Consider the following 57,671-nt stretch of genomic DNA (forward strand, 5'->3'; position numbering starts at 1 on the left):
GTTACCCTCGTATGGCTGTATATTGAAATCATCCGCTTGCTCTCGAAGCTGGCGAATCGGGATTAATGCTTTACATTAGAATGTGAATGATCGCTGTCGGGATGTCCTCGGCAGCGATTTTTTAATATATGGGATGGGGCATGGGTTCGCAGAATAATTAATTCTCGAAAGTAAAACCCTATAAAGTGCGACTTGTGTTTAAATAATAAGTAGGGTAGATATCGTCATCATTAAACTGCGTGAAGAAGGAGATCCCATGACAGACAAGAAAGCCATGATAGATATAGGTTGGAATTTAGACAACAGTTATGCTCAATTGCCGGAAACTTTTTTTACAAAACAGGCTCCCACGCCTGTGCGTGCACCGGAATTGATTGTGCTTAATGCGCCACTGGCGGCATCTCTTGGTTTAAACGCCAAGGCACTGCAAAGCCCGGAGGGTGCAGCCGTGTTGGCGGGTAACGAAATGCCCGAAGGAGCCTTGCCGCTGGCACAGGCCTATGCCGGGCACCAATTCGGGTATTTTACGATGCTCGGTGACGGCCGGGCGGTTCTGCTGGGCGAACAGCTCACGCCGCAGGGCAAACGGGTGGATATTCAGCTTAAGGGTTCAGGCCGGACACCATATTCCCGCGGAGGGGATGGCCGGGCGGCTCTAGGCCCGATGCTGCGCGAATATATCATCAGTGAAGCCATGCATGCCCTGGGTATTCCGACCACCCGCAGCTTGGCGGTCGTGTCCACCGGTCAGCCTGTTACGCGTGAAAAGGATCTGCCGGGTGCGATTCTGACCCGCATAGCGGCCAGCCATCTGCGCGTCGGTACGTTTCAGTATGTAAGGGGGGCGGGGACAACCGAGGATCTGCGGATTCTCGCGGATTATACCCTGCAGCGGCATTACCCGGATGCAGAGCCTGGAGCTGGTGCTAACCGCTATCTGGTCCTGCTGCAGGAAGTTATCAAGCGCCAGGCCGCTCTTATTGCCAAGTGGCAGCTCGTAGGTTTTATTCATGGGGTCATGAACACCGATAATATGACCCTGAGCGGCGAAACGATTGATTATGGTCCTTGTGCTTTCATGGATACCTTTGATCCCAATACGGTATTTAGTTCTATAGATTCCCAAGGGCGCTACGCCTATGTCAACCAGCCCTATATTGCGGCGTGGAATCTTGCCCGATTGGCGGAGGCCTTGCTGCCGCTGCTGCATGATGAGGAGGAGCAGGCTGTCAAGCTGGCCGAGGGTGCCATCGGCGCATTTACCGATCTGTATCATGAGCAGTGGCTCGCAGGCATGAGAGCCAAGCTGGGAATTTTTCATATGGAGGAGGAAGACGAAGCCTTGATTGAGGATCTTCTCAAGATGATGAAAAATCATCAGGCCGACTACACCAACACCTTCCGTGCTTTAACCTTTAATAAGCTGGAGGACACGCCTCTGCAAGGCACACCGGAGTTTGCCTCCTGGTATGAGCGCTGGCAGGCCAGACTTGGCAGGCAGCAGGAATCGTGGGATGATGCCCGCGAGCTTATGCGCAGCAGCAATCCTGCCGTCATTCCGCGCAACCATCGGGTGGAGGAAGCGCTGGAAGCAGCAGAGCAGGAAGGGGACTACAGCGTGATGCAAGAGCTGCTGGACGTTCTGGCAGAGCCTTATGCGCATTCCCCGGAGCAGGCGGAATATGCAGTCGTGCCTAAGGGGTCCCGTCCTTACCGGACCTATTGCGGAACGTAAGGGAATAGAGGGTCAAGCAAGGAAGCTTCTTGCTTGACCCTTTTTTATATGGGCTCAGCCTTGTCCATCTGTTACTTCCGAATTCCGCATGAATTCAAATACAACACAAAAAAGCCCCTGGACCTAGAGTCCAAGGGCTGTATATCGTATGGCTATTTTATTCGAGACCTTATTCAACATCATAGCAGAACCGAAAGAAACAGTCTATATTTTTGCCCGGAAATACCATAGAGTGAGGAAGCCGGCAAAACAAATGAACGGGAGCGTGGTTTCATGGGGTGGACTTGTCATCTCGATCAAGCGGATTTACAGGAGTATGTCGAGAAGGTTCTGGGTACCGGTTATGTTGTGGCGGAAGTGACGAGGATGCATGGTGGCGCGCAGAAGGTCGTCTATAAGATTCATTGCGATAACGGTTTTGTCTGCGTGCTGTATGTGTGGGATTTAACGATGAATTATTTTCAGGAAGAAATAGCGAACGAGCATGATGTGCACGAACGGTCCTTTGGCGCTTATTCGTTTGAAATGAATAACAGATGGCTAAGGGAACACGGCATTTTAACACCTGCTCTGTATGACCTTCATGTCCATACGAAACAGAGCCGTTACCCGTTTGACTATGCTCTTGTTGAGTATATCGAGGGACAGAAGGCGGAGGCTTATGTTCAGCACCCGGATCACCGGGTCCAAGATGAGGTGCTGGAGCGGCTGGGCGACATGATCGCAGGTATGCATGCACATCAAAGACAGATCTATGGAAAACCTGATCCAAGCGAAGGGCGGCGCCAGGAGCCGTGCCATCTTATGCAGCTGGATAACGCCAAGAAACAGCTCTCATACGTTGTCTTGCATCATGCAGCGATCCGAGACCATCACGACAGGCTGATTGCTATATTGAATGAGCTTGAATCCAGAATAGATTCCCGTAAGCGGTACGGTTATATCCATGGGGAGCTGGGACCGGACCACGTCTTGGTCACGGAACGCTTCGAGCCGTATCTTATTGATATTGAAGGTGCGCAATTCTTCGACACCGAGCATGAACATACGTTTCTTGAGCTTCGATTCGGAGAGAGCTACCGGTATTTCAGACCAACCGGGCTGGATCCGAACCGAATGTTATTCTACCGCCTGCATCACTACATCTCGCTAACCTCGGGCGGCTTGAAGCTGCTTCACCGCGGGTTTCCCGATCCGGCCTTTGCTCGAAGCCTGGCCGATTACCATGCCCGGAACACCCTGCGATTCATAGAGGAATGGAGATGATCCTCGAGGAGGGTGGCTGTGGCAGGCGGATCGGACTTACAATATTACAATACGGTTCAACGGTGCCGTAATGAGCACTTACCGGAGCCTGCAACACCTGCAACAGCATAAACAGCCGATGATCTGCATGTCATGCAATCATCGGCTGTTTTGTTAGTAGTGGTGATTGGCGTTTGGCTCAAGAAGCTCAAACCTCGCTCTATTACTTGGAGGCCTGCTGCTTCTCGTTCAAATGCTCGGTCAGGAATGTTACGATTCCGTCCTCCGCATCCTGGGAGTACTGCCAGACCATCGCGCCGGCGAGGTCCTTGTTCTGGATGTAGTTGACCTTTTCCTGCAAGGCCTCCTTATCCTCGTAACTGATGAAGGTATTGCCGTTAAAGAGGTAGGCGGCCTTGGCTTTGTTGTCATAATAACGCTTGAAGCCGTTTTTGTTCAGGTAGGCTTTCTCGATCTGTTTGTAATTGAGATTTACCTTGTCGATGTCAATCGGCGTTCCGGGTGCGAAGAGACCATCTTTGCTGCCCTTGACCTCCTTGACGTTCTTCCAGCCGTACGAATAGGCAGGGACACCCAGCAGCAGCTTCCTGCTGTCGATATCGTGGTCCAGGTACATGGAGATGATCCCGTCGATGGAGTGCTTGGATTTCCCCTTGCTGTCCACGTACAGATTGGAGTTGAACCCGGTTGTGTCCGACCACTTGCCGGTCAGGTCATAGGTCATCACGTTGATGTAATCCACGTATTTCTCCACTTTTTTGACCTCAACATTGTCGAAATACCAATCCTGTGTTCCCGAGGCGAAGGTCAGCAGGTACTTCTTGTTCTTATGGGGCAGACGGTACAGCTTCTCCCGCAGTTCCTTCATCAGACTGGTGAAATTCTTCGTATCCTCAGGGCGTGCTTTCTGTGTATTCCAGGCATGGAATGCCGGATACTCCCAGTCAATATCTACCCCGTCCAGATCCAGCTCCTTGACCATATGGATGATACTTTCCGTGAACAGATAGCGGTTCCCGTCCAGGGAAGCATCGGAGAAGCCGTCTGCACCATAGCCCCCGATCGCCAGCACCATCTGGGTCTTCGGATTATGCTTTTTCAAATTCTTGATATTTTCTTTGATCTGGTTGTTGGTGGTGCTGTCTTCATGGAAATAGAGGTCCGTTCCCTTAATCTTGGCAAAAGCGATAAAAGCGATGTCGACGCCCTTCTCTGACAGCTTGATATTCTTGTAGTCCTGCCAGGCCTCCACGTATACAGCCGTTATCTTCCGGTCTTCCGCCGAGGAGATCTGATAGAAATATAAGCCCATGCCCCCAAGCAGCAGCACGATAAACATCTTGGTATATATCGTTATTCTCATCGTAGTTAACCCCGCCCGCCGAATAGAATGTAGGTTGCCGTTTTACTTAGGTTCAGCACCTTGACGGTGATGTAGCTGATGGCGAAGATGATGGAGATATTCACGATCAGGCTGAGGGACGCTTCCAGAAACGTAGCCTCGACCTCGGTTCTGCCGGACAGCATCATCTCCACCAGCAGGTGAATCAGATAGATGCTGAAGCTGGCCCTGGAGACCGAACTGATCAGCTTCTGGATTTTGTGGTTTATTTGATCGCTGATCGTGGCTTCCTTCTCCTTGAAGAAAACAAACAAGCCGACCGCCATGAAGAAGGTGGTCATGGAATAGTTGCCGTAGAACATCTCATCCAGCACACCGCTGCGCAGCGAGACAAAATAAGTGGCTACCGGCGTGAGGAAGAACGAGACGATGCCCAGATTGTATAATATATTTTTGAGCTTTAGCGGCAGCTCGTAATGGAACAGATAGTACCCCAGTATAAAATAGCCCAGGAATCCCATGAAGAACGGAATGTTCATAATCGGAATGTTAATATATTGATCAGTTGCCCGGAATACCGTGTCCGAGATGAAGCGATACGCAATGCTGACGATAAACCATAACAGCAGGTAGTACCTGAGATCCTTCTCGCTGCAGGATTTGATAAACTTGCTGATCAGCGGTACCGTCATATAGATGGCAATAATGGCATACAGGAACCAGAGATGCACATAATTCCGGTCGGTCAGCAGCCGATAACCGAAATCGACCACGAACTCATAGGCGTTCATGCGGCTTCTCATAATGTAGTACTGATTGTACAAGCCATAGATGAGCGACCAGGTCAGGAGGGGAATGAGCAGCGGCAGCACGCGCTTCACGTAGAATTCCCGGTAGGTCGTGATTTGGGTTCGGAGAATCATGGCGCCGCTGATCATGAAGAATACCGGCACGGCGAAGCGGGAAATGGAATTAAACCCGTTGCTGATCCACCATGAGGAGGAATTGAAGTCATTCGTGCTGGTCAGCACCTCCGCTGTATAATGCAATATAATGACGGCAACGATGGATAGAATTCTTAGAATATCTACGTATACGATTCTTTTATTTGGAACCATGCTGTTTGAGCAGCCTCCTTCTTCATGACTTAATTCGATCCTGCGGCGATGTTCTGGCTGATGGTAGCAACGCCTTTCCGCTCCACGAAGCCCCAGCCCTCATCATTGTCAAAATATTTAAATGTGCCCGCAATATTGATGTACAGCAGCAAATTCCGGTAGGTTAACAGCTCCACCTGGCTGAACAGGAACATTCTCATATAATCCATAAACGTATACGTACTGCCGTACTTACGGCATAAGTACAAGGAAATGATGACCTGGGCCGCATTGAGCAGCACGCTTATAAGCAGGAACAGGATGGCATGCAGCAGGTTTCCGCCAAAGATCAGCGTCTGCCCCAGATAAAATATCGTGGTAAATGCCGAGAGGGTTCCCAGCATAAACCCGTCAATAGCAAAAAACAGGCTCACGCTGACGCTGAATTTCTGGGACAGCCTGGACCAGTAGATCAGGATGCAATCAACAAATGCCTTCTGCCAGCGAATCCGCTGCTTGTAGAAGTTCTGGAGATTCTCGGGGCATTCGGTATAACATACCGCTTCGGGCGCGTATACCAGCTTTTTCTTCAGTCGATTGGCTTTGATATATTCATGAATTTTCAAGGTAATGTCGATATCCTCGCCTACCGTGCTGCGGAAACCGGCCACATGGACCAGAACGTCCTTGTAAAAGGCACCAAAGGCGCCTGAAATCACAACGATCGAATTAAAATGCGATTGCGTAAGCTTGCGGACATAGAAGCCGTGCGTATAATTGATGATCTGGCTCTTAATGAGCCCTTTTCCACGAAATTTCTCCACAATTGCACCGTTCTCATCCCGCACAGCACCCTGCACAATCTTGACGGTACCGCCAAGCGCAATGATGTCGTCATCATGGAAATATTGATTCACATACTTGAGCGAGTCGGCTTCCAGCATGCTGTCTGCATCCAGGGTAATCACGATATCCGAGGCGGCATAATCGATGCCCGCATTCAGCGAATCCGCTTTTCCGCCATTCTGCTTGTCGATAACATAAATATGGTGGTAGAGATTGGAACGATAGAATCCTTTGATCGGTTTATAGGTCAGCTTGTTGTCTGCCGGCCTGGCATCCGGCTGTAAATCCAGCAGCTCGTCAAGCGTGGACATCGTCCCATCCTTGGAGCCGTCGTTGATGATCATGATCTCATAGTTGCTGTAATGCAGACCGGCCATGGCATCGATGCAATTTCGGATCGTCAGCTCCTCATTGTAGGCGGGAACGAGCACCGAAATTGATTTTTCGTCCAGATCTGCATTCAGCTTCTTCACTTTGCTGCATAGCAGCGGAATTACCGTATACAGGGCTTGAAACACCAGAAATACACCGGCTAATCCGTAAAAAAAGTACTCCAAACTCCTCACTCCTCTCTTCTCTATCTCTCTGTGTGATGAAGACCAGTATGGTGCGCCAACTCTATGGGATTTGAGGTGAATCGGCACTTTCTCTATATCGATCAATGTCAAGGGGTAAATTTTGTTGCGCAGGGATACTATCATCCATTTACAACCTTTCATTCCATATAAACCCATATAACATCTTATGTAATAAACTATCGTAATTGGCTCCCAAAAGTAAAACCGCGCTATGGAGCAAGAAAACGAATACATAGATGCTTTTCGAGTATAGCCTCTGTTTTGGTGCATCTTTCTATATTTTAGGCGGCTAAAGCGATTTAACGAGGAATGAAATCTGGAACATTTCGTGTAACTTCGATAGAACTGGACTTAAATCGACGCCATTCTTCAGGAATGACTTGATATTTACAGGGGGTCCCTTAGAATGGTAGAGAAGAAGATGATAGAGGAGTTCAGGACATGAATGAGGTTGTTGTACGAAACAACGTGAAAGTGATAGGAGACGGGGAGCGCACACTCATGCTGGCGCATGGATTCGGCTGCGACCAGAGCATGTGGAAATATATCTTGCCTGCCTTCGAGCCGCATTATCGCATCGTGCTGTTCGATTACGTAGGCTCGGGACGATCCGATCTATCGGCGTATACATCGGAGAGGTACAGCAGCCTGGACGGGTACGTGCAGGATGTGCTGGATATCATGGAAGCGCTGCAGCTTCAGGACGTTATCTTCATAGGTCATTCCGTGAGCTCCATGATCGGGATGCTGGCATCCATCCAGCGGCCGGACTATTTTGAACAATTAATCATGATCGGACCTTCAGCCCGCTATTTGAATGGTGACGGGTATGTTGGAGGTTTTGATAAAAGCGATGTGACCGAATTGCTGGCGATGATGGAGATGAACTTCGCGGGCTGGGCGAGCTTTCTCGCGCCGATTGCCATGAACAATCCAGAGCTTCCCAAGCTGACCAAAGAACTGGAACGAAGTTTCATCTCCACAGACCCTGGGATTACCAGAGAGTTTGCCGAGGTGACCTTTTTCTCGGACTGCCGGAATGAATTGTCTCGCGTTACCGTGCCTGTGCTCATTATGCAGTGTTCGGATGACAGCATCGTGCCGATTGCAGCCGGCGAATATTTACATAAACACCTCCATAACAGTACATTCCGCCTCATGGAGGCAAAAGGCCATTATCCGCATATCAGTCATCCGGAGGAAACCATTACGATAATTCAGGAGTATCTGAAATAAGCGTGTATTCTAAGGATGAGGGCCCGTACGGAAAGGATCGATCAATAAGCAATGGATGAGCGATTGAAATATGCACCCTGCGGTTATGTCTCCATAACCCAGCAAGGCATCGTAAGAGAGGTGAACCAAACCTTCCTTCATATGATGGGATACCTTGAAGAAGACGTGGTGCAGAAGCATTTTGAAGCGATGATGTCGACGGCAAACAAGCTGATATTCCACTCCTATTTCTATCCGCATATCCATCTTGACGGACATGTGGAAGAGCTGTTTATCCGTTTAAAGAACAGTCGGGGCGATTCTGTTCCCTTCATATTGAATGGTCGACGGTTTGAGCGGGAAGGCGAAGAATGGCTGGACTGCGTACTGGTGCAGATGGGAAGGCGCATTGATTATGAGATGGAGCTGAGGACGGCCAAGAGGCAGATTGAGGAAGCGTATTGGGAGAAGGATCGGGCGCTTGGCGAGCTGAAGCATATTCATATGGAGATTGAACGGAAGCAGACGGAGCTGATGGAGATTAATGCGGTCTTGGTCGAATTGTCGAATACGGACAAGCTGACAGGACTGAAGAACCGTAGGTTCTTTCAAGAGCAGCTTGAAGAGCAGCTGAGACTTTACAACCAATCAGGACGTCCATTCTCCTTGTTCCTCATCGACATCGATCATTTCAAGCGCGTGAACGACACATGGGGACATGCGGTGGGAGATGAGGTTCTGGTTGATGTAGCGGGTATACTGAAATCCTGTGTACGTGAAGGAGATGTCGTGGCCCGTTATGGCGGGGAAGAGTTCGTGATGATTCTGCCGGGGCTGGATGAGGCGGAAGCAAGGGAGATTGCGGAGCAGTTCAGGCGCGCAGTCAATGAGGCCATCTGGACAACAGGCAGCATTACCATCAGCATCGGCATGATCACAGCGACGCCGGATGACGATGAGGCGGCACTCCTGCAAAAAGCGGACCAGGCTCTGTATGCCTCCAAGCAAAACGGCAGAAACCAGGTCACCCATCATGTGGATTTGAAGCTTCCCGGGTATTCGCACTAATAATGACGATTGTTTTGATTGCTACAAAAAGCCATAACCAGGTGAGCTAAGGCTCGCATGGTTATGGCTTTTCAGGTTTATCCGAGTATTTCAGGTGGGTGTCGTCTCGCACGCTTCATCATGCTTCGCCAAGTGGCGAGCAGCCAGAGACTTCGTCCCTCAGGACAGACGTTTACCGGGCAAGGCGGACCCCAAACACCGCTTGAATTACTGTCCGGCACTGCGCCGGTTGTACGAGTCGGTGTACGTGCTGTGCCGGAAGTGCAGAATCGGGTCATCGGACAGCGCCATGCCCTCCGCCATGACGGTGGGGTCCATGAGCAGCCCCTCGGGCTCCTCGATGATGTCGGTGACGTAGAGATGGCCAAGGATGACTCGTTTACGGTCGTCCGGCCATGCGCGGGTAGGATCATCTGTGGGATCGCCGGCTTCCCCGAAAATGGCATCCAGCTGGAATACAGCTGCTGCTGTCTCAAGGCGAAGACGCAGCTCGTCCATCAGATAATCCTCTGGCTGCTGTGCGGCATCCTTGATAGACAGCGTCTCCACACCGCCTTCCGGCAGCCATTCGAATTTCACGGGCCGGGCATTTCCCTGCGAGTCGAGGAACAAGTAGGCATGGATGCAATAATAATGACAGGCAGCATAGCTGGCCGGCGGCTTTAGAAGTTTTACAGCCAGCAGGCTTTCTTTGCTCTCCGAGAAATGGGTGATGATCTCTCGAATCAGATCTATCGGTCCCCGCTCGCCTTCCCGAGTCTCGTTAACGGTCTTCATGATGTCGAGAAACGATTCGGGTGTACGGGCAAAAAAGACCGGCACCGTGGCCCCTACCAAGTAAGTAACATCGCCCCCAGGCAGGGTGAATTGGACGGCCATCCCTTTGGCCGGAGATAACAGGTCAGCCATGGCCGGGTTGGTTGAAACGCCGGAGAAGCGGACGATTGCAGGCGTCTCCGCCTGTTCCTGCATATGAGGGGCCGTGGTAAAGGCTGCGCCCAGGCCGCTCGACCGGAAGCTGGCACGGCAGCAGAATCCCTTGGCATGCGCCCGGCGGTAGCCGGGATGCACGCCGGACAGATCCTCAAGGGCATTCACCGTTTGCGACGTGATATCGGATGGAGCAGAATCCGGAACCGGATGAGTACGGCCAGACTGCGCGTCTGTCATCATCTCTTCCTCCTCGCGTTGTCATTAATTACCACGAGAGTGTGCCCCATTAACTTGTTTTTTATGAGAGTAGGGGAATCTACATGAATTCGTAGAAGTAACGAATGAAATGAAAAAAGATCAGCGAGGTGTAGGTCAGGCTGTCCACCCGGCTTAAGTAGCTTTTCTTCAACGCATCGAACCGTCCGTCGTCGCCGATTAATAGATCCCGCTTCAGCACCGATACCGTCAAGCTGCCGAAGAAGCCGCTGAGGCTGATCAGCATGCCGGATAAGAGGGCGAAGGTCGGGCTGAGCGGCGTCAGATAGGGGTAGATGAGGTAGGCGCATCCTGTTGTTGCAAGAAACGCACAGGCAAAGCCTTCCCAAGTCAGGTTGGGGTTCGATGTCGGCACGATTCTGCGTCTGCCAAAATAGAGGGAAGCGATGGTGTGCGCCACATCGTTGAGCTGTGTTAATACAACGAGAAACAGCACGAGTCCTGCTCCATACTGGGGCGACGCAAATTGGAAGTAGGCCAGGTGGCTGAGCCCGAACACCATCAGCATCAGACCCCACTGGGTCGAGCTGACGCTGCGCATGAACCCGACGGTGCCTTTGTTGATCAATCGCGGGAGCGGCAGCACCAGGAATACATAGATCGGTATGAATACAATAAACATGCCGTACCATTCGATATAGATCCAGTAGAACTGGACAGGTATGGTTAAGTACGCCCACAGGAACAGTCGGCGGTCGGCTTTTCTTGTTTTGATCATGGAGAAATATTCTTTGAGCGTAAAGAAAGTAAGCACCATTAGGGATAGCAGAGAAACGACGGGATTCAGAAACGTCGCCAGGCAGAAGATGACCAGCATGCCCCACCAGGTTTTGATGCGGAATCCTACATCGGTATAGTCGATATTCGGCTGCGTCTTGCTCATCACATAATAGAGGAGCTGAATGACCGACAGGACGGAGAATATCAGGATTAAGGTTAGTATCGAGCTTTCCATATGCCTATCATCACCAACTTGTCACGGGTAGGATTTTTCGTTCTGCTGCAGGAATCATATGTTATTATGAAGGAATAACTCCAAATTGATAAGGGGAAATTTCGTAAATGGTAGACGATCGCTCGGTCTTTATACTGCTTACCAATACCGGAACGCTCTTTACAAAAGTCATTCAGGGCTATACGAGAGCACCTTACAATCATGCTTCGATCTCCTTTAACCGGGAGCTGTCGGAGTTATATAGCTTCGGAAGAAAGAATCCGAACAACCCGCTGAACGGCGGGTTTGTGAAGGAGGATCTGAGGACGGGAACGTTCAGCAAGTACCCCAATACGACATGTGTCATCTATGAGCTTCGGGTGTCTGAACGCGACATCGAGAAAATGAAGCGGGTCTTGCAGGCCTTCATCCGAAAGGACAAAAAATACTTTTATAATATATTGGGTGTGCTGGGCATCGCGCTCAAGGAACCGATTGAGTTCAGCAATTCCTACTTCTGCTCGCAATTTGTGGCAGAGATTCTGCACCGATCCGGCGTCAGGCTGTGGGATAAGCTGCCTGCCCTGGTAACGCCGGACGATTTTCGCCAAAGCGAGCGCCTGAACTTGATATATGAAGGAAAGCTCAGCGAGTACGAGGCTTGAACTTGGCGGCAAGTGCGCGGCCGCTTGCAATCCTCCTCCTACGCTCCTCTCCCCGAACATCCGAATCACGATCCGATGATGAAGGAACTGCGCAGTAGTATATTTGATCGAAATGAGCAGGAGGGCCACGTGTTTTTTGATTATGAGACGAGGGTGTATTGGGGAGAGGTTTAACAGAGTTTATTGTTTGAGCGCCGCTCGCCCGGGGTACTGGTACTACGAGTGCACCGATGAACTAAAAAGGAGCGGATGATCATGGAAGTCCATGTCAGATCTTTTTTCGTGAACGATGATGGAGAGGTCCCTAACAATCCTGAGCTGCCCGTCATTGTATACAATGGCGTGTTCGCGGATGACCCGAGCGGGCTGGAGGCAGCCTTTAACCGGCATCAATGGAGCGGGAGTTGGGCAGGCGGCGTATATGATTATCATCATTATCACAGCAACACGCACGAAGTTCTGGGCGTGAGGTCCGGAAGCGCGACCGTCCTCGTGGGCGGTGACGCAGGGGAGAGGCTGGAGATTTCTTCAGGCGATGTGATTGTGCTGCCAGCAGGTACTGCACATATGAAGCTGAGCAGCAGCCCTGATTTTGAAGTGATTGGTGCTTATCCCGAAGGGAACACGCCGAATCTGAGGGAGCGGAACCCGACGGATCGCGCGCAGGCCATCCACGAAATCAGAAGTGTCCCCGTCCCGGATACCGACCCGGTATTTGGCAAGGAAGGACCGCTGCTGCATAAATGGGTGAAATGATAAGATCGATAACCGCCGTATGGGAAGTAAAGAGATCGGGAGGCCGGCACTAAGACTGCGCATGCTGCGCAGGGCAGGTGCGGCCTCTTTTTTTATATACAGGAAATTGTAATGGAACTTGGCCCATGCTATCTTAAATAATGGAAGGTTTGGGTACATGGTTTTCAATTCTGCTAGTGGAGGTGCGGTATATGAAAGCGCTTTTTATTGGAGGGACCGGAACGATCAGCTCGGCAATCACGAAGCAGCTGCTGGAACAGGGGTGTGAGCTCTATCTGTTGAACCGGGGGAATCGAAATGACGCGCTGCCGGAGGGAGCGCATGTGCTGCAAGCTGATATTCATGATGAGGATCATGTGGCACAGCTCGTTTCGGACCTGCATTTTGACGTGGTGGCTGATTTCATCGCCTTTGAACCAGCCCATCTGGAGAGGGATTACCGCCTGTTTGAAGGGCGAACCAAGCAGTTCATTTTTATCAGCTCGGCTTCAGCCTATCAAACGCCTTTGTCCGATTATCGCATTACCGAGGGCACGCCATTATCGAATCCGTATTGGGAATATTCCCGTAATGAAATAGCATGTGAAGACTATCTGATGAAGCAGTACCGCGAGACAGGCTTTCCGGTTACGATCGTTAGACCGAGCCATACGTATGATGAACGCTCGATACCGCTTGGTGTTCATGGCAGCAAGGGGAGCTGGCAGGTCGTGAAGCGGATGCTGGAGAATAAACCCGTTATCATTCATGGAGATGGAACATCCCTGTGGACGTTGACGCACAACAGCGATTTTGCCAAAGGCTTCATCGGCCTGATGGGCAACATACATGCCATTGGGGAGTCGGTGCACATCACGTCGGATGAGTCGCTCACCTGGAATCAGATTTACGGAATCATTGCGGGTGCGCTTGGCGTACAGCTGAATGCGGTCCATGTGTCTTCCGAGTTCCTGGATGCCACCAGCACGCAGGATTTCCGCGGCTCGTTATGGGGTGATAAAGCCAACAGCGTTGTGTTTGATAACAGCAAGCTGAAACGGCTGGTTCCTGACTTCGTGGCAGCCATTCGCGTGGATCAGGGCATCAAGCAGACGGTGCGCCATATTCTGTCCCATCCGGAGCTGCAGCGGGAGGACGCGGAGTTTGATGAATGGTGTGACAAGGTGATCTCCGCATTGGAGAAAGCGAAGTCTCTTGTCAACGAATAGTGTTATCAAGGGCACCCCGACCGAGGGGTGTCCTTTTTTTTGCGGATTTCCGTTAAGTCTTTTATAAAAGAAGGAATATGTTAGAATGGTACGATATGTTGAAACATAAACAAGAACGGGAGAATATGAAATCATGTCGAATTTGCCGAATTGTCCGAAATGTAACTCAGAATATACGTATGAAGACGGGAATCTTCTGGTTTGCCCTGAATGTGCCCATGAATGGACCCTGGAGTCTGAAGCGGAGCATGACCAAGAGGCAAGGATCGTGAAAGACGCGAACGGAAATGTCCTGGTCGACGGTGACTCCGTAACGGTGATCAAAGATCTGAAAGTAAAGGGCAGCTCCTCCGTACTGAAAATAGGCACCAAGGTGAAAAATATCCGTCTGGTTGACGGCGATCACGATATCGATTGCAAAATCGACGGATTTGGCGCGATGAAATTGAAATCGGAATTTGTGAAAAAGATTTAAATCGTGCCCGCAGTACGTGAAGAAAGCAGGTGTAACGTGGATATTGTTCTGTTCGTGTTCATTATACTTGTGGCATCCATACTCCAGACCAGCACCGGGTTCGGGTTCTCCATCCTGGCGACTCCATTTCTGCTGCTGTTATTCCAGCCGGCTGAAGCCATTCAGATCAACCTGATCCTATCCCTTGTGATTTCTGCTGCGCTGATCGCCAAGATTCGCAAGGATATCGACTATGGCATCTTAAAAAGATTGGTCATCGGAAGCACAGCCGGTCTGCCTGCAGGGATCATCGTGTTCTCGCTCATCGATATCGATGCTTTGAAATTAGGCGTGAGCCTCATCATTCTGGCCCTAACCGCGCTGCTGATGCTGAAGTTTAGAATCCGCCAGAACCGGGGCAGAGATTTGGCAGTGGGGGGACTATCGGGCTCTCTGACAACCAGTATTGGTATGCCAGGCCCGCCGTTACTGTTATATTTCTCCGGCACGGATACGCAGAAGGCCAAGCTTCGAGGGACAACCCTGGCCTTCTATTTGTTCATATATTCGCTCAGCCTGATCATTCAGGTGACGGTGGCGGGAACGAGCAAGACGGTCTGGATGTCCAGCGGAATCGCGCTTCCCTTGGTCTTCGCCGGGCTGTTCATCGGACAACGTTTATTCAACGTCATTAACCAGCGGGTGTTTCAAATCTTCACCTACATCATCTTAATCTTTACGGGTGTGTACATGCTGATCGAGAGCCTGTAATGAAGAGTTATCGTGCCGTGTTCTTCAGCATCGCCTCTGCGAGCAGGGGAAACAGGTTATCAAAAGCATGCGTATTGCCGTCAAATACATAACCTCCCGGATAAGCGGGATCTTGGCCCCGGAATTGGGTCATACGATCGTATAATTGCTGTGCCCAAGGGAGGTCATCCGTTTTCAGCGCGAGAATTATGGCCAGAGCGTATACAGCAGGGGACTCATAAGCCGCGTCCGGCTTGCGGGTCTCCCGGTGGTAGCGGCCAACCAGCTGTCCGTTCTGCTGGAACTCTTCCTTGAGGAACGATATAAGCTCCCTCGGCGGATGGTTCATCTCCGCCAGGTGAATGCCAACGATCAGCTGGTCAATCAGATTGACCGAGGTGTCGTATTCATATTGACCCGATCCAATCTGAAAGGTCTTGGGGTAGAAGACGTCGTCGTTCGGCATATGGAACAGCAGGTCTTGATATCGTGCATAATCCTGGCTGGACAGAATTCCGATCTGCTTCATCTCCCGCAGTGCGGATATATCTGCATAAACCAGGCTTAACACGGCGGGCGATTCATTCCGCTCAAAATCATGATAATCCACCAAATATCCTTTGGTTTGAGAGGAGGCCTGCAATGTCGACCCGATCCTTTTTGCCAATGGAAGATAGGACTCGTTGTTGTCCCACAGTCTGGATGCCTTCAGCAAGGCGTCCAGGATTCGCAGATCATCGCCCAGCGCATTCGTGGTTACGTCGGATCGTCCGTCCGGTCTAAGCTTCCACCAGATATAGGTCTCCTTGTTCTGGTGAAGGAAATAAGTTGTAAGTAGCTGAACGCTCTCATCGAACCTTGCCTGATCACCAGATAGGATGGCGTACTGCATCCAGAGCCCGAGTGACTCGGATAACGCTTCTCTGCCTGCAACGATATCCGGGCGCTCTGAAGGAGCCGGCTTGAGATAGGTAGCCAGCGTACCGTTATCGTTCCGCATATGTTCTTCGATAAACGCAGCGGTCATGTCGGGGTTCTCCCTGTTCTGAAGGATGGAATAAGTTATAAAAAAGATGCCGGTAAAAGCAAGGGTGGCGGTGATTGCAAGAATGGTTTTCTTGCGGGTCGAAAATCGCTTTGTCATAGGTTCACCTCGAACATACTATTCTACACTTGCGTGCCAATGCCTTTAAGAAGAGCTGGGGATGGCTGCATACAGCCTTTTTTTGATTATAGCCTTTGTTGATCATAAGCTTTGTTATACCCCAAAAAGGGCTGTACCCGATGTTTGAAGTACAAAACATCCAGGGTACAGCCCTTATGTATAAGCATAGGATCGCTATTGCAAACGGACAATCTTCAAACTCTGATCCTGCAGATGCTGAATGATTCGCGGCAAGGCATCCACAACCGCCTGCGATTCGTGCAGAAGAATAATGGAGCCGGAAGCCTCGATGTGCTGGACATAATCCAGGATTTTATCCTCGTCGCGAGTCAGCCAATCCTCAGGGTCCCGATTCCAGAGCACCATTTTGTTGCCTTGGTGACGGCTTAATGCTTCGGTCTGGCCATCAAACGCCCCGTAAGGCGGGCGGAAGAGTACCAATTTCTCGTGCGTAATATTCTCAATGAGTTCAGCCACGCGGGTCAGTTCCATTTCCTGCTGTTTATAGGATAGGCTCGACATTTGGCTATGGGTCATGGAGTGGCTGCCGATCGAAAATCCATTGGCATGGATAGCCTGGACATAATCGGGATGTTTTTTCACATTGGTGCCCACAAAGAAGAACGTGCCGCCCACTCCATATTTTTGCAAGATGTTCATGATATCCACGGAGTGCTTGGAGGGTCCATCATCGAATGTTAGAGCTACATAGCCTTTGGGAATGCTGAAGCTGATAAACTCATCAAGCTCCAGATATGGAACGGTGTCAGAAGGAAGATCATGATCCTCCGGCTGTTTCTCAGTTTCCTCCTCCAGCGAAGTTACGGGTTTAGCCATTATCGCATGTCGGTTCTCGGCCAGCAGCTGGATGACCGTTTCTACCTCCACCGTGGCCGTTGTTGCTTGGCGGGGCGGAATGCCACTTGGATCTGAGTAATTAAATGAACTTAATAACAACACAAAGATCAAACTCATCATGGTTGCGCTTACCAGCTTAAGCGGAAGCCGATGCCTTTTCCTTCCGAAACGTCGGGCGTCTGTACCCTCCTCGGTCGGTACTGCTATGGGTTCATCAGGTTCAGATCGATACGCAGACAGGAAGGGCAAAGTATGTAAGTCATCCAAACGCCTTGCATTCTTAATCGACTCTAATTCGTTTCTGAAAGAAACCGAGCACGCGAATTGAAACCGATCACTATGATCACGATATGTACGCGTAATTAAACCCATGTATTGCTGTTGATTTACATCCCATACGGTTTGCAAGGATAATCGGTATTTGTGAATCCCGTTGAATTCCGACACGGCTGCTATATTCTCGATGGTATCGGTATCAGTGATCCATATTAGTTCTGCCGATTCAGTGAAGGACAGCTTGATTCGTAGACCGAAGACTTCGGAATCCCTCTCGATAGCCAGCAGTTCAATGACTTTTCCATAGGAGTCTGACATGATGGCCCCCCTTTCTCTAGATGTTAGATTACGGGCTGTCTTTATTCAGATGATGTGCTGGAAGCCGATGTCTTCGGTGAGAAGGAGAAGGACATTTTCTCGGTAAAATCATTGATGGTCTGCATCAGTCTGGCTTTATCATCCAGAATATTCTGGTATTGCTCCGCATATTTCTCGTTTGCGATCTCCAGCTCGCGGACCTTCTCTTCAAGCGAGCTGATCTTGAGCATGCTTTGATATTGTGAATGGTTAGCCTCTTCATAGAGCTTGTTATATTTGGCGGTCTCCGTTTCGAGCTGGTTGGAGAGCTTCTCGTACGCCAGGTTCGATGTCAGCTGATATTCCTTGTAGTCCTCAAGCAGCTGGTCGTAACTCATCTGTTTGTTGGTCAGCACATTCTCGAGCTCGCGGATCTCTTTGTTCTTCTCCTGAACGAGCTGATCTCTCTTGATCTGCTCGTGCTTATACCGGTTAATCGTTTCGTTTGCGGTTAAGAGCTGGTCCTCCAAGCCTTTATTCTTATAAGACAGCAATTGGCGTTCCTTCAGCATGTTCTCGATGGACACAATGACGTCAAGGCCGATTTTGTCCTGATTATCCTTGGAGAACAGATGTTTATTGCTCTCTGCAGCAGGCATCTCAGCCTCTACGGAATAAGCCGTTTCCTCTTCTGCCGCTGCGGCGATCTCCTGGTATTCGGTGTTGTTCTTCTCGGGTTGGCTCTGATTCGAGCGAGCATTCTTAAACCAGACCATACCTTTTTTTTCTGTTTCCCTGGCCAAAATATCAACTCCTATATATTTCAATGAATGTCATATGAGATTAGAGTAAAAGACCCTACTAATAGTCATCGGTAAAAACACCCTAAAAACTTTGCCCTGTTCCCTTGTGAAAACAAAAAAAAGCCCCACAGCGTTGTGGGGGCATGATAGCGGCAAATCAGCCGTTCCGTATGGACGAAAGAGCGGGGACTCTGATAGAAAAAAAGGATGTGCAGATGCTGCACTCCTCTATTCAGGCTTCTGAATGATCAGTTTCGGGGCGATGACATCCACCCGATTCGTCCAAATTCCGCCGCTGTAATCGTCTGGCAGCCGCTGCAGATCCAGCTCGGAGTCAAAACCCTCCGACCAGCCCCCGTCTCCGGCAACCAGGATGACGCGCGTATTGATGCTGTCCATCCGGTTCAGGAATTTATCGGGCCAGCCCCATAAATAGCGGGCATACTTCTCCGGGATGTGCAGCTGGGTGTTGCGGCAGACCGAGGGAATGTAACCGCTCCAGCCGGCTCCGGCGTAGGATACAAGACAGCTCTTGAGTGTATCCATCGACATGACGCGCAGAGAAGGCAGCTGCGATTTTAACGTACGAATCGGTTGATCGTCCCCGTAAACGGTCAGCTGGCTAAGACGCTTCAGCGGCAGCCCGGCCAGATAGTCCGCAAGCAGCTTCCCTTCCTCTGGGTCTGTGCTTTTGATATGGATAAGAAATTCCCCGTCCGGGAATTCCGTTAACACTTCCTCTAATGATGGAATCAGGCCCACGCCCTTGCCGCGGAACGGATAGGTGGCCCCTTGATCAGCCGTGTAGCCATACCCGATGTCTATTTTTTTCAGCTGGTCCATGGTATAATCCTTGACCGAGCCCTCCACATTGGTGCGGCAATCCAGAGTCCAGTCATGGAACACAGCGATCTGACCGTCCTTGGTCGGCTTGACATCCAGCTCCACGATATCGGCACCGGCCTCAAACGCAGCTTCCATGGACGGAAGGGTATTTTCCAGATAGGCATGCTCCGGCACATAGATGCGGGAAGCGGTGCAAGTGTCAGCCTCAATGCCCTCCATCGGGAAGGTCTGACCGAGCCCGCGATGGGCCAGCAGCAGCGGCTCTCCATGACGGTCTTCGGTGAATAGCGATGTATTATTAACAAATAGAAATACAAACAGAACGACAAAAAACAGTATGATATTCTTCCATCTTTTTAGTGTTCGCATGATCCAATCCCCCAAAATCGTTTACAATAAGCAGTATAGTAGATTTGATTAACTTCTCTCTCTAAGTTCTCTATTTCTTTCTCTTATTTAAATCTTAGTGATTTTGGGCGCATACTCAATGGCTGGAGCATGACAATTGCATAATAGCGAACTGATAAATACGATAGGTAATTTAAGGAAACAGGAGGGAGCATGATGGACAAATCCTCCTTTTTGATGGTGGAGCGGGGGAATCCCTACGAGCGTGGAGACGTAATACCGTTAACCAAACCGATGATGGTGCTTGGCCGCAAGGGGCAGCACTTTCATCCGGATATTGCGTTTGATAATATTTTTGTGTCCCGGCGGCATGCGGCGCTGCTGTATAGAAGCGGGCATTTCAGCATTAAGGACCTGGACAGCAAGCATGGAACCTATGTCAATAAGGAGCGGCTGGCTCCTCAAGAGGAAGTTCCCCTTCAGCATGGGGATATCATTGTGCTGGCGGGCGATCTTATCGTGCTGTCCTTCTCGATTCTGAGCATGGATGAGACGATGGACATCACGCCGCTGATCAAACATCTGGCCGCTATTGAGACGTCCGGCGGATTTCAGCTGAATCCTTTTAAGCAGGAGATGGTATACGGCGAAGACGTGTACGCTTTCTCGGAAAAAGAGTACAAGTGCATGGAGCTGCTTATTCATCATCAAGGCCAGTTTGTGTCCAAGGAGCAGCTGAAGACCTACGTGTGGCCCGAGCGAAGCTGCAGCACGGACGAAGTGCCCGACGTGAGCTCGGAGGAGCTGAACGCGCTGATCTATCGGGTGCGCAAGAAGACGCGGGATATTCTGGCGATTGAGAGCATCCGTGGAAAGGGTTATATCCTTCAGTCCGAAGATGAGCGGTAATCAGGTTTGCACAATTCAGATAAAAACAGACAGGCAGGCTCTTCCTCATTTTGCGGGAGGAGCCTGTTTTTTAGCTGAATTTACGGCAATGGGGAAGAGTGAAGCCATTTATTTTCAAGGATTATGGATAGCGAAAGGGAACCTGATGATGTGTATCGAAGTGTAACAGCATAGAATTTTGAATGGACCATTCAGAGAGGATGAGTATGGGAGCATGAAGATGAAGCATGAACAACCGATCGGCATTGCCGTTAACCAGCTGGGCTACCGGAGCCAGGACACCAAGATTGCGGTTATCCCTGGTCAGGGAGGTCGTTTTCATCTTGTAGATGATCAGAACGGCGAGACGGTTTGGCATGGGAGCACATCGCCTGCCATCGTGGATGCTGCCAGTGGGCAGACGGTAAGCCGGGGAGATTTCACGGGGTATGAAGCTCCAGGCACCTACCGGATCGAAACGGAGGATGGGCAGACCTCGGCTCCTTTTGTCATTGCGGAGTCAGTCTATGAGGATGCACACCGCGCATTATTGAAAGCGTTTTATTACTTCCGGTGCGGGATGGCCTTGGACGAGTTGCACGCTGGACCATGGAAGCATGAAGCGTGTCATCTCACGCCTGCCATCGTTCATGGAGAGGAATCCAGGCAAGTGGATGCCTGGGGAGGGTGGCATGACGCCGGGGACTATGGCAAGTATGTCGTTCCGGGCGCCAAGGCGGTAGCCGATCTGCTGCTGGCCTTCGAGCTGTACCCGGAGGCATTTGCACAGCCGCTGCCATTGCCGGAAAGTGACGGCTCCATGCCGGATGTGCTCCATGAATGCCGGTATGAGCTGGAGTGGATGCAGCGCATGCAGGATGAGGAGTCGGGAGGGCTGTTCCACAAGCTCACGACTTTGCAGTTCCCGGGAGGAGACGTCATGCCGGAGGCCGATACGGCCGCACTGTACCTGTCGCCGATATCGGCGACAGCAACCGGTTGTTATGCTGCCATTATGGCAATGTCGGCGCGGATCTACGCCCCTTACGACGAGCCCTTCGCTGCCAGCTGCCTGAAGGCGGCAGAACGCGCTTGGGCATGGCTGGCGGAACATCCGGATATGCCGGGCTTCCGCAACCCGGCGGATATTGCTACGGGTGAATACGGTGACGGTCAGGATGCCGATGAACGATACTGGGCGGCGGCCGAGCTGTATCGCACCACGGGTGAAGGGCGTTACCATGAGGCTTTCCAAGCGTTAGCCAAGCAGAATGCCTTCGGTAAATATGAACTGGGCTGGGCCGACATGGGTGGCTATGGAACCTTTGCCTATCTGATGTCGGAGCGGGAAGAAGACCCGGAATTGGCGGAAGTTTTGATGCGGGGTTTAATTCAACGTGCGGACGAGCTTGCCGCGGTCAGTGAACGGGACGGGTATGGTATTTCACTTCATCCGGATCAATACATCTGGGGCAGCAACATGCTGGTATTAAATCACGCGATGCTCCTGCTGATAGCGGGCAGATTGTCCGGCACCGAAGACTATGAGTCCCATGTGCATGAGCATGTACACTATTTGTTCGGAGCTAACGTGATGGGGATGAGTTACGTCACCGGGTACGGGGCGAAGCCGATCCTGTATCCGCATCATCGCCCTTCCGAAGGAGACGGCGTTAAGGCGCCCGTTCCCGGTCTCGTCTCAGGCGGTCCGAATAAGGGGCTTCAGGATGATTACGCGCTTAAGCACTTGGCAGGCAAGGCGCCGGCAGCTTCTTTTGCCGATGTGATGGAGAGTTACTCTACCAACGAAGTGACCATCTATTGGAACTCGCCGGCTGTGTTGGTATTATCCCATTTTGTATAGGAAACATAGGGAATGCACAGAGGAAAAAGAAACGCCAAAGAGAGTCTCGGGCGTTTCTTTTTTACTAGTTTTCCAATCTGGTCCGGCTTGCCTAGTACATGGATTATCTCAAACGATTGATTCGTTATTTCTTCGACGGTGCTTCATTTTTGTGCTCAATCACATGCAATACTTTCGGTTCGACAGCTTTTAGCATTTGTTCATTTGAAGTTTTGCCTGTTGGAGCATCGCCATGATGCTCTCCTTGAATTTGTGTATCAACCTGTGTTTGGGCGATGACATCGATCACCTGTTGTTTTGAGACGTTTTTAGAGGCAGCAACCTCCACAACGGAGTTCCCTTTGGCCAATTCTTCTTTCAATTCCGTTGCGCTCATTCCTAATAGGGCAAACAGCTTTGCATCATTCAAGAAGGCATCGGCAAAATAATCCGGCTTACCGTTCGTGGTGAAGAAACCTTCTACTTCAGCATTGGAAGGCGTAGCCTCACCTTCGATCCGAGAAGCACTGATGGTATTGCCATGCACAAATATCTGATAGAACGGCTCACTGGCTCCCTTTTTGCTGTAATTCAGCATCCACGTTTTTTGATCCGGGTTGTCCATTGGCTCCATAGCAAACTCGTAATCTTCGATGGGGCCATACATTCTATTGATGAGATCATCTACCTTTGCCTTGATTTCCTGATCGGTCAGAGCCATGAGCGGCTTCTCCTTGGGCTCCCAGTTCTCTTGAATCACGTGTTCAATCGTACCCGACACACTGTTCATATGAAGGGTAATCGTTTTGCCCGTCCCTCCCTTTTCCCGCAGCATGATGCTGGTTTGAACGTCTTGAACGGTGCTTGCATTGACCATCTCGAACGATTTGGTTTCGGGAAATGCGCTATACAGCTTCTCAAGCGCTGCATTGCCAACCTCATCCGACTTGATCTGTTCGGTAGTCATGGATGTTCTGGTAAGGATCTCGATTAGGGGAGGAGCCGCAAATGCCGCAGTTGGAATCAGAATCGCCGTGGCAACAATTCCGCTAATGAATCTTTTTTTCATCGTTTTTTTGCTCCTTTTGGGTTGGAAGTATTGTGAATAGGATTGTTCTATTCGTTTGGAAATGTCCGGGGGACACGCCATAGCCTCTGCCTTTTTGTGCAGATGTTCACGGATTTTGTGTTCAATAGGCATTGATTTTTTCCATCCTTTCCGGGGGGAGATTCCGTAAGTTCTTTCGCAGGGCCGTAAGGCCTGCATGATATCTGGATTTGACTGTTCCCAGGGGGATTTCGAGCAATGTCGCGATTTCTTCAAGAGCATAGTCGTGAAAAAAACGGAGGATAATCACCGTACGCTGTTTGTCCGTCAGCTGCTGGATTGCCTTCGATATCATCTGGTTCGTCTCATCCATGAACACGGCGGGCTGATCCCAGTGGGACTCTTCCCGCGAGAAGGCGCGGATACGTTCAAAAATTCGGAATCTCCGCCAGCTCTTAACCCGAAATCTCTGCACTTGTCGGATCACCAAGCCGTGCAGCCAGAAGTGGAATGGCCGGTTCGTATCGTAGTTTGCAAGCGAGGTCCACATTTGCATATAGATCTCATTCATGACATCTTCCCGATCCTGCGGGTGATCCACCAGAAAGGAAACGGTCCGGTAGACATCCTGGTAGGTAGCATCATACATCGCATGGAACGCCTGTTGATGCCCATCTTTCATTTGTGTAAGTAGCTGGTACATGTATTCACTTTGCATTCAGAGGGCCCTCCTGGGTAAGCAGCTTACACCCTATATTGTCTCTATGGCAGAAAAAGGTTCGGTCCCTCTTCTTATTTTTTTGCACAAGGCTAAAGCGCAAGAGGACAGCTATCGGTTCGTTGAACTTAGGAAGATAGGTGTACGAGCTCCGTGAAATTCGCCCATTGGCAGGGTAATATCACTCATAAAATTGGAATTTACAGGGTGGTGCGGTCATGCGAATCTTCGAATGAAAACGCGAGCCATCATGTATTTTCAAAAAAACGACATGATCCTTTTAAAAGTTGTCAACAATATTCTTGACGAAACCCGCTTTTCCTTTCGTTGAGCCTTTTGCCGGGCTGACTTAACATATAGATGTCAGAGCAAGGCGACAACACAATATTCAGATTTATTGTTCAAATATGACTAGGAGGTCAATACGATGTCCAATGAGACAAATACAAACGCTTCCAAAGGTATCCGGGTAAGGGTTCAACAGCTCGGCCGTCTCCTTAGCGGCATGGTGATGCCGAATATCGGCGCGTTCATCGCTTGGGGTCTGATTACGGCTCTGTTCATCCCGACCGGCTGGTTCCCTAACGAGAAACTCGGGGAATTGGTCGGCCCGATGATCACGTACCTGCTCCCGCTCTTAATCGGTTATACGGGCGGACAGATGGTTCACGGCAAGCGCGGTGCGGTCATCGGTGCTGTGGCAACAATCGGCGTCATTGTCGGGGCGGATATTCCGATGTTCCTCGGCGCCATGATTGTTGGTCCGATTGCAGCTTGGGTATTGAAGCAATTCGACAAGCTGATTGACGGCAAAATCAAATCCGGCTTCGAAATGCTGGTCAACAACTTCTCGCTCGGTATTATCGGGGGCGCGCTGACCCTGGTGGCTTACACCGGAATCGGGCCGCTGGTACAGGGAATTACCAGAGCGCTCTCGGCAGGCGTGGATGTACTGGTCAATGCCAACCTGCTGCCGCTCGTTAACATTATCATTGAGCCGGCGAAGGTGCTGTTCCTTAACAATGCAATCAACCACGGGATTTTCAGTCCAATCGCAACAGAGGAATCAGCACGTATTGGTCAATCTGTTCTGTATATGCTGGAATCGAATCCGGGTCCTGGTCTCGGCATTCTGCTTGCCTATTGGATCTTCGGACGCGGCTCTGCCAAATCCTCCGCACCCGGCGCGGTAGTGATCCACTTCCTGGGCGGTATTCATGAGATTTACTTCCCATACATTCTGATGAAGCCGGTTCTGATCCTGGCCGCGATTGCGGGCGGCGTTGCCGGAACCTTCACCTTCCAGATCTTTGGAGCCGGATTGGTGGGGCCCGCGTCGCCGGGCAGTATCTTTGCTTTCATCGCTATGGCGCCTAAGGGCGGACTGCTTCCGGTGCTGGCCGGTGTTCTTGCCGCAGCTATTGTATCCTTTGCGGTAGCGGCATTGCTGCTCAAAACGGGTAAGAAGACAGAAGAAGAGCCGAATCTTGAAGAAGCCTCCGCGAAGATGAAGGAAATGAAGACCGGCGGCATGAACGACCAGGTTGCTCCTGCATCTGCGGCTGTTGCCAATCTGGATAAAGACAATGTGAACAAAATCGTGTTTGCTTGTGACGCCGGCATGGGCTCCAGCGCAATGGGCGCCTCGGTGCTTAGAAAGAAACTGCAGCAAGCGGGTGTCAACATTACCGTTGTGAACTCGGCTGTAAGTGAAATACCGGATGACGCGGATATTGTCATCACCCAGAAGACACTCACGGAGCGGGCCATCGCCAAGAATCCGAATGCGGAGCATATCTCGATCGACAACTTCCTGAAGAGTCCGAGATATGATGAGCTGGTGGAACGACTCAAAGACTAAATAGTTCTGCATCATATGACACGCTGGCGTAATTACGCCGGCGTTGTCTCCATTTCATGAAGAAGGGAGCCATGCGTCTGGGACAAATCACTGCCCGCCAGCGACAAATCCTTCTGCTCCTGATGAGCAGGACCGAGGGCATGACAGCTGCGGAAATAGCGGCTGAGATCGGGGTCAGCGTCAGGACGGTTCACCGGGAAATGGAGGAGATTGAGAAAGGACTGCAAGGCGCAGACGTTCTGCTTCATAAAAAGTCGGGAACGGGCATCCGGCTGGAAGGAGAAACGCCTGAGGGTATCGCCCAGCTGCGGAAACGCCTGCTTGAAGGTAAGCCTGCCGATTATTCCGTGGAAGAGCGCAAAATCCTCATGTTATGTGCTTTGCTTGAGGCTGATGAACCCATCAAACTGTTTGCCCTGGCCCACAGTTTGAAGGTGACCGTGCCTACCGTCAGCAGCGATCTGGATGAGCTGGAGCCCTTAATGAAGAGGTTCAAGCTTAATCTGATCCGCCGCAGAGGTTACGGGGTTGAGCTTGAAGGCACGGAAGCCGTAAGGCGAAGGGCCATTTGCAGGCTTGCGGAGGAATATCTGGATTATTCGGATCTTGTCGGGGACGGTTACAGCGATGCCCGAGAGCCGGTGACGGCCCGGCTGCTCTCCATGGTTGGTAAACCGGTGCTGCTGGATGTGGAGAAAAGCTTGTGGGATATGAACTGGAGCTGGACGGAGAGCCTTAGCGAAAGTGCCTATACCTCCATGCTGATTGCCTTATCGGTTTCCGTGAAGCGGATCAGGCAGGGACGGCGTATGGAGGAGGCCGATATCGCCACTCAGGATGGAGCCTCCTCCATGGAGGAAGCCAGAGATTTTGCCGTTCGTCTCGGTGAAACACTGGAGATCCCTTTTACGGATTCAGAAATGAAATATATCTCGAATTTGTTCGAGGCAGCCAGGGATATGTCCGAGGTCAGTGAGCTGGCCCATACGGATGTGGAAATGGTGGAGATGGCGCACCGCCTGATCGAGCGGGTGCAGCGGCGCACCGGCGTTCCGTTTGAAGAGGATCGCACGCTGCGGGCAGGCTTGGTGGAGCATATCGGTGCAGCCATGAAACGGATTCGGGAAGGGACCCGGATTCGGAATCCGCTGCTGAGTCCGATCCGGAAGGATTATGAGGAGCTGTTCGGGATTGTCCGGCATTCGGTTGATGAGCTGAGGCTGGGCTTGACCATCCCGGATGAGGAAATCGGGTTTCTGGTTATGCATTTTGGGGCGTCAAGTGAACGCCTGAACCAGCTGGGACACCATCTGAAAGCCATCCTCGTATGCTCCAGCGGTCTTAGCTCCTCAAGGCTTCTCGGAACCCGGCTGAACAAGGAGATGCCTCAGATTGAGGTGCTTGGCAACGTGTCATGGTATGAAGCGGCTCGAATGCCGAAGGAGCAATATGATCTCATTATATCAACCATAGATCTTCCGCTGCCGAAGAATCGATATGTGAGATTAAGCCCGCTGCTGACAGCGGATGATAAAGAGGCGCTGCTTCAATATATCCAGAGCACGTCCGTGAAGCCGGGTGGAAGCGGCACGGCCGTCAACCGGATCGAAGAACAGCGTAAAGCTGCATCATTCGAACGGCTTCGCCTGCAGGCCGCGCTGATGAATGCGATTGTATCGCTCCTGGACGGCTTTCATGTGCATGATCTGGATAACCGTCCGGATGACCTGGAGGGTACGTTGAACGAGGCCTTGGCCAAGGTGTACGAGTGCGGTGCGGTCAGCGATGCGGGGAAGGTGAAGGAGCGGTTGCTTGAGCGTGAACGGATGGGCACTCAGCTCATCCCGGATACGACGCTGGCTTTGTTCCATACGCGCAGCCGTTATATCGCCTGCCCGTCGCTTACCCTGTTCCGGTTAGCGCATGCCGCACCGCTTGAGGATGGGGCGGAAGCAGGGGTCATTCTGCTGATGCTGGCACCGAAGCAGCTCCCGAAGGAGAGCCTGGAGGTGCTCAGCGAGATCAGTGCGATGCTGCTCGGCTCCGAGCTGATTGAGCTGATGGAGCGGGGCGGCGAGGACGAAATTCGGTCATACCTGGCTGAAGAGCTGCAGCATTTTTTCAATCACAGACCATAGAAAGAGGGAGACTAACATGAATAACATACTGTCCAAAGATAAAGTCGTATTGAATGCGAAGGCAAATGATAAAAGCGAGGCCATCCGCATGGCGGGGAATCTGCTGGTGCAGGCAGGCCACGTATCAGAGGATTACGTAGATAAGATGCTGGAGCGCGAAGAGATTGCATCCACTTATATGGGCGGGGGACTCGCGATTCCTCACGGCACCAAGGAAGCCAAAGGCATGGTTATCTCTACGGGATTGTCCATCGTTCGCTTCCCGGAAGGCGTTGATTTCGGCGGAGACGAGCCGGCGTTCATCGTCATTGGGATCGCGGCCGCTGGCGGTGACCATATGGAGATTCTGACAAACGTTGCGATGATCTTCACAGATGACGAGAGCATTGAGAAGGTGATGAACGCATCGAGCGAAGAGGAGATTCTGGCCATCTTCGAAGGAGGAATGGGCGCATGAAGGCAGTCCATTTCGGAGCAGGGAACATCGGGCGCGGGTTTATAGGGCTCCTGTTGTCCCAGGCAGGTTACGAGGTTTGTTTTGTCGATGTGAACGAGGAGCTGGTTTCGGAGCTGAAGGCTCGTGGAGAATATCCTGTAACACTGGCCAGCGAAGGGCAGGAGACAACGGTTGTAAAGGGCATTACGGCCCTCAACAGCGCTTCGGAGCCGGAGGCTGCCGCGCGTGCGGTGGCAGAAGCCGATCTCGTCACAACAGCGGTAGGCGTGAACATTCTGAAGTTTATTGCCGGTACCATTGCCGAAGGGCTAAAGCTTCGGTTGCAGGGAGAATCGGCACCGCTGCATATTATTGCATGCGAGAATGCCATCGGCGGCAGTACGCAGCTGAAAGAGCATGTGTACGGTAAGCTGGATGATGAGACGAAGCAGAAGGCCGACCAGCGGGTGGCTTTCCCGGATGCAGCCGTAGACCGGATCGTGCCGCTGCAGCAGCATGAGGACCGCTTGAAGGTGGTGGTGGAGCCGTTCTATGAGTGGGCGGTGGATCGCTCGCAGATGTTTGAAGGCTATACGCCGGTAGAAGGCATTCACTATGTGGACCGCCTGGAGCCGTACATTGAGCGCAAGCTGTTTACGGTGAATACCGGTCACTGCTCTGCTGCCTATGTAGGCTTCCTGAAAGGCTATGAGACAATTCAGGACGCCATGAAGGATGACGAGGTGGCGGCCCATGTGCGCGCGGTGCTGGAGGAAACAGGGGCTGCGCTTGTGCATAAACATGGCTTCAATTCTGCCGAGCATGGAGCGTATATTGACACCATTCTGGAGCGGTTCCGTAATCCGGCGCTGACAGACGAGGTATCCCGCGTCGGACGCTCCCCGATTCGGAAGCTGTCTCCCGGCGACCGGCTGGTATCTCCAGCGATGCTGGCATTCGAGAGCGGGCTCCCTTACAAGAGTCTGGCCAAATCCATGGCAGCGGCCTTGTTGTTTGATGTGCCCGAAGACCCGGAAAGTGTAGAACTGCAAGCCTCCGTACGGGATATCGGAGTAAGCGACACGGCTTCCCAATATACCGGTATGGCTGGCGAGCATCCGATTATGGGTGAGCTGATGGAGCAATATGAAGCCTTGAAGGCGGAGACTGAGGCTGGGCGGTCATAATTTTTAGCTATGAGAGAAAACCCCTGATTTTCTTTACGGAGAAATCAGGGGTTTTTTGGGCTCGCTTCAGGATGAGCTCCGCTTCCTCAACGCTGGTGTCCAGCTGCCAGGGAGGAATTCCATAATTTCCATCCGTTGATTTTCAGAAAATTTTCGCTTATTTTCGGAATTAAGAGTACACTAGAAGTAAGAAACCGAAGTGGATGTGATGAACATGGCAGAAGAACTGATCTTGACCCAAGAGGGCTATGATAAACTCCAGGAGGAACTGGATGACCTCAAATATGTAAAACGCAAAGAGTTAGCGGAACGGATCAAGCTTGCGATCAGCTATGGTGACTTGAAGGAGAACAGCGAGTACCACTCGGCCAAGAACGACCAGGCGTTTATGGAAACGCGCATCATTATCCTAGAAAAAACACTGAACAGCGCCCGGATTGTCGACTCCAAGCAGGTAAGCTCGACAACGGTGAATGTCGGTTCGAATGTCGTCCTGAACGACATCGAGTTTGCAGAGAAGCTTGAATATCAGGTTGTAGGCCCGGCAGAAGCAGACGTGTTGAATAATAAAGTCTCCTATGAAAGCCCGCTCGGCAAAGCACTGATGGGCAAAGCGGTTGGCGACCAAGTCAACGTGGATGCACCGATGGGCATCGTCAAGTACGAGCTGCTGGAGATCAAGGTGTTGTAAACGATCGATCATTTGCGTCTAACGCCATGATGGATGGGATCCTTGGAACTGCTGGCTGTCTGCATAGCAGACGTTATTCAGATTGCCGCAGCATCTGTAGATGGATGAACTCATATATAAATGAAAGGCGTAATCCGGGAGTGTCATGTCCGGTTACGCCTTTTCTCATGATTATGCCCCAGCCGCAGCAGCCTTGCGCTCATACATATAGCAGGCTACCCCGAGAATGAAGGCAAGTCCTACTAATGCAGCTCCTACCCAAGGCAGGGAGGTTAAGCTCAAATGGGTAATGACCAATCCGCCAATGAAGGCTCCCGCTGCATTTCCGAGATTACCGGCGGAGTGGCTTGCCGTAGAGGCAAGTGCCGGGGCCGATTGGGCAAGACTCATCACGCGTACCTGCATCCCGGGCATCACAGCGAAGGAGGCAGCGCCCCAGAGCACGATGGTCAGCACAGCAGTCACCGGATGATAGATGGTAACGGTGAAGATGGTCAGGATAACGGCAGTCGTGAAGTAGACGCCCAGAATGGAGGGCAATAGCTTCCAGTCTGCAAGTCTTCCGCCCACGATGTTACCTGCGGTCACGCCGATGCCGAACAGCACCAGAATCCAGGTGACGCTGGGTTCTGCAAAGCCGGTGATCTCAATGAGCAGCGGAGCAATATAGGTGAATACAGCGAACAGGCCCGCGTTGCCAAGCGCTCCGATGAGCAGGAAGAGAAGCAGTCCTGGCTTCATAAGGGCTGTGATCTGCTGGGCGATGCTCGAGGCCTGCTCCTGGCGGATCTTCGGAATGAAGATCAGAATGCCAATCAATGCGATAACGCCCATAATGGCAATCGCCCCGAAGGAGGCGCGCCAGCCCATCGTTTGACCGATGAAGGTACCGATCGGAACCCCGATGATGTTGGCTATCGTTAACCCTGCCATCATGATCGATACGGCCCCGGCTCGCTTGTCCGGCCGTACCAGGTTCGAGGCGATAACGGCTCCCACACCGAAGAAGGTGCCGTGTGTCAGTGCCGTCAGCATCCGGGCACCCATCAGCACGGCATAGTTGGGAGCGAAGACCGATACGCCGTTGCCCAGAATGAATAAACCCATGAGCAGCAGGAGCAGCTTCTTTTGCGGGATTTGGTGGGTAAGAACGGTCAGGATAGGAGCTCCTACAGCTACCCCGAGCGCATACATCGTAATCAGCTGTCCGGCAGAGGCGATGCTGACGTTCAGATCGTCCGCGACGTTCGGGAGTATTCCCATGATCACGAATTCCGTCATTCCAATGGCAAAAGCGCCTACAGTAAGAGACAATATCGAGATGGGAAACGGCTCTTTAGGCCCTTTGTTCCCAGTGGCCTGCTGCGATAATTCCATGATGTTCAAGTCAACCTTTCTGCTGTGTATGTTAAAGATATAAACCCAATCTATATTATCGGATTTGAAAGTGGGCCTGTTACATATTATTTAACGTTCTCCGATGATAATCAAGAATTTTATTTTTGGGCAAAATGGACATGCTGATCATGTAAGCTTATTCGGCATATTAGCTTGTCCGCTATGTAAAGCTTGTGAGAGTACCACCCAGGCACTCTCTTCATGAAGCAAGCAAACGATTGTGGTCATCCCATACAGTCGGTTGATCCTGTCCCTTTGCTGTGATGGATTTAGAAACAGGTAAACGACTCGATTCTCCCCAGATCAAATCCTGAGAATACCCACATCCTCCCGGTCCAGCGAAAGCCGGCAACCGATGTCCGGCCAACAAAGGTCGGATAAAACCAGAAGCCCGGCCCATTTCTCGGCCAAATATAGGTGTTGCGGAATAGACAGCCCGTAATAGCTCCAGGGTCAACGGCAAAGGTAGCTGCAAGCGGTTGTTGGGGTACAGTCTGCGGGGGTGGAGAAGAGGGCCCTTGTTGCGGTCCCTGAGGTCCTTGCGGCGGCATAAATGCCATAATGGATTCACTCCTTAATCGGTTTATAGGTTTGGAAGTGAGCAAGAGCGGCTACACCATCAAGAATGCAAGATGAGCCAGGCTCTAGGTATAGAGCAGGGTGATTACTAGTAATTCGAAGAGGACAAGGGGCAGAATGACATGATTATAGTAGCTGGGACCGAAACCGCGCTGGTGATTGTAGTCTGGCAGACTTAAGTATAGAATTCCTCTGTCACACCGGATAATCGTCCCTTCAAAGACGTCACCGTCCAGCGTTTCGACGCGAACCAGTTGGTTCGCATGCTGTTTGCACAGATGGTGAATATGATCCCGAACGGATTGGATGCTGTGCCTCATATTGGGTTCAGCTTGATATAAGGTTTGTTCCTGGTGTCCTGGATATTGAAGACTCATATGGAAAGACCCCCATCGTTATTAGTCATACATAGATTACATCCTATGCGGATGCCTATAGCGGGGTGCTCCTGAAATTCCCGCATGGGCAAATTTGTAGATTAGTGATACTATTTAGATCAATATATGAATTGAGGAAGTGAGCGTTAGTCGTGATCAATATAACCATCCCCAAGCCGGACGTCACCATTACCAAGCAGGCTGCTCCGGAACTGAGCCATATTTACGGATTTACGGATTTCCACCTGATCCCGAGAGACCGGGGCGGGATCTTTATGTTCTACAACAGCAAGGAGGAGCTCTTGTTTGTTGGCAAAGCCAGAAAGCTAAGACCGCGGATCAAGAAGCATTTTGAAGATAGTGTATCTCCCATTAAGGACCATCGTAATGAAGTGACAAGAATAGAGGTCTGTGTCATCGAAGATGCCGTTCACAGAGAAATCTATGAAACCTATATTATCAATGAATTAAAGGCTGAATATAATGTGGACAAAGTGTTCTTTAAATAAAGGACATGTGTAATGGAGCAAGGAGAGGCAATAGACGGGTCTTGGAGAGATCAACGTTTATTGCTTTTTTTGTTGTCGTCCATCATTACAATAAAATCTAAATATTCCTTTACAGGAATATTCCTGATGTGGTATATTGGATTCAAGAAATCAAACACACCATTATATCCGTAAAAAAAAGAGGTGATGATGATGACGGGAACAGAGAGAATGAAGAATTGTCATATCTCAAGGACCATCGGTGCTGTAACGGTCATCATGACACAATGGAACTGACAACGTTTACCGCATTAGCTGAACCGAGTCGTTTCCGCATTGTGGACCTTCTGCTGAGGGGACCGATGACGGTAGGGGATATCGCCGAACGTCTGGAGATCAGGCAGCCCCAAGCCTCGAAACATCTGAAGGTGCTGCTGGAGGCTGGGCTGGTGGAAGTTAAGGCTGACGCCAACCGGCGAAATTACATGCTTCGATCCGAGCCGTTTGAGGAGATGGACCACTGGCTGAATGATTACCGCAGAATTTGGAGCGAGCGGTTCGACAACTTGGATAACTACTTGGAGAAACTTCAGGCTGACACGAAGAATCAGGATTAAGCTACTTAATATGAGGAGGAATGTATGATGGAAAACACCATGATTACCCGTGTTGAAGGGCAAGTACTTGTACTGGAACGTGTTTTTAATGCACCTAGAGAGCTGGTATTCAAGGTATTCTCTGACGGAGAGCATCTGAAGCAGTGGTGGGGTCCGCGCGGGTGGGAGGTTACCGTATCCAGCATGGATTTCCGTCCAGGCGGTTCATGGCATTACTGTATGAAATGCATGGATAAGAATCAGGGCGATTTCTACGGCATGGAATCCTGGGGCAAATCGGTTTATGAGGAAATTGAGGCGCCTGGGAAAATAGTCTATATCGACTATTTCTCGGATGCGGAAGGCCAAGTTGCAGAGGGGATGCCCGCAACCACGGTTACCATGACCCTTGAGGAGATCGATGGAAAGACCAAGCTGGTCAGTCGAGGTGTATATGAATCCCCAGAAGCACTCAAAACCGTGCTGGAGATGGGAATGGAAGAGGGCATTACCCAAACCTGGGACCGTCTCGAGGAATACTTGGCAGCCCAACAGTAACTTTATTACCATCATGCAATCTCGGTTACGCGATATAAAGAATGGCTGGAATTCGCAAGGATACGGCCATTTTTTTATTTTCCTGACATCATGATTGCATAGAATCCACCGCATCAGTTAACTTGTAACTTGAAAAACAGAAGCCAAAAGTTCAATATAAAGATAAATGGATAATCAAAACCGTGTTGTCTGCCGGAGGGGCGGGTCAATGACACATACATAACAGGAGGAAATCAAGATGGAGATCGGAGTCAGTTCATTTGTTGAGACATGGCCGGATGTGAAGACCGGGGAAGTGATCAGCCATGCGCAGCGGCTGCGCGAGGTAGTGGAGGAGATCGTTCTGGCCGATCAGGTGGGCCTGGATGTCTATGGCGTAGGCGAGCACCATCGCAAGGATTATGCCGCATCTTCGCCAGCCGTTGTGCTTGCCGCGGCAGCGTCGCAGACGAAGTGGATTCGGCTGACCAGCGCAGTTACGGTGCTGTCCTCTGCGGACCCGGTGCGGGTCTTTCAGGATTTTGCTACCTTGGACGCGATTTCGAACGGGCGTGCAGAGATTATGGCGGGCCGGGGCTCCTTCATCGAATCGTTTCCGCTGTTCGGCTACGATCTGAGTCATTATGACGAGCTGTTTGAAGAGAAGCTGGAGCTGCTGCTTAAGATCCGGGAATCGGAGAAGGTAACCTGGAGCGGCGGACACCGTCCCGCGATCCAAAACTTAGGCGTGTACCCACGCCCGGTTCAGAATCCGCTGCCGGTGTGGATTGGCAGCGGCGGCAATTCGGAATCGGTCGTGCGCGCAGGCTTGCTCGGTTTGCCGCTTGTGCTGGCGATTATCGGCGGCAGCCCCTTGCAGTTCGCGCCGCTGGTCAAGCTGTATAAAGAAGCGGCGGCCCATGCGGGGCATGATGTGTCAAAACTGCCAATTGGCTCGCACTCGCATGGATTTATTGCGGAAGATACCGAGATGGCAGCGGACAAGTTCTTCCCATCGACCCAAGCCAGCATGAATGTGCTGGGACGGGAGCGGGGCTGGGGATATTATGACCGTGCGAGCTTCGATGCGGCACGAAGCTTCGAAGGTGCCCTTTATGTGGGAGACCCGGAGACAGTCGCCCAGAAAATCATTCACCTCCGCAAACACGTAGGCATTACCCGCTTTATGCTGCATGTCCCGGTCGGGACGATGCCTCATGATGAAGTCATGAGAGCCATTGAATTGCTCGGAACCGAGGTAGCACCCCGAGTCCGCAAGGAAATTGATCGCTGGGAAGCGGCTGGTGAGTCAGAGGAATGAAGCCATGGTTGATAACAGGATCGGATTTAAATAGAAACCTTTCGGGGTCACCCCGCGTCTATTACATAGGCTAAGACAAGCTGAGAATAGGGTGGGATGGTTTTATGAACGTTGCCAAATATTTTGCGATGGGGTTCATATTTATGTTCCTGTTGACCGGAGCTTACCTCGGGCTTGAGTTAATGGAAGGATACAGTATCCGTACAAGCATGTATTACGGCATCCACAACCTGGGTTTTGCCTTAATTGCGGTGGTCTTTCTTGCCTCGGTGATCATTTACATGGTGATCATGCTTCCATTTTCTTGGCTGCTGGGTTTCATCCCTTGGAAAAGAAGTGTCATGACGCTTTATCTTCTCTTGTACTGTGTATTATGGGTTGCGGCAGGCGTGTGGCTGTTCCACCAGCTGTATGATCCTGTATATGTGAAGGAGTATCATCTGCGTATCGACACGGCTATCTTTATATTTGGCGTGATGGGACTGCTCTATGGCTGGATCGAATGGCTGCTGATTCGAAGAGCTGCGATAAAACCCTGAACGTATTGAAAAGAAGGCCGTTGTGAGTGAAGTGAAGCTGCTTGGCCTTGAAGAGTCGCATATTAAAAGGAAAGGGCGTTCCTCTATGATCAGGAACGTCTTTTTGTGTTGCCGTAAGAGGATATCAAATTTGTGCCTATCGCCTTAAAACCAGCATTATCCGGAAAAATGGTATAATAAATGGAAAAACAGGAAGAGACACTTTGATACATCATAGGAAAACACAGGCAGGGTTCGGATAGTCGATGCTATGGGGGCGGCTTGTACTGCAACGTAAATCAATCCATAATCATCTTCGGAAAGAGGGTTAAATCATGAATAAATCATATAATGCTATATTCGGTCCACATATCATCAAAATGGCTCAACTTATGTTCATCTTTGCACTCATCTCGCTCTCCGGGTGTACGAAAGCCGACGTTGCTCCCCCTGTTGCTCCGACTGAGAATACGCCCCAGACGGCACCAGCAGCTCTGGCTGACCCAGATTTCGTTCAACTCGAGAGCAAGTTTAGCGCTCGTCTCGGTGTCTATGCTATCGATACTGGCACCGAGCGGATCGTCGCCTACCGCCCCGATGAACGGTTTGCATACGCGTCTACTTTTAAGGCTCTTGCCGCAGGCGCAGTATTGCAGCAAAACTCGATGGACACACTCGATAAAGTGATCACTTACACGAGCAAAGACTTGGTCACCTATTCGCCGATCACCGAGAAGAACGTGAATACCGGGATGACCCTTAGGGAGCTTAGTGAGGCTGCTATCCGTTACAGCGATAACACTGCAGGAAATCTCTTGTTAAAAGAACTGGGAGGCCCTGATGGCTTCAGGACAGCATTAAAGCAGGCCGGTGACAACGTAACCAACCCCGAACGCTTCGAGACAGATCTGAACGAAGCCATTCCGGGAGACAACCGTGACACAAGCACCCCGAGAGCGCTTGCCACCACGCTTCAGGCTTACACGGTTGGCGACGAGCTCCCGACGGATAAACGCACGCTCCTCATCGATTGGCTGAAGGGGAATACCACTGGAGACAAACTGATCCGTATGGCCGTGCCTGAAGGCTGGGAGGTCGGGGATAAGACCGGAGCCGGAGGTTATGGAACGCGAAACGACATAGCCGTCATTTGGCCGCCAAACAAAGAGCCTATCGTTATCGCCATTCTGTCCAGCCGCGATACACCAGATGCCACTTATAACGATGCGCTTATCGCACAGGCTGCCAAGGTCGCACTTGACGCTCTGAAGTGAATCATAGTCAGCCCACACATCGCTAAAGATGTATGTAGTTCTTCTTGAATTGCATCTCCACGGGCTCTCTTGTCCGGCCGCTCGTTCCAAAAGCCGAAGCGGGTGCTATCAGGTGCTATTCGTAGCGAATGCCGTTTGAAGCTCTCTCGATGGCGTCCCAATCCAGAACGCGGATCATTTGCCCGTTGCGCTCCAGCATCCGGTTCTGCACAAAAGCCTGCAGCACCCGGTTTAAATGCCGGTGTGTTGTGCCCAGCAGGCTGGCGATCTCTCCAATATGGTCGGTTTGCAGTTCCATGCCGAATGAGGCATTTGATCCTGGCGACATCGTCGACATAAGATAACTGGCGAAGCGGTTCTCCACGGACGCGAGCAGGTTGACCCGGGAAGCAGTCGTGCAGGTCTGGAGCTTGTAGCTTAAGTGATCCAGCAAAGTGGATGTAAAGCGGGGGTTCTTCATTTCATGCTGCTTGATATAGTCAAAGGAAAGCCCGATCAGCAAGCATTCGTTAACGGCTTCAATCCGCGACTGGACCGGTACGTTTCGAATCAATTCAATATCGCCGATGATGGAAAAGGGATGGCCAAAGCGCAGCAGGAGCGATTTGCCGGTTTCAATGCTGGAGGTCACCTTGATTTTCCCCTGTACAAGGAACAAGAGGGAGTGCAAGGCGAAGCCTTCATGCAGAATGATCTCGCCCGGTTCATATTGCTGCAATGCAAAAGGCACAGGTCTGGTTAAGTCCAGCATGTGCTCGAATTGAAAATCTTTCAGCTTCGCGTTCAGTAATGGTTCGTTATGAAGCAATTTCATGGATTTTTCGGTGGCTCCCTTCTCTTCTGGACATATGTCCTTCTCATTATACGATCAACTGATATGATAAGGGCAATAGAAGATACAGGGGGAAGCAGGGATGAAATTTGTATTCGATCTGGACGGAACGATCTGTTTTAAAGGTCAGCCGGTTTCGGACGTACTGTTGAAGACTTTCGAGGAGCTGGTGGGGCAGGGGCACGAGGTTATTTTTGCTTCCGCAAGACCGATTCGTGATTTGCTCCCTGTCCTCCATGAGCGTTTCCATCATTACCCCATGATCGGGGGCAACGGCTCAATGGTAGCGACAGGTGGCAATATCGTATCCACGGTGGGGTTTAATCAAGAGGTTTTACCAGTGCTTCTTGAGCTGTTGGCTAAGTATAATGTGAGTTATTTAATCGATGGGGATTGGGATTATGCTTATACGGGTTCCGAGGATCATCCGATCCGGCTGAATCTGGATCCGCACAAGCTGGCTAAGCGAGTGGCGCTCCAGGAGCTGGAATCCATCGTGAAAATATTGATGCTGACCTCGGACCGCATGGCCGAAGTCGAAGAGAAGCTGAAGACACTGGACGTCGTTGTACACGTGCATGGGCAGGAGAACGTGCTGGATATAAGCCCAACGGGGATCCACAAGTGGAGCGGGCTTCAGCAGCTCGGAGTTAAGGAGGGCGAATTTGTTGCCTTCGGCAACGATGCCAACGATATCTCGATGTTTCAGCATGCGCTGCACAGCGTGATGATCGGTGACCATCCGCAGCTGGCCCCGTATTCTTCGGAGCAATTGCTGCTGGATGGTAATATCGAGCATGCCATTTCGGACAGATTGAAGGATCTTGGGTGTTTGTATCGGTAATTTAGAGTAATAGAGCAGGTCATTATGTAGAAGAAACCTTGTCTCATGGGAGCCGCTTGCTTATAAGCGGGTGGCTCTTTTCTTTGGACGGCTAGGTCAGCCGTTCCCCTTGAGATGTATTTGGCCATTGCACCACCGATATCCGATCCACAGCAGAACAACATAGCCAGTTTCTCCGTTGCAGGACCGGGTCACCGCCTGAATGAGGAGGATATTCCGGCTCTCATTGATCAGGTGAAGAATGCCGCCTCGCGGATTTCCATCAAGCTTGCGGATAGGGAATAGGCACAATTCCATATAATCGATGTAAAGCTGTCGAGTCCAACTCGGCAGCTTTTTTGGTTTTTTCAGCGGGCGCGCTGCTCCTGCCAAAATATTATGCCGGTTTCAATCCGGAAGTAGAGGATAATCCGCATGCTTCGAGAATATCATGTGGCATAGGCGTGTGGGAAACGGGAGGGTGTTGATAGAGGGATGGCCACTTATGAGTATTATAAAGAGATATTCGCGGAAGTCCCGAGGCCATTCGCCTTGGTCGATCTGGACATGCTGGACGACAATGCAAGGGCCATTGCAGGGGCTGCAGGGGGCAAAAGGGTACGGCTCGCAAGCAAGTCGATCCGTTCTGTGGACGTGCTGACTCGTATTCTTGGTTCAAGCCCGATCTATCAAGGGATCATGTGTTATACGGCGGCAGAAGCAGCTTTTTTGGCAGAGCGCGGCTTCGACGACCTTCTGCTTGGGTATCCGCAGTGGCAGCCGGAAGCGATCCGAACCTTGATGAACCGGGTAAGCGAAGGTCGCTCGATTACCTTGATGGTCGATAGTGTCGAACACGTTGAGCACGTGGAACAACTCGCCAGACAAGAGGGAACCGTTATGCCGCTATGCATTGACCTGGATATGTCGGTCCAATATCCCGGCCTGCATCTCGGTGTGTGGCGATCTCCCGTCCATTCGTGGGAGGGCATGTACCCTATCGTGGAACGGATAATCCACTCCCCCTGGCTTTGTCTGGATGGCATCATGGGATACGAGGCGCAGGTGGCAGGCGTAGGCGATAAAACAGCCGGAAAGTACCTGAAGAATAAAACGGTGCGGTGGCTGAAGAGCCGCTCTATCGTCGAAGCCGCCAAGCGCAGGAAGGAAGCTGTGGAGCGGCTGATGGCGATGGACCTTCGGCTTCGCTTCGTGAATGCAGGAGGAACCGGCAGTATGGAGAGCTCCAGGGAGGAAGCATGGGTAACCGAAATTACGGCAGGCTCGGGTTTCTATGCGCCGGGCTTGTTTGACCATTATGCTTCTTTCCGTTATCAACCGGCAGCAGCTTATGCCGTAGAGGTGGTGCGTTTCCCGAAGGCAGGGATCGTGACGTGTATGGGCGGTGGATACACGGCATCCGGCACAGCGGATGCGGATAAGCTGGCACAGCCTTATTTGCCTTCAGGATTGAAACTGTTCGCGCTGGAAGGCGCCGGGGAGGTACAGACGCCGCTGCGCTTGCCTGCGCATGTAGAGCTAAACCTGGGAGACCCGGTGTTCTTCCGCCATGCGAAGGCAGGCGAGCTGTGCGAGCGGTTCAAGGTGCTGCATGCGGTCTCGCAGGGCCGAATTGTGGGTGAGTATGCTACCTATCGCGGAATGGGAGCGTGTTTTCTATGAAGCAGGTCCAGTGGTCGAATTGGTCGGGAACCGTACGAGCCAATCCAAGAACAGTGCTTCACCCTACCTCCACGCAAGAAGTCGTGAAGATTGTGCAGATGTGCAGACAGGAGGGCAGGCGGCTGCGAGTGGTCGGTTCAGGGCATTCGTTTACGCCCATTGCGGCATCGGAGGATTGTCTGGTCTCCCTGGACGGCATGCAGGGGCTGGTCCATGTGGACGCAGAAGGTTTAACAGCCACCGTCTGGGCGGGAACGAAGCTGAAGCTGCTGGGTGAGCTGTTGTTTCGGCATGGGCTGGCTCAGGAGAATTTGGGCGATATCGATGTGCAATCCATCGCAGGCGCCATTAGTACCGGGACGCATGGTACGGGCCGGACGTTCGGGAACATCTCAACGCAGGTTGTCGGGTTTACGGTAGTCACGGGTACGGGTGAGGTGCTTGAATGCAGCAGGGAGTCACACCCGGATTGGTTCAGGGCGCTCCAGGTATCCTTGGGAACACTCGGGATTATCGTTCAAGTTACGTTGAGGCTTGAACCGGCCTACCGGATCGAATACGAGAGCAGGCGAGTGACACTGAATGAATGCTTGAAGCAGCAGGCTCGGTTAGCTGAGGAGAATCGCCATTTCGAATTCTACTGGTTCCCTTATGCGGAGCCGTGCCAGATCAAGCTGATGAACAAGACGCATCAAGAGGCGAAGGAGTATCGGATCAAGGATTACTTCAATGAAATGTTGGTGGAGAACACCCTCTTCGGCCTGATCTCGGAGCTGTGCCGCAAGCTGCCCAAAGCAAGTCCCTATGTAAGCCGCTTCTCTGCGTCACAAGTGCCGCTCGGCCGCAAAGTGAACCACAGCCATCGTTTGTTTGCGACCCAGCGGCTCGTTCGATTTAACGAAATGGAGTACAACCTTCCCGTGGAGGCCATGAATGCGGTCATCGAAGATATGCGTGAGGAGCTGTCACGCAGTAAATTCCATGTGCATTTTCCTGTGGAATGCCGTTATGCCAAAGGCGACGATATTTGGTTAAGTCCCGCATATGGCCGGGATTCGGCTTATATTGCGGTTCATATGTACAAAGGCATGCTGTATGAGGACTATTTCCAGGCGATGGAGCGCATCTTCCTCCGTTATGGCGGTCGGCCGCATTGGGGCAAAATGCATTCCCTTGAGGCTGCGCAGTTGAAGGAACTGTATCCGATGTGGGATGCTTTCCTTGCGGTTCGGGAGGAGCTGGACCCGGACGGCATATTATGGAGTAATTATACGGGAAGGCTGTTCGATTCATCCGGCGCTGTCTCCAACAACTTGCTTTTTCTTTGAATTTTACTTGGAGTATATAAAAAAGCCTGATGAGGAAATTCTAGTAGCAAAAAGAAAAGGGGAATTACATTACATGAAGCGGCGATCCATGATCCATGTTCTGCTGTTATGCGCCTTGCTCCTGTTCAGTCTGGGAAGCGCAGCTGCCTATGCGCAGCCACAAGAAGAGAAGCCCAGGGAGCGGCAGCTCGAGAATGCCATGCTGCAGCAGTTATATCCGGTTATCCGATCCTCGCTCCAGGAGATATATAGCGAGGCTTATCCCTCGTTTGGCTGCGAGCGAATTATATCGATCAACGAGCGGGTAACGATGGCAGAGGATAGCCAGCATGCCAGTCCGGTGGATGCGATGCACGGGGCCACCTATTTTGAGATTACAGTGGGCTTATGCAAGGGGAGTGGGGAGAAGATCGAGCTGCGCCTCAAGAATGATACGCCTACGGCGCAATATTATGTGGACGTGTTTCATGTGAGATAACGCTTCTCTTGTTCAGCGTATCTGAGAAAAAATGAGTTAAACCATTTTATGCGGTTTGGGGTGCTTCATCCTGTAGTAGAATTAGCCATGATTTGCGATGCTGCTCATTATCCGTTTCATGAAGGAGTGAATGAACCATGGCGCATGCGCATGACGTTCTATTGAATCAGCTGTTAGCCAATGCGAATGATCCCAGCTGGCACGTTCCTTTCCAGCAATCCGTTGAGCATATAACGGAGGATGAAGCGTTCTGGACCCCTGCCAATGACAGCCACAGCATTGCTGAGATCGTGCAGCATCTACTTTATTGGAATGAAACCTGGCAAACCAGATACCGGGAATCACGAATGAGTGCGGTGTCTTCTATTGGAGACAATCAACATAGCTTTATCATTCCCGACAATGCGACCTTTGCAGAGCTAAGAGACCGACTGTTAGCCGTGCTATTGCAGTGGCAGGAACTGCTGACAGAGGCGAAGCTCGAGCAGGAGGTGGACGGTTTTCCCGTACCGGCCAAGTGGTGGGAGATCATAAGCAATGCGGCTGCGCATAATGCCTATCATATCGGTCAGATCGTGTACATTCGAAAGCTGCAGAAGAGCTGCAAGGCGCTGGAATGGTAAGTTTCGTTAAGAAGTAAGGTTCCCCCGCTCTGGATCCCGTCTAGGCTCTTTGCTGCTTGATCCCCGGGCCAGCTTCCCTGCTCTAACGAGCAAATGCATGGAGGGGCCCGGATTACCCTGGACCCAACCATGCATGCACCTCTCTTACAACGCCTCTTTAATTATCCGTTTATAGAACAGCACCGATAACAGCCCGAATATGGAATACAGTGCCGTATACAGCAGCATAACCATAACCATGGGCAGCCACAGCTCGGTTCCGAAGAAGAACCAGCCGGATTTAACGGCGAAGTAACTATGGAACAGGCCAACGATCAGCGGAATGCCGAAGTTGAACAGCTGCTTCATCTGAATGCCCTTCAGCAGGTTGCCCTGAGTGAAGCCGAGTTTTCTCAGAATGGTATAGTTCGCTTTCTCTTCTTCCCCTTCATCCATTTGTTTGAAGTACAGGATGCAGCCGGAGGTGATCAGGAAGGTGAGTCCAAGGAATCCCACGATGAACATCATCAGGCCCATGTTGCTCTTCTGGTTCATTATCAGCTCACTCTGGGACAGGTTCCCGGTAGACTCACTAATGCCGAGATCCTTGAAGATCTGATTGGCTTGATCGATGGCGATCGGGTCGACAAGGTCGATACCGTAGTAGACATTCGTTTCCTTCTGGATCTTCGGATCCAGATCCTGGGCCAGCTTGTCAAAGACGGTGTGGTCCACAATCGCTGCCGGCAGACCTCCGCTGGCAAAATAATAGGATACATAGGAGTCCTTCTCCAAGCCTATCAACTGCTGTTTTATTTGCTGGTTAGGGCTTGTCAGCTCAATATCCCCCGTGGCCTGAATCGACATAAACTGTTGAATTGCATCGCTGGATCCCGTGAACAGCGTCTCCTCAGGAGAAACATCGATTCCTTCCACACTCTCGTCGCTGATGACCGGTATGACCGTTGGTTGCTGTTCTCCTGGACCTGATACGACCTCCAAGTTGGCCCCAATCACCTGAGAAAGGTCAGCATTCACTTGAATAACGTCACGTTTGGTCTGCTTGAACTCTATATTCTCGTCGGTCAGCGCTTGGATATAAGCAGCCAGATCGTTGGAATTTGCTACCGTAAAATGATTGGGTACGCTCTGCCGTGCTGATTTCTCCGCGGAGTAGTAAGAGATGTAGCTGAGGGACAACAGTCCGATCGCTAACGCGGATACGGTCGTAATGATCGTTAACAGCAGTGCGTTGGATTTCATGCGGAACATGATGGAGGAGAGCGACAGCACTTCATTCACGGATAAGTAACCGCCCTTGCTCTTCCGGATCGCGTTGAAAATAAAACTGACGGATCCTTTATAGAATAAATAGGTTCCGATAATGACCGATCCCAGGATCAGGATCATCGCCATGAACAGCTCGTTCATGGAGGTGAAATCCCCGCTGAACAGCTTGGTTGACACATAATAACCGAGAAGAATAAGTCCGATTCCGAGCAAGCCGAATAACATTTCGAGGAAGGACATCTTCTTGATCTGATTCTCCGTTGTAGATACCGCACGGAACAGGGACAGAATGCTCTGCCGCTGGATGAACGTATAATTCATGATCATGATCAGCACATAGATGACGGCAAACACAATGACGGTTTGGATCAGCGCTTCGGTGGAGAAGGACAAGGCGGCTTCAGCGTCAACACCGATAACCTTGAACAAAATCATCAGGATCAAGCGGGAAGCCGCAAATCCGGCAAAGATGCCAATCACCATGGAACCGAAATACAGAATCAGGTTCTCCGCGCTCAAGATTCGGAATATCTTGCCTTTGGTTAAGCCGATGAGCTGAAACAACCCGATTTCCTTGCTTCGCCGTTTAATGAAAATCGTGTTGGCATACAGCAGGAAAATCGCAACGATGGCCACAAGCAGCACCGAGGCGGCTCCCAGAGCTGCAGCCCCCTTCACAGATCCCTTGGCCTCATCCGTGGCCGGATCATATTGCAGCGTCACAAAGGCGAAATACAGACCCACGCTGAAGATGAGGGCAAAGACATACAGATAATAATTTTTAATATTCTTCTTCAGATTCCGGTAGATCAGATAATTAATGTTCATTCTGAACACCGCCTAGCACGCCCTGAGTCTTGATGATGTCATTGAAGAAGGCCTGCCGGGACTGCTCGCCCTTGTTCAGCTGGGTATAAATCTGTCCGTCCTTAATGAAGACAACCCGGCTGCAATAGCTGGCGGCCACAGGATCATGAGTAACCATGATGATGGTGGAGTCGATCTTCAGATTCAGTTCGCTTAATTTGTTCAACAGATCGGAAGCGGACTTCGAGTCCAGCGCTCCGGTCGGCTCATCTGCAAAAATAATGCTGGGATCGTGAATGAATGCGCGGGCCGCTGAAGTCCGCTGCTTCTGTCCACCGGATATCTGATTCGGATATTTGTCCTTGAGTTCGTATATGCCAAGCTCGGTTGCTATTTTTTGAAACCTCTGGTTCGCATCTTTTTTGGATACCTTCTTGATGGATAGCGGCAGTAGAACATTTTCTTTGACAGTCAGCGTGTCCAGCAGGTTGTACTCCTGAAAAATAAAGCCCAGATGGTGCTTCCGGAATTCGGCCAGTTCCTTCTCTTTCATGCCAGTAAACTCTTTGCCTTCGATTTTTATGCTGCCAAGGCTCACTTTATCGATGGAAGAGAGCACGTTCAGCAGCGTGGTTTTCCCTGAGCCTGATGCGCCCATGATGCTGACGAACTCGCCTTTATCCACACGGATATCGATGCCCTTCAGCACCTCCTGTTTATTGAATTTATTGCCGAAACTCTTATGGATTTGGTTTGCTTCCAGAATTGCCAAGTTCCTCACTCCTTTGTTTACTGTCCTTATCATAAAGGAGCGGCAAGGGCCTTTTCCTTCGATTCGCCGAACAAAGTGCAAAAGCATGTGACATTGTTGTCACATGCCGATAATCCTCACAACATCGTTCTTCTTCGGAAAAATTAAAGTGAAGGTTGTGCCTATGCCTGGCTTCGATTCCACCTGAATGCGGATCAATAGGGCATTGGCTGCCTTCTGTGTCAGATACAGCCCCATGCCGGTTGCCGCACGGTCCTGATGTGAGGTCGTGGACGTGAAACCTTTGTCGAAAATACGAGGCATGTCCTTCGGATCGATGCCGCGTCCGGAATCCCGAATGATGAGTCTAACATGGTCATCCACGAGCTCACTCTGCAAGGCAATATCCGATGCAGAGCTGTATTTAACGGCATTGGTCAGCAGTTGACGGATAATGAAGCCCAGCCATTTCGTATCGCTCAGCACCTCCGTTACCTGCAGGGAGACGTCAAAACCGATGCCTTTTTGCATGCACCAGGATTTGAGCGCCCGTATCTCCTGGAAGATGATCGGCTCAAGCGCGGACACCTCAATATGGAGATCGTTCTGGATAAAGGGGATGCGTTTTTGGTGCAGCTGCTGGTCCAGCAGCAGGTGGATGCGGAGCCATTCGTACTGTAGCTGTCCTTTTAACGTCTCATCCTCCATGCGCTCGATCATCAGCTGCATGGTGGTAAGGGGCGTTTTCACTTCGTGGATCCAGGACAGCAGCTCATCCTTCTCCTCTTCCATCTCCATCAGGCGGATGGAGGATTCCCTCTTAAAGCGCTCGGCCTGGAGGGAGAGCATGTCCATGGCAATTGCTTCAAAGGGATGCTCCGGCTCGGTGATGGCGGCTAAGTCGAAGGTGTCATCCCATGCCCGAAGGCTTTTGTAGAATTTCGTCTCCCGGTTGTATCTGACAATCAGAAACACCATGAAGAGCATAGATGACAGAAACACAATATAGAGAATGGGCAGGAACGGGATTTGGGAATCCACAGCGGCAACAAACAGAAGCAGCAGCTGCAGGAACAGAAATAACAGAATCCAGCTTAGCCGTTCCCGAATATAGGCAAGGATCATGCATGAGCCTCTTCTGTCGCGATATATCCTTGTCCCACCTTGGTTTCGATGTAAGGATCAAGGCCAAGAGGCTCCAGCTTCTTACGCAGTCGATTCACATTCACCGTTAACGTGTTATCACTGACAAAATGCTCATGGTCCCATAAACTCTTGATCAGCTCCTCCCGGCTGACGATCTGATTCTTCCTCTCCATGAGGATCTTTAGAATATACATTTCATTCTTCGTCAGTTCGACCGTGCCTTGAGGGCTGCTAATGGTATTCTTGCCGAACTCGACGGTTGCTCCGCGCCAGGCTCTCAGCTCTGTTCGTTCGGTGCTGTAGTTGTAAACCCGGCGCAGGGTGGCCTGGATTTTGGCAATCAATACATCAAAGTGGAACGGCTTCTGAATGAAATCATCCGCTCCCAGCTGCATGGACATCACCATGTCGGTAGGATGATCCCGTGAAGACAGGAAGATAATCGGGACGTTCGAATGGGATCGAATCATCCGGCACCAGTGAAATCCGTCGAATTTGGGCAGCTGGATATCGATAATGACAAGATCCGGCTGTACGTCTGTGAATTCCTGGAGTACACTGCTGAAATCCTTGATGCCATATACGTCATAAGACCATTGCGAGAGCCGTTCCTGGACTTCATGGAACAGGGTCGCGTCGTCTTCGATAAGCATAATTTTGAACAAAAGATTCACCACGCTTTATAAGGTTGTCCAAAAAAAGCCGGAGTTCCCGGAAACTTCCCGTTGCTGTAGATGGGCCTTTTAGTTTTGGACTTTATGTAATCGGCACTTCATTCCCAGTGTATAGCAAAAAGGGAGCAAGTGCCATCCGGTGGATGAACATAAGCGCATGCGTAGATGACGAGGCTGAATTACCTATTTACAAACATTTCCTATCTCCCGATAATAGATATGAGCCTATGACCTGGGAGGGGACAATATGAATATGCATAAGAAGTTTAAATGGTTGACCGTACTCGTTGCAGCTATGCTTGTCATTATGACAGGGTGTCAGTCCGTGGGAGGTTTGGATATCAACAAGGCGATGCTTACAAGTCTTGATGTTAAATCCAGTGAATCCAGTGCAAGCATTCGATTCGAGGCGGTGCCTGCCGACCGGGCCCTGTCGTCTGAAGATAAAGAAGCGATTGAACTTATTAATTCGTTATCATTGAATGTGGATCGTGCCATCGTCCAGGATGCCAACACCGTGTCCATTCAGGGCAGTGTGCATTATTTGGACAAGAAGATTCCGCTTCACTTGTCCATGGATCCCAAAGGAATGGCGATTCAACTGGAAGGCGCCAAGCAGCCGTTCTATCTCTCAATGGATACAACGGTTCCCGGAATGCCTGACACCAGCCAATACGAGCAGGCGATTCAAGACGTAGTGAAGAAGGCGGCCGGGCTTGTACTGAAGCATTTTCCGAATCCGACAAAAATTGCTGTGAAATCTGCCCAGGAGAAGGTGAATGGGGAGAGCTTGAACCTGACGCATCTCCATATGGAGCTGACCGGGGAAGAGATATTGACGATGTTCAAGCCTTTTGCAGAGAGTCTCATGAAGGACGAAGCAGGCTTAAAGCAGTTGATTGGTGATGCCTATGATGCCATTTATCCGATGATGGTTAGCATCGGTGAGGCTTACGGGGAAGATGTGGAGCTCTTGCCGCAGGAATCCAAGGAAGAGGTTGTGGCTTCGCTCTACGAAATCGTTCATGGCAGCTTGGCCGAATTGACGGAGAATTACGATGAACAGAAGGAACAGCTGTTGGAGGAGTTCCCAGGAGGCGATACCGTCTTCGGTAAGGATACGGTTCTCAAGCTGGACTATTACTTTGACGAGCAGCTTAACACACGCAAGAACGCTGTGGAACTGACTGTCGCACTTCCGGCTTCCGAAGACATGCCCTTGAAATCCTTCAAGGTGTACTCCGAGGGCGAGGTATGGAATATCGGCAGTGCGGTGAAAGCCAATAAAGTGGATACATCCAAGGGTGCTTTGGATGTCCTGAGCGAATCGGTGACACCAGGCCAGGTGCTGCGCAATTTCGAGAAGAATTCAACGATTTATAACGTGCTGAAGGATGATTTGAAGATCACGCACAGATCGCTGTATCTTGATACGAACGAGGATCTCGTATACCCTGTGATCAAGAAGAACAATCAGACCTTTGTTCCACTTCGTTACCTGACCAATCGTCTTGATGCCGAAGTGAAGTGGGCGAAGGGCTCCAAGAACATTACGGTCATCAATGATCTGACAGGCGAGGAAATCAAGCTGACGGTAGGTTCCCAGAAAGCGACTGTAGGCGGTAAAAGCGTGACCCTGCAGGCGGCTCCGTTTGTCCATAGCGACGGATCTACCTACGTTCCGCTCCGGTTTATGGCGGAAGCCCTCGGGGCAACGCTTCATCTGGAGGGCGATGGCTGGATTATCATTGAGCGTGATTAAGCGATAACCCATTTCGATAACAGACGGACCTGTCGGTCGGCGAGTTAGAGGTGGATACACAGGGAAGTATTGCCGGGGCTGTTTCCCGTCATCTTGGGATGGCGGGAAACAGCCCTTTTTGTCATGGTTGCTGATGTGTTATCAGCGGTTCTTACAGTATAATCGCAGGGCAAGGAAAAGGTATGGATACATCCTATCCTTCCTTCGCCCCATCAACTGTATCGGTACAGTTGGCGTTATTTCTAATCGTAAGGGTGCTCCTCCCGCCGTATGCTAACTTTAGCAGATGCAACACTCCAGGATTGCAATGCATACGAGAAAATAAAGGAGATCATGATTAATGAATACACCGCATACAGGCCGGGCCTATGCCGCAGCGTTAGGATATACCGTCATTATAGGTTTTTCGTTCATGTTTGTGAAAATGGCACTGATCGTATCCAACCCGCTGGACACGTTAGCGCACCGGTTCACCCTCTCTTTCATTGCCGCCGCACTGGCATTGCTCATCGCCCGCAGAAGAGTTCCGCTCCATCTGAAGCGACTGCTGGTTATTGTGCCCTTGGCGATATTCTATCCGTTTCTGTTCTTTACACTGCAAACCTTCGGTTTGGTCTACACCAGCTCAGCTGAAGCGGGAATTATCCATGCTACCGTTCCGATCTTTACGATGCTGCTGGCATCATTATTTTTGAAGGAACGCTCAGGATGGGCACAGAAGCTGTTTACCGTATTGTCGGTAACAGGGATTATTTCGATTTTCGTGCTGAAGGGCGTTTCCTTTGAAGCCTCCAGCATGCTCGGTATCGTGCTTATTCTGTTGTCGGCACTGTCTAATGCCATTTATAGCGTGATGGCCCGCAAGTTAACCCAGAAGCAGCCAGTGCTGGATATTACGTTCATCATGACGCTAATCGGATTCGTGCTGTTTAACCTGATGTCGGTTGTTCAGCATGCGGCCCAAGGAACGCTCATGCAGTATTTTGACCCGTTTGCTCATCCTTCTTTTGTATGGGCGGTCCTGTATCTTGGTGTCCTGTCTTCCCTGGGTACGTCGCTTCTGTCGAATTATGCCTTATCCCAGCTGGAAGCGTCGCGGATGAGCATCTTCAACAATTTGGCAACTGTAATCACCATCTTTGGAGGTGTCTTCTTCTTGAACGAACAGTTGGCCTATTATCATTTCATTGGCGCAGGACTCGTTATTATCGGGGTGATTGGCGCCAGTTTCGCTGGAAGATCCAAGCGGGCTGCACCAACGGGATTGACCCCGGGTGAGTCCAAATCCACTTAACTTAACACCAGTGTGTAGAATAAGTGTAGAGAAATTGTCGAGATCCGCCTTGTATGATTACATGCTGAACCATCTGTTTCCCATTAGCAGGTAGTCATAGCATTCATTTTTAGAACAGATGAAATCATACAAAGAGGTGGATCTATACGATGTGGAAGAAAGGAAGCATTCTGGTACTGGCACTCCTGCTGCTGTTTCAGGGGATGTTCGGTACGGGTGCAGGGTTTTATGATTCGGGTCGTGCATGGGCTGCACCAGCTGATCCGGTTGTGTCGGTGGATCCCTTGGATCCGGGCAACGGGAATGGACCTGCGGATTCGGTAACGGATGTGGTATATCAAGATCCGGGCCAGACGCAAGGGGCGAACGCAGGCGCAGGACAGAGCATTCTGACGAAGGTTACGATTAAGGACAAGAACGGTACGGTCATTGATTCGGTATACAATCCGGATCTGGGAGAGCGTATTGAGCTTGGCTCGGACGTGAGCTTGTCGTATGAATGGGAGCTGCCGAATGGGCATGATTACGTCGACGGCTCGACCTTTGAATTCGACATTCCGGGCGCCTTCAAAATTTATAACAGCTTTAACGGGAGTCTCCTTGCCGATGGCGGCGATGTGGGGACGTTCTCTGTATCGACGAGCGGCCATGTGGTGATGACCTTTAATGATGAGGTTAACAACTCCGAGGTACGGGGGACGCTGGAATTCCTCACCGAGATTAGCAAGGAGACCGTTAAGGGCAGCACGGAAGTACGAATCCCATTCCCGATCCGGGACGGGGAGCAAGTGGCTATCCTGTATATCAAACCGGTAAAAGGCTCCCATCTGGACAAGAAGGGACAAGCCAATCAAGCGTCGAGCATCCTTTGGAGGATCGATGCGAACACCATCCTGCATCCGATTGACTTAGCGGTCATACAGGATCAGATTCCAGCAGGGTTAACCCTGGATGAGAGCTCTGTGAAGGTATACAAGCTGGACGTCAATATTGATGGAAGCACGGTACGCGGAGCGGAGGTGACGGCAGGGTTCAGCCTGAATACGGGGCCTTCTGCATTCACGATTGCTTTTGACCAGAAGATCACATCGGCTTATCGCGTGGAATATACGACGGCAGTAGGCAAGGGCGATGAGACGAGTTTCACGAATAACGCTGCATTATCGGGGAGCGGAATGCCGGAACAAACGGTGAACGCCACGGTGACAATCGATCGCGGAGAGCTGTTGACAAAGAAGGTTGCCAGCTATGACAAGGGCACCCGGACGATCGGCTGGAGTATCGAATACAATTTCCGTGAAAAAGAGATTTCCCGGCAGGATGCCGTTCTGGTAGACCGCTTCAACGGGACTCAGGAGCTGGAATCCGGCTCATTTAAGGTAAGACATGCCGGAACCGGAGGCGCGGAGCTGGTTGAGGGAACCGATTATATCCTGACACCTGTACAGAATGATAATGGGAAGAACGGATTTGATCTGTCCTTCCAAAGTGATATCGATTCCGGCTATATCATCACCTATAGGACCAAAACCGATGATCGCATCTATACCGATGAGACTGTGGCAAATACGGTTAAGGCCAATGGCGTAACGAAGACGGCTAGCCAGAAGCATGAGGCTGTTATCCTCAAGAAGTACAATAGAGCGGTGGATTACAACGCCAAAACGACAACATGGGAAATCAGCCTCAACGAAGACCAGTTCGATATGGACTCGGTGGTACTGACCGATACGTTCCCGAATGGCGGGTTAGAGCTGGTTGCCGGTACGCTGAAGGTGCTCCACGCAGATGGAAGTGCGGTTGATCCCTCCTGGTATACGGCGAAGGAAGACGAGCCTAAGAAAGGCTTCACGGTTACCTTCCATCAGACGTTCAACGAGACTTTGAAGGTGACGTACACCACGACTTTCAACAACGATTGGAAAATCGATAAGACCAAGTCCGAGTTCCGTAACCGGGCTCATCTGGCTTGGCTTGAAGGTACCCAGAACAAGACGATAACAAAGGACGCTGTGCTGAGCCCCGATAATTTAACGAAGACGAACGGGGACAAGAGCGGTGCATACAATCCGCGAACCAAGGAGATCTCCTGGACCATCCGGGCAAATTATAATAAAAAAGAAGTGGCACAAGCCGTCTTCACCGATAAGCTGCTGCAGAATCAGAAGTTTGTTCCAGGGTCGCTTCTCGTATATGAAATGAAACTGACGGGCGCTGCTAACGGGACAACTCGGGGAGATCTCGTAGACCCGATCCTGTATGATGCGGTGCTTCCGGATGAAGCTAATGGCAACGAGCTGCGGGTAGCGTTCAAGAACGCTATCAACAGCCCTTATCAGATTGTGTTCAAAACCACGTTAGACGGAGAGGTCATCGCAAGCGAAGTGTCGAATACAGGCATTTTTCTTGATGGCACAAGCAAGCTGGCGGAGTGGACGACCAAGGTGAGCATTCCGCAAGGTGGCGAATATGTATTCAAGAACGGCGTGCAGAACGGTGAGAAGCTGAAGTGGACCGTCTATGTCAACCGCGGTCAATCTTATGTGGAAGAAGCCACGATTATGGATGAGCCCACAAGCAATCTCATCCTGGTGGAAGATTCGTTCCACGTCTACGCAACCACTGTTGCCGCGAATGGTGCGGTTTCCAAGGCAGCCGAGTTAGTGCGTGACCAGGACTACACGCTGGAATTCATCTATGGAGCGACCGAATACTTCGTGCTTCGCTTCAAGAACCCGATTGATAAGGCTTATATTGTGGAGTATGAAACACTGATTGATGCGGCAGACAGAGAAAAGGTGGGCAATAGCGTCTCCTTTGAGGGGCTTGGTATTACAACCGGTATCCGTGAGACTACACAGGAGATCGAAGTACGCATGTCTTCAGGCTCCGGCACCGGCTCCGGGGTCCGCGGCAGTCTGGAGGTCCTGAAAGTCGATAAGGATGATGCTGCTCTTGCCCTGGAAGGAGCCGTCTTCGTTCTTCGAGACCAAGAGGGCAAGCGACCAGCCGTGACACTGACAACCGATGCGGACGGCAAGGTGTTGTTTACAAAATTGCTGTATGGCCAATATGTTCTGGAAGAGACGGCTGCTCCGCAAGGGTATGTGATCGATCAGGCGACGACTACGGTTACGATCGATTCAAGCATTAAACAGACAGGCAACATCAAGCGAATCATCATCACGAACAGCAAAAAAAGCGTTCCACCCGGCCCTGATCCGGGCACCCCTGGTCCTGATCCGGGCACCCCGGGTCCTGATCCAGGCAGTCCTGGCCCTGATCCAGGCACCCCGGGCCCTGATCCGGGCACCCCTGGCCCTGATCCAGGCACCCCGGGCCCTGATCCAGGCACCCCCGGTCCTGATCCGGGCACCCCTGGCCCTGATCCAGGCACCCCTGGCCCTGATCCAGGTAACCCCGGTCCCGATCCGGGCACCCCTGGCCCTGATCCGGGCAGCCCTGGCCCATCACCGGGAGGTCATTCCGATAACGGGACGCCGACCGTCCCCGGGGAGATTGTATTGCCCGGTGATCACGATGGGGTGGACAAGCCAGCCCATCCGGTTGACCCGGCAGTTCCGGGCGAAGTTGATCCAGAACCGATTCCTGTAGAGGAACCGGAAGAGGGCGCTTTGGTTAGTAATGAGATATCCAAGCCGGAAGATAAGCCGGCTCCACCGACGGAGCATGATGCGAATAGCGCCGATCCGGTTGATGAAACCAAACCGGACAGCGGGGCCGCCATGCTTCCGAAAACAGGAGAGAGCAATCCGCATCCACTCCAATTCGGAGGGCTTGCACTTATGCTCGCAGGTTTCTTCTTGAGTCGTCTGCGCAATAAGCGTCAATAATGGATGAAATCCCCTTCTCCTGCTGGTGCATGGAGAGGGGGATTTTGAATGTTAATTCATCCATAGGGAAGGACGGATAGAATGAGAAAACTCTCAATTGCTCTTATCGTGGTTGGGCTTCTCGTGTTCTTATATCCAATCCTTCGCGATTGGAATGGGGACCGCCAGCAGAAGGAATTGCTGAGGGAAGCCGCGCGATTAGAGGTCGAAGCTGAGCAGCGTTCTGTACAAGATTCCGCTGCTTATCAGTACATGGAATTGTCTCGCATCCTGGACGAGGGAGAGATGGCTGCTTCCGGACAAGAGGAGCCTGCTGATTATGAAGCCGGATCGCCCATCGGCATTATTCGAATTGATAAGCTGGATCTGGAGCTGCCCATTCTTGAAGGGGCAACCCAGTCTAACATGAAAAATGCAGCGGCTCGCGTTACGGGTACGGCGAAGCTCGGCCACACCGGGAATGCAGCCATTGCTGCCCATCGTGCCCATAAGACCGGGCGGCTATTTAATCGGTTGAATGAGCTCACATACGGTGATGAGATCATTATTATGACAGCAGGACGCGAGTTGGTTTATCGCGTGGATCAGATCTCGATTGTGGAACCAACGGATGTGTCCGTATTGGAAGGCAACCCTTATGAACAGAGGCTTACGCTGATTACTTGCGACCCTCTTTACGAGGCGACTCATCGTCTTATCGTCCAGGCTGAACGGGTATCAGGCTAGCAGATTGATTGTCGCAGATCTGCAAGAAGTGCTGCGGTAGCGGTATATGAAGTGAGATGAGACCTTAAGGGGCTTCCGGGAAATCTGTATGATTTTGGGGAAGTCCCTTTCCGTTTGTTTTTGGGCGATTGAACCCAGTGCTGCTCTTCTTGAGATTATGCCTCTATATTAGCAGGAAAATAGTTTGTAATATTAGGTGACACCTAATAAAATAAGGTGTGAACTAATATTGTGTGTGGAATGGAGGGGGACCCTTTGCTCGAATGGATGCTACGAAACGTTATGGCAAAGAGAGGGATATGGTCGGGAGCTGCGTTAGGGAGGCTGATGAAAGAGAAGGCCGATTACAGTCTTTCAGCGGCTTCCATTAGTGCATTGCTGACGAGCCAGCCCAGGCAGATGAAGGCAGAGACGTTAGATGCCCTGTGCACAACCTTAGAGTGTACTCCAGGGGACTTATGGGTGCATACACCTCCTTCTAAAACAAAGGGGGCATAAATGGATGACAGTAAAAGCTATAGTGCCATTCGGCGATCCCATTCTGCGAAAAGTCGCGCGGCCTGTTGATCCCGTGAATGCGAGGGCATTAAAGATACTCGATGATATGGCGGAAACGTTGTATGACAGCGCTGGCCGTGCCGGCCTTGCCGCACCACAAATCGGTATTTTGCGAAGACTTATTGTTATGGACTGCGGTGAAGGGTTGATTGAACTTATTAATCCTGAAATTGTGGAGATGAACGGTGAGCAGGTGGGCCCGGAAGCTTGTCTATCTTATCCAGGATATTACGGGTATGTGCAAAGAGCCCATCACGTTAAGGTGAAGACCCTGAATCGGCAGGGAGAGACGATCATCCTGGAAGGTGAGGATTACCTGGCGAGGTGTATGCAGCATGAGATCGACCATCTTAATGGACTGCTTTTTGTGGACCATGTTCGGGATGGATGGCTGTACCATGAGGAGACTCATCGGCGCGTTGAGTTGTTCCCTGTTATTGGGCTATCCAATACAGGTACGTAGCGCAATCATGAAGGCTGCCTAATGATGGTCGACAGCGATCCAAGCATGTCCCCGACTACTCATGTTTGCACAATGTGTACAAAAAAACGGTCGGAGCCTCTCCGACCGTTTTTGCGATGTGTTGTTTTACGATTCTTTTTTTGATATCGACAAATTTTCGAATTCTTGAAGGGATTGACGAACCAGGAATATCATGATATTATTATCTTAAATTAAAGATATATTAAATCGAAGTAATAATTCAAGATAGTCGTGCAAACAATTTATGATATGAGATGGAGGAATTTAAACATGAATGGATTAAAAGGAATTCACCACGTAACAGCGATTACAAGCAGTGCTGAGAAGAACTATGAGTTCTTCACTTATGTTCTGGGGATGCGTTTGGTGAAGAAGACGGTCAATCAGGATGATATTCGGACGTACCATTTGTTCTTCGCCGATGATAAGGGGAGTGCGGGAACGGATATGACCTTCTTTGATTTCCCGGGTATTCCAAAAGGAAGACATGGCACAGACGAGATTTACAAAACCTCATTTCGGGTTCCTAATGATGCGGCATTGGAATATTGGGTTCAGCGTTTTGACCGGATGGATGTGAAGCACCAAGGCATTCAAGAGCTGTTTGGCAAGAAAACACTTGCTTTTGTTGATTTTGATGATCAGCAGTATCAACTCATCTCCGATGAGAACAATGCAGGCGTGGCTTCGGGAACGCCATGGCAGAATGGACCGATCCCGCTGGAACATGCCATTACCGGACTTGGCCCGGTCTTTGTGCGGGTCTCCAGCTTTGATCCCTTCAAGGAAGTGATGGAGAACGTGCTGCAGTTTACGGAAATTGCCAAGGAAGGCTCGTTTCATCTGTTTGAGGTTGGTGAAGGCGGCAATGGCGCTCAGGTGGTGGTTGAGTATAATGCGGTTCTTCCAAGAGCGCAGCAGGGCTTCGGAACCGTTCATCACGCTGCCTTCCGGGTAGAGGACCG

General features: G+C 51.0%; 55 protein-coding genes (2 of these 55 cut by a window edge). 36 read left to right on the plus strand and 19 right to left on the minus strand.

The features are described 5' to 3' along the window. The 3 genes from B9D94_RS29035 to B9D94_RS29045 all read left to right on the plus strand — a co-directional run. Positions 1–66, plus strand: the 3' end of a protein-coding gene (locus B9D94_RS29035; RefSeq protein ID WP_006207222.1) for a Bax inhibitor-1/YccA family protein. It extends 675 nt beyond the left edge of the window; 66 of the gene's 741 nt are visible here — the last part of the coding sequence; its start codon lies off the left edge, out of view; it ends in the stop codon at positions 64–66. A 190-nt stretch (positions 67–256) separates the two neighbouring features. Continuing rightward, the gene (locus B9D94_RS29040) at positions 257–1,735 is read left to right on the plus strand and encodes a protein adenylyltransferase SelO (RefSeq protein ID WP_148248564.1); all 1,479 of its coding nucleotides are present in this window, start codon (positions 257–259) and stop codon (positions 1,733–1,735) included. A gap of 273 nt (positions 1,736–2,008) precedes the next feature. Beyond that, complete coding sequence (locus B9D94_RS29045; RefSeq protein WP_148248565.1) at positions 2,009–3,001, plus strand: aminoglycoside phosphotransferase family protein; 993 nt, start codon at positions 2,009–2,011, stop codon at positions 2,999–3,001. Between the two features lie 202 nt (positions 3,002–3,203). Here B9D94_RS29045 and B9D94_RS29050 read toward each other — a convergent pair whose 3' ends face one another. From B9D94_RS29050 to B9D94_RS29060, 3 genes are read right to left on the minus strand one after another with little or no spacing between them, the layout of a single operon-like run. Continuing rightward, the gene (locus B9D94_RS29050; protein WP_148248566.1) at positions 3,204–4,364 is read right to left on the minus strand and encodes a glycoside hydrolase family 18 protein; all 1,161 of its coding nucleotides are present in this window, start codon (positions 4,362–4,364) and stop codon (positions 3,204–3,206) included. Positions 4,365–4,369: 5 nt separating this feature from the next. After that, positions 4,370–5,461: an acyltransferase gene (locus tag B9D94_RS29055; protein WP_148248567.1), complete on the minus strand. Its 1,092-nt coding sequence runs from the start codon at positions 5,459–5,461 to the stop codon at positions 4,370–4,372. A gap of 29 nt (positions 5,462–5,490) precedes the next feature. Beyond that, positions 5,491–6,843, minus strand: a complete 1,353-nt coding sequence (locus tag B9D94_RS29060) for a glycosyltransferase family 2 protein (protein WP_148248568.1) — start codon at positions 6,841–6,843, stop codon at positions 5,491–5,493. A 462-nt stretch (positions 6,844–7,305) separates the two neighbouring features. On the opposite strand from B9D94_RS29060, the gene B9D94_RS29065 reads away from it, so the two are divergent. Beyond that, on the plus strand, positions 7,306–8,100 hold the full coding sequence (locus B9D94_RS29065; protein ID WP_148248569.1) for an alpha/beta fold hydrolase: 795 nt from the start codon (positions 7,306–7,308) through the stop codon (positions 8,098–8,100). A gap of 51 nt (positions 8,101–8,151) precedes the next feature. Next, positions 8,152–9,147 carry a sensor domain-containing diguanylate cyclase gene (locus tag B9D94_RS29070; RefSeq protein WP_148248570.1) on the plus strand — a complete coding sequence of 332 codons (996 nt, stop codon included), beginning with the start codon at positions 8,152–8,154 and terminating at the stop codon, positions 9,145–9,147. Between the two features lie 207 nt (positions 9,148–9,354). Here B9D94_RS29070 and B9D94_RS29075 read toward each other — a convergent pair whose 3' ends face one another. Both B9D94_RS29075 and B9D94_RS29080 read right to left on the minus strand, forming a co-directional pair. Continuing rightward, positions 9,355–10,320, minus strand: coding sequence for a catalase family peroxidase (locus B9D94_RS29075; protein WP_148248571.1), 966 nt, complete (start codon positions 10,318–10,320; stop codon positions 9,355–9,357). Positions 10,321–10,396: 76 nt separating this feature from the next. Next, positions 10,397–11,311 carry a phosphatidate cytidylyltransferase gene (locus B9D94_RS29080; RefSeq protein WP_148248572.1) on the minus strand — a complete coding sequence of 305 codons (915 nt, stop codon included), beginning with the start codon at positions 11,309–11,311 and terminating at the stop codon, positions 10,397–10,399. Between the two features lie 107 nt (positions 11,312–11,418). Here B9D94_RS29080 and B9D94_RS29085 point away from each other — a divergent pair, with 107 nt between their 5' ends. The 5 genes from B9D94_RS29085 (at position 11,419) to B9D94_RS29110 (ending at position 15,144) form a co-directional block, all read left to right on the plus strand. Continuing rightward, positions 11,419–11,955, plus strand: a complete 537-nt coding sequence (locus tag B9D94_RS29085) for a hypothetical protein (protein WP_006207212.1) — start codon at positions 11,419–11,421, stop codon at positions 11,953–11,955. A gap of 255 nt (positions 11,956–12,210) precedes the next feature. Next, on the plus strand, positions 12,211–12,711 hold the full coding sequence (locus B9D94_RS29095) for a cupin domain-containing protein (protein ID WP_006207211.1): 501 nt from the start codon (positions 12,211–12,213) through the stop codon (positions 12,709–12,711). 191 nt (positions 12,712–12,902) lie between these two features. After that, positions 12,903–13,919 (plus strand): SDR family oxidoreductase, encoded by a 1,017-nt coding sequence (locus tag B9D94_RS29100; protein ID WP_148248573.1) that lies wholly within the window; start codon positions 12,903–12,905, stop codon positions 13,917–13,919. Positions 13,920–14,052: 133 nt separating this feature from the next. Beyond that, positions 14,053–14,394, plus strand: a complete 342-nt coding sequence (locus B9D94_RS29105) for a zinc ribbon domain-containing protein YjdM (protein WP_006207209.1) — start codon at positions 14,053–14,055, stop codon at positions 14,392–14,394. Between the two features lie 36 nt (positions 14,395–14,430). Then, complete coding sequence (locus B9D94_RS29110) at positions 14,431–15,144, plus strand: sulfite exporter TauE/SafE family protein (protein ID WP_148248574.1); 714 nt, start codon at positions 14,431–14,433, stop codon at positions 15,142–15,144. A 7-nt stretch (positions 15,145–15,151) separates the two neighbouring features. Here B9D94_RS29110 and B9D94_RS29115 read toward each other — a convergent pair whose 3' ends face one another. From B9D94_RS29115 to B9D94_RS29130, 4 genes are all read right to left on the minus strand, one after another. Next, the gene (locus B9D94_RS29115) at positions 15,152–16,267 is read right to left on the minus strand and encodes a glycosyl hydrolase family 8 (RefSeq protein WP_063478155.1); all 1,116 of its coding nucleotides are present in this window, start codon (positions 16,265–16,267) and stop codon (positions 15,152–15,154) included. A 195-nt stretch (positions 16,268–16,462) separates the two neighbouring features. After that, complete coding sequence (locus B9D94_RS29120; RefSeq protein WP_063478154.1) at positions 16,463–17,740, minus strand: polysaccharide deacetylase family protein; 1,278 nt, start codon at positions 17,738–17,740, stop codon at positions 16,463–16,465. A 41-nt stretch (positions 17,741–17,781) separates the two neighbouring features. After that, positions 17,782–18,522: a hypothetical protein gene (locus B9D94_RS29125; protein ID WP_006207205.1), complete on the minus strand. Its 741-nt coding sequence runs from the start codon at positions 18,520–18,522 to the stop codon at positions 17,782–17,784. A gap of 228 nt (positions 18,523–18,750) precedes the next feature. Beyond that, positions 18,751–19,737 carry a glycerophosphodiester phosphodiesterase family protein gene (locus B9D94_RS29130; protein WP_063478153.1) on the minus strand — a complete coding sequence of 329 codons (987 nt, stop codon included), beginning with the start codon at positions 19,735–19,737 and terminating at the stop codon, positions 18,751–18,753. 192 nt (positions 19,738–19,929) lie between these two features. On the opposite strand from B9D94_RS29130, the gene B9D94_RS29135 reads away from it, so the two are divergent. Together B9D94_RS29135 and B9D94_RS29140 are read left to right on the plus strand one after the other, a co-directional pair. Then, positions 19,930–20,625, plus strand: a complete 696-nt coding sequence (locus B9D94_RS29135) for an FHA domain-containing protein (protein ID WP_253806081.1) — start codon at positions 19,930–19,932, stop codon at positions 20,623–20,625. 214 nt (positions 20,626–20,839) lie between these two features. After that, entirely contained in the window at positions 20,840–22,468 is a 1,629-nt protein-coding gene (locus tag B9D94_RS29140) for a glycoside hydrolase family 9 protein (protein WP_063478151.1), read from the plus strand. Between the two features lie 124 nt (positions 22,469–22,592). On the opposite strand, the gene B9D94_RS29145 is transcribed toward B9D94_RS29140, so the two are convergent. Then, complete coding sequence (locus B9D94_RS29145; RefSeq protein WP_063478150.1) at positions 22,593–23,516, minus strand: hypothetical protein; 924 nt, start codon at positions 23,514–23,516, stop codon at positions 22,593–22,595. A 121-nt stretch (positions 23,517–23,637) separates the two neighbouring features. Beyond that, on the minus strand, positions 23,638–24,213 hold the full coding sequence (locus B9D94_RS29150) for a sigma-70 family RNA polymerase sigma factor (RefSeq protein WP_063478149.1): 576 nt from the start codon (positions 24,211–24,213) through the stop codon (positions 23,638–23,640). 427 nt (positions 24,214–24,640) lie between these two features. Here B9D94_RS29150 and B9D94_RS29155 point away from each other — a divergent pair, with 427 nt between their 5' ends. The 5 genes from B9D94_RS29155 (at position 24,641) to greA (ending at position 30,526) form a co-directional block, all read left to right on the plus strand. Next, a complete protein-coding gene (locus tag B9D94_RS29155; RefSeq protein ID WP_036640361.1) occupies positions 24,641–26,074 on the plus strand; it encodes a PTS mannitol transporter subunit IIBC in 1,434 nt (477 codons plus the stop codon). A gap of 71 nt (positions 26,075–26,145) precedes the next feature. Beyond that, positions 26,146–28,212 carry a BglG family transcription antiterminator gene (locus B9D94_RS29160; RefSeq protein WP_148248883.1) on the plus strand — a complete coding sequence of 689 codons (2,067 nt, stop codon included), beginning with the start codon at positions 26,146–26,148 and terminating at the stop codon, positions 28,210–28,212. A 16-nt stretch (positions 28,213–28,228) separates the two neighbouring features. Then, the gene (locus B9D94_RS29165) at positions 28,229–28,669 is read left to right on the plus strand and encodes a PTS mannitol transporter subunit IIA (RefSeq protein ID WP_006207198.1); all 441 of its coding nucleotides are present in this window, start codon (positions 28,229–28,231) and stop codon (positions 28,667–28,669) included. Beyond that, positions 28,666–29,835 carry a mannitol-1-phosphate 5-dehydrogenase gene (locus B9D94_RS29170; protein ID WP_006207197.1) on the plus strand — a complete coding sequence of 390 codons (1,170 nt, stop codon included), beginning with the start codon at positions 28,666–28,668 and terminating at the stop codon, positions 29,833–29,835. The genes B9D94_RS29165 and B9D94_RS29170 overlap by 4 nt, the downstream gene beginning before the upstream one ends. Before the next feature lie 214 nt (positions 29,836–30,049). Next, the gene (greA, locus tag B9D94_RS29175) at positions 30,050–30,526 is read left to right on the plus strand and encodes a transcription elongation factor GreA (protein ID WP_036640355.1); all 477 of its coding nucleotides are present in this window, start codon (positions 30,050–30,052) and stop codon (positions 30,524–30,526) included. A gap of 171 nt (positions 30,527–30,697) precedes the next feature. On the opposite strand, the gene B9D94_RS29180 is transcribed toward greA, so the two are convergent. From B9D94_RS29180 to B9D94_RS29190, 3 genes are all read right to left on the minus strand, one after another. Beyond that, positions 30,698–31,903 carry an MFS transporter gene (locus B9D94_RS29180; protein WP_036640614.1) on the minus strand — a complete coding sequence of 402 codons (1,206 nt, stop codon included), beginning with the start codon at positions 31,901–31,903 and terminating at the stop codon, positions 30,698–30,700. A gap of 290 nt (positions 31,904–32,193) precedes the next feature. After that, a complete protein-coding gene (locus tag B9D94_RS29185) occupies positions 32,194–32,484 on the minus strand; it encodes a hypothetical protein (RefSeq protein ID WP_006207193.1) in 291 nt (96 codons plus the stop codon). Positions 32,485–32,568: 84 nt separating this feature from the next. Continuing rightward, positions 32,569–32,880, minus strand: a complete 312-nt coding sequence (locus B9D94_RS29190) for a hypothetical protein (RefSeq protein WP_006207192.1) — start codon at positions 32,878–32,880, stop codon at positions 32,569–32,571. 152 nt (positions 32,881–33,032) lie between these two features. On the opposite strand from B9D94_RS29190, the gene B9D94_RS29195 reads away from it, so the two are divergent. From B9D94_RS29195 to bla, 6 genes are all read left to right on the plus strand, one after another. After that, a complete protein-coding gene (locus B9D94_RS29195) occupies positions 33,033–33,389 on the plus strand; it encodes a nucleotide excision repair endonuclease (protein ID WP_006207191.1) in 357 nt (118 codons plus the stop codon). Between the two features lie 266 nt (positions 33,390–33,655). Beyond that, complete coding sequence (locus B9D94_RS29200) at positions 33,656–33,985, plus strand: ArsR/SmtB family transcription factor (RefSeq protein ID WP_040680067.1); 330 nt, start codon at positions 33,656–33,658, stop codon at positions 33,983–33,985. 24 nt (positions 33,986–34,009) lie between these two features. Next, on the plus strand, positions 34,010–34,522 hold the full coding sequence (locus tag B9D94_RS29205; RefSeq protein ID WP_172964014.1) for an SRPBCC domain-containing protein: 513 nt from the start codon (positions 34,010–34,012) through the stop codon (positions 34,520–34,522). A gap of 238 nt (positions 34,523–34,760) precedes the next feature. Further along, complete coding sequence (locus tag B9D94_RS29210) at positions 34,761–35,822, plus strand: LLM class flavin-dependent oxidoreductase (protein ID WP_148248575.1); 1,062 nt, start codon at positions 34,761–34,763, stop codon at positions 35,820–35,822. Between the two features lie 104 nt (positions 35,823–35,926). Beyond that, entirely contained in the window at positions 35,927–36,361 is a 435-nt protein-coding gene (locus tag B9D94_RS29215) for a hypothetical protein (RefSeq protein ID WP_148248576.1), read from the plus strand. A gap of 314 nt (positions 36,362–36,675) precedes the next feature. Next, on the plus strand, positions 36,676–37,614 hold the full coding sequence (gene bla / locus B9D94_RS29220; RefSeq protein WP_148248577.1) for a class A beta-lactamase: 939 nt from the start codon (positions 36,676–36,678) through the stop codon (positions 37,612–37,614). Positions 37,615–37,729: 115 nt separating this feature from the next. On the opposite strand, the gene B9D94_RS29225 is transcribed toward bla, so the two are convergent. Then, a complete protein-coding gene (locus B9D94_RS29225; RefSeq protein ID WP_063478142.1) occupies positions 37,730–38,428 on the minus strand; it encodes a Crp/Fnr family transcriptional regulator in 699 nt (232 codons plus the stop codon). Between the two features lie 100 nt (positions 38,429–38,528). On the opposite strand from B9D94_RS29225, the gene B9D94_RS29230 reads away from it, so the two are divergent. The 6 genes from B9D94_RS29230 (at position 38,529) to B9D94_RS29255 (ending at position 43,381) form a co-directional block, all read left to right on the plus strand. Next, positions 38,529–39,290 carry an HAD-IIB family hydrolase gene (locus B9D94_RS29230; RefSeq protein ID WP_148248578.1) on the plus strand — a complete coding sequence of 254 codons (762 nt, stop codon included), beginning with the start codon at positions 38,529–38,531 and terminating at the stop codon, positions 39,288–39,290. Positions 39,291–39,404: 114 nt separating this feature from the next. Beyond that, positions 39,405–39,575 (plus strand): IclR family transcriptional regulator domain-containing protein, encoded by a 171-nt coding sequence (locus B9D94_RS29235; protein ID WP_148248579.1) that lies wholly within the window; start codon positions 39,405–39,407, stop codon positions 39,573–39,575. 189 nt (positions 39,576–39,764) lie between these two features. After that, a complete protein-coding gene (locus B9D94_RS29240; RefSeq protein ID WP_148248580.1) occupies positions 39,765–40,952 on the plus strand; it encodes an amino acid deaminase/aldolase in 1,188 nt (395 codons plus the stop codon). Beyond that, a complete protein-coding gene (locus tag B9D94_RS29245; RefSeq protein WP_148248581.1) occupies positions 40,949–42,280 on the plus strand; it encodes a D-arabinono-1,4-lactone oxidase in 1,332 nt (443 codons plus the stop codon). Before B9D94_RS29240 ends, B9D94_RS29245 begins: the two co-directional genes overlap by 4 nt. 73 nt (positions 42,281–42,353) lie before the next feature. Further along, positions 42,354–42,758, plus strand: coding sequence for a hypothetical protein (locus B9D94_RS29250; protein WP_006207182.1), 405 nt, complete (start codon positions 42,354–42,356; stop codon positions 42,756–42,758). A gap of 137 nt (positions 42,759–42,895) precedes the next feature. Beyond that, positions 42,896–43,381, plus strand: coding sequence for a DinB family protein (locus tag B9D94_RS29255; RefSeq protein WP_006207181.1), 486 nt, complete (start codon positions 42,896–42,898; stop codon positions 43,379–43,381). A gap of 144 nt (positions 43,382–43,525) precedes the next feature. Here the strand turns inward: B9D94_RS29255 and B9D94_RS29260 are convergent, their stop codons facing one another. The 4 genes from B9D94_RS29260 to B9D94_RS29275 form a co-directional block, all read right to left on the minus strand. Further along, positions 43,526–45,478, minus strand: coding sequence for an FtsX-like permease family protein (locus B9D94_RS29260; RefSeq protein ID WP_148248582.1), 1,953 nt, complete (start codon positions 45,476–45,478; stop codon positions 43,526–43,528). After that, entirely contained in the window at positions 45,468–46,229 is a 762-nt protein-coding gene (locus B9D94_RS29265; RefSeq protein WP_006207179.1) for an ABC transporter ATP-binding protein, read from the minus strand. Before B9D94_RS29265 ends, B9D94_RS29260 begins: the two co-directional genes overlap by 11 nt. A gap of 99 nt (positions 46,230–46,328) precedes the next feature. Further along, positions 46,329–47,333 (minus strand): sensor histidine kinase, encoded by a 1,005-nt coding sequence (locus tag B9D94_RS29270; RefSeq protein ID WP_148248583.1) that lies wholly within the window; start codon positions 47,331–47,333, stop codon positions 46,329–46,331. After that, positions 47,330–48,019, minus strand: coding sequence for a response regulator transcription factor (locus B9D94_RS29275; RefSeq protein ID WP_006207177.1), 690 nt, complete (start codon positions 48,017–48,019; stop codon positions 47,330–47,332). Before B9D94_RS29275 ends, B9D94_RS29270 begins: the two co-directional genes overlap by 4 nt. 256 nt (positions 48,020–48,275) lie before the next feature. On the opposite strand from B9D94_RS29275, the gene B9D94_RS29280 reads away from it, so the two are divergent. The 7 genes from B9D94_RS29280 to B9D94_RS29310 all read left to right on the plus strand — a co-directional run. Further along, entirely contained in the window at positions 48,276–49,790 is a 1,515-nt protein-coding gene (locus tag B9D94_RS29280; RefSeq protein ID WP_148248584.1) for a copper amine oxidase N-terminal domain-containing protein, read from the plus strand. A gap of 340 nt (positions 49,791–50,130) precedes the next feature. After that, positions 50,131–51,084, plus strand: a complete 954-nt coding sequence (locus B9D94_RS29285; RefSeq protein WP_063478136.1) for a DMT family transporter — start codon at positions 50,131–50,133, stop codon at positions 51,082–51,084. A 149-nt stretch (positions 51,085–51,233) separates the two neighbouring features. Continuing rightward, a complete protein-coding gene (locus B9D94_RS29290) occupies positions 51,234–54,938 on the plus strand; it encodes an LPXTG cell wall anchor domain-containing protein (protein ID WP_148248585.1) in 3,705 nt (1,234 codons plus the stop codon). Between the two features lie 81 nt (positions 54,939–55,019). Continuing rightward, entirely contained in the window at positions 55,020–55,664 is a 645-nt protein-coding gene (locus B9D94_RS29295; protein WP_148248586.1) for a class D sortase, read from the plus strand. A 255-nt stretch (positions 55,665–55,919) separates the two neighbouring features. Beyond that, positions 55,920–56,162, plus strand: a complete 243-nt coding sequence (locus B9D94_RS29300; RefSeq protein WP_148248587.1) for a helix-turn-helix domain-containing protein — start codon at positions 55,920–55,922, stop codon at positions 56,160–56,162. 4 nt (positions 56,163–56,166) lie between these two features. After that, positions 56,167–56,685 (plus strand): peptide deformylase, encoded by a 519-nt coding sequence (gene def / locus B9D94_RS29305; RefSeq protein ID WP_148248588.1) that lies wholly within the window; start codon positions 56,167–56,169, stop codon positions 56,683–56,685. Between the two features lie 291 nt (positions 56,686–56,976). Beyond that, positions 56,977–57,671: the 5' portion of a ring-cleaving dioxygenase gene (locus tag B9D94_RS29310; protein WP_063478133.1), read on the plus strand. The gene runs 283 nt beyond the window's last position; the window shows 695 of its 978 coding nt (coding positions 1–695); its start codon is at positions 56,977–56,979; its stop codon lies beyond the right edge, outside the window.

It is taken from the genome of Paenibacillus sp. Cedars (assembly GCF_003184205.1).
In the GTDB taxonomy this organism is placed as follows: Bacteria; Bacillota; Bacilli; order Paenibacillales; family Paenibacillaceae; genus Paenibacillus_AQ; species Paenibacillus_AQ glucanolyticus.

Excerpts from the sequence above, each read along its gene's own strand:
- B9D94_RS29100 (WP_148248573.1), top strand. The coding sequence starts at position 12,903 with ATGAAAGCGCTTTTTATTGGAGGGACCGGAACGATCAGCTCGGCAATC.
- def (WP_148248588.1), top strand. The coding sequence starts at position 56,167 with ATGACAGTAAAAGCTATAGTGCCATTCGGCGATCCCATTCTGCGAAAA.
- B9D94_RS29205 (WP_172964014.1), top strand. The coding sequence starts at position 34,010 with ATGATGGAAAACACCATGATTACCCGTGTTGAAGGGCAAGTACTTGTA.
- greA (WP_036640355.1), top strand. The coding sequence starts at position 30,050 with ATGGCAGAAGAACTGATCTTGACCCAAGAGGGCTATGATAAACTCCAG.
- B9D94_RS29080 (WP_148248572.1), bottom strand. The coding sequence starts at position 11,311 with ATGGAAAGCTCGATACTAACCTTAATCCTGATATTCTCCGTCCTGTCG.
- B9D94_RS29085 (WP_006207212.1), top strand. The coding sequence starts at position 11,419 with ATGGTAGACGATCGCTCGGTCTTTATACTGCTTACCAATACCGGAACG.
- B9D94_RS29290 (WP_148248585.1), top strand. The coding sequence starts at position 51,234 with ATGTGGAAGAAAGGAAGCATTCTGGTACTGGCACTCCTGCTGCTGTTT.
- B9D94_RS29160 (WP_148248883.1), top strand. The coding sequence starts at position 26,146 with ATGCGTCTGGGACAAATCACTGCCCGCCAGCGACAAATCCTTCTGCTC.
- B9D94_RS29295 (WP_148248586.1), top strand. The coding sequence starts at position 55,020 with ATGAGAAAACTCTCAATTGCTCTTATCGTGGTTGGGCTTCTCGTGTTC.
- B9D94_RS29260 (WP_148248582.1), bottom strand. The coding sequence starts at position 45,478 with ATGAACATTAATTATCTGATCTACCGGAATCTGAAGAAGAATATTAAA.
- B9D94_RS29225 (WP_063478142.1), bottom strand. The coding sequence starts at position 38,428 with ATGAAATTGCTTCATAACGAACCATTACTGAACGCGAAGCTGAAAGAT.
- B9D94_RS29215 (WP_148248576.1), top strand. The coding sequence starts at position 35,927 with ATGAACGTTGCCAAATATTTTGCGATGGGGTTCATATTTATGTTCCTG.
- B9D94_RS29285 (WP_063478136.1), top strand. The coding sequence starts at position 50,131 with ATGAATACACCGCATACAGGCCGGGCCTATGCCGCAGCGTTAGGATAT.
- B9D94_RS29050 (WP_148248566.1), bottom strand. The coding sequence starts at position 4,364 with ATGAGAATAACGATATATACCAAGATGTTTATCGTGCTGCTGCTTGGG.
- B9D94_RS29150 (WP_063478149.1), bottom strand. The coding sequence starts at position 24,213 with ATGCAAAGTGAATACATGTACCAGCTACTTACACAAATGAAAGATGGG.
- B9D94_RS29200 (WP_040680067.1), top strand. The coding sequence starts at position 33,656 with ATGGAACTGACAACGTTTACCGCATTAGCTGAACCGAGTCGTTTCCGC.
- bla (WP_148248577.1), top strand. The coding sequence starts at position 36,676 with ATGAATAAATCATATAATGCTATATTCGGTCCACATATCATCAAAATG.
- B9D94_RS29145 (WP_063478150.1), bottom strand. The coding sequence starts at position 23,516 with ATGAAAAAAAGATTCATTAGCGGAATTGTTGCCACGGCGATTCTGATT.
- B9D94_RS29250 (WP_006207182.1), top strand. The coding sequence starts at position 42,354 with ATGAAGCGGCGATCCATGATCCATGTTCTGCTGTTATGCGCCTTGCTC.
- B9D94_RS29235 (WP_148248579.1), top strand. The coding sequence starts at position 39,405 with ATGTATTTGGCCATTGCACCACCGATATCCGATCCACAGCAGAACAAC.
- B9D94_RS29255 (WP_006207181.1), top strand. The coding sequence starts at position 42,896 with ATGGCGCATGCGCATGACGTTCTATTGAATCAGCTGTTAGCCAATGCG.
- B9D94_RS29045 (WP_148248565.1), top strand. The coding sequence starts at position 2,009 with ATGGGGTGGACTTGTCATCTCGATCAAGCGGATTTACAGGAGTATGTC.
- B9D94_RS29190 (WP_006207192.1), bottom strand. The coding sequence starts at position 32,880 with ATGAGTCTTCAATATCCAGGACACCAGGAACAAACCTTATATCAAGCT.
- B9D94_RS29240 (WP_148248580.1), top strand. The coding sequence starts at position 39,765 with ATGGCCACTTATGAGTATTATAAAGAGATATTCGCGGAAGTCCCGAGG.
- B9D94_RS29170 (WP_006207197.1), top strand. The coding sequence starts at position 28,666 with ATGAAGGCAGTCCATTTCGGAGCAGGGAACATCGGGCGCGGGTTTATA.
- B9D94_RS29135 (WP_253806081.1), top strand. The coding sequence starts at position 19,930 with ATGATGGACAAATCCTCCTTTTTGATGGTGGAGCGGGGGAATCCCTAC.
- B9D94_RS29185 (WP_006207193.1), bottom strand. The coding sequence starts at position 32,484 with ATGGCATTTATGCCGCCGCAAGGACCTCAGGGACCGCAACAAGGGCCC.
- B9D94_RS29270 (WP_148248583.1), bottom strand. The coding sequence starts at position 47,333 with ATGATCCTTGCCTATATTCGGGAACGGCTAAGCTGGATTCTGTTATTT.
- B9D94_RS29120 (WP_063478154.1), bottom strand. The coding sequence starts at position 17,740 with ATGTCAGACTCCTATGGAAAAGTCATTGAACTGCTGGCTATCGAGAGG.
- B9D94_RS29130 (WP_063478153.1), bottom strand. The coding sequence starts at position 19,737 with ATGCGAACACTAAAAAGATGGAAGAATATCATACTGTTTTTTGTCGTT.
- B9D94_RS29210 (WP_148248575.1), top strand. The coding sequence starts at position 34,761 with ATGGAGATCGGAGTCAGTTCATTTGTTGAGACATGGCCGGATGTGAAG.
- B9D94_RS29105 (WP_006207209.1), top strand. The coding sequence starts at position 14,053 with ATGTCGAATTTGCCGAATTGTCCGAAATGTAACTCAGAATATACGTAT.
- B9D94_RS29065 (WP_148248569.1), top strand. The coding sequence starts at position 7,306 with ATGAATGAGGTTGTTGTACGAAACAACGTGAAAGTGATAGGAGACGGG.
- B9D94_RS29280 (WP_148248584.1), top strand. The coding sequence starts at position 48,276 with ATGAATATGCATAAGAAGTTTAAATGGTTGACCGTACTCGTTGCAGCT.
- B9D94_RS29230 (WP_148248578.1), top strand. The coding sequence starts at position 38,529 with ATGAAATTTGTATTCGATCTGGACGGAACGATCTGTTTTAAAGGTCAG.
- B9D94_RS29095 (WP_006207211.1), top strand. The coding sequence starts at position 12,211 with ATGGAAGTCCATGTCAGATCTTTTTTCGTGAACGATGATGGAGAGGTC.
- B9D94_RS29245 (WP_148248581.1), top strand. The coding sequence starts at position 40,949 with ATGAAGCAGGTCCAGTGGTCGAATTGGTCGGGAACCGTACGAGCCAAT.
- B9D94_RS29115 (WP_063478155.1), bottom strand. The coding sequence starts at position 16,267 with ATGACAAAGCGATTTTCGACCCGCAAGAAAACCATTCTTGCAATCACC.
- B9D94_RS29040 (WP_148248564.1), top strand. The coding sequence starts at position 257 with ATGACAGACAAGAAAGCCATGATAGATATAGGTTGGAATTTAGACAAC.
- B9D94_RS29155 (WP_036640361.1), top strand. The coding sequence starts at position 24,641 with ATGTCCAATGAGACAAATACAAACGCTTCCAAAGGTATCCGGGTAAGG.
- B9D94_RS29070 (WP_148248570.1), top strand. The coding sequence starts at position 8,152 with ATGGATGAGCGATTGAAATATGCACCCTGCGGTTATGTCTCCATAACC.
- B9D94_RS29180 (WP_036640614.1), bottom strand. The coding sequence starts at position 31,903 with ATGGAATTATCGCAGCAGGCCACTGGGAACAAAGGGCCTAAAGAGCCG.
- B9D94_RS29055 (WP_148248567.1), bottom strand. The coding sequence starts at position 5,461 with ATGGTTCCAAATAAAAGAATCGTATACGTAGATATTCTAAGAATTCTA.
- B9D94_RS29075 (WP_148248571.1), bottom strand. The coding sequence starts at position 10,320 with ATGATGACAGACGCGCAGTCTGGCCGTACTCATCCGGTTCCGGATTCT.
- B9D94_RS29140 (WP_063478151.1), top strand. The coding sequence starts at position 20,840 with ATGAAGATGAAGCATGAACAACCGATCGGCATTGCCGTTAACCAGCTG.
- B9D94_RS29165 (WP_006207198.1), top strand. The coding sequence starts at position 28,229 with ATGAATAACATACTGTCCAAAGATAAAGTCGTATTGAATGCGAAGGCA.